Genomic DNA, 56,856 nt, shown 5'->3' on the forward strand with positions numbered 1-56,856 from the left:
CGACGCCATTGATCAACGTGCGCCAGTCTTCCACCGACCAATCGACCACGATGACCTGGCGCACGCCGCTGGTATCGGGCGGCAGAACGCCATCGGTGGCGGAGGCCACCAGCGTGGTGGCATCATCGTGACTGGCATTATCCGAACCGGCGTCAGTGGCTTGCGGCGCCGCGATATCGCTGGTCGGATCGCCGACCGGGCTCGCACTCGCGTCACTCATCCCGGCCAGATTCATGCCAGCCAGGGCCTGGCTCAATTGCTGCTGATGCGCCGCGCTGTCATCAGCCGAAGTCGCAGCGGCATGATCAGCCGCCGCATCCTGCTGCGCCTGATCGGCCTGATCCTGCTGCTGCTGCGCCGTGGCCGCCGCCGCGGCGTCGAACATCATGCGCGGCTCCAGCGCCAGCGCCAGGAGCGGTTGTGAAACGGCAGTCTTAGCGGCCTTACCTTTCAGAGAGCTATCCATCGCTGGCCGCGCGGCCACGGGACGAGCATCACTGCGCAGGGCGAACGCAGAAGTGGCGGGACGGTTCAACCAGCGTTCAAAGCGACCCATGGTAAAGCATCCCGTAATTTATACTTTTGATGGCATTCCAGTTGAAATACGCGGAAAGGTTATGTCGCTCCGCGCACTGATGATAGAGTACCACACGTTTAATGTATCAAAATCGGATAAACTAAGCCAGTATGCAATTCTGTCGGTTTGTGACACCCGGGCGGGTTTTTTCCTTTATGACATTGAAGTTAGGGGCATATGCTGGCATTGATGGAGCCGGAAAAGGTATCATTGGATACCCCTGCCTTTGGCATCGCGGCAGCCAGCCATCCTGCATCAGGAGTCGAACTCAACCTTGAGTGACATAGACCTGACTTTTACCACGCCGGATGATGGCAACGCTACTGACGCGGGCATAGCCTCCATACGCAAGGGAGAGGGGCTGATTCCGCCGCGCCTCCTGCCGTCGCCGGGCTTCGCGGCCTGGCTGGCAAATAGCGGTGGCACATTGGGTTTCACCACCTACCAGACCTCGCGGCTGTTTCTGCTCTCTGCGCCAGAAGGCGAGCTGCGCGCGCTGGAGCGCATCGTCGGATCGGCGATGGGGCTGATCCTGCGCGAAGGCGCCATCTGGGTGGCGAACAAGGAACAGCTCTGGCGTTTCTCCCATGTCGGGCCCTTCAAAGGCAGTCTCGGTGCGGGCAAGGAGGTGGATTACAAGGCGCTCTACATGCCCCGGCTGGGCCATTTCCTGGGCCCCGTCGATACCCATGACCTGTTGGAATGGGCAGTCTATCGCGGCAAGCAGTATGAATTGCTGTTTGTAAATACAAATTTCGACTGTATCGCCACGATTGACCGCCATTACGGCTTCGTACCGGTGTGGAAACCAAGCTGGGTCGGCATCCTGGGGGGCGGCGATAAAAGCCACCTCAATGGCATGTGCGCCCGCGATGGCAAACTGGCCTATGCCACCGCCTGTGCCCGCAGCGACACGCCGATGGGCTGGCGCAAGCAGCAGAAGGATGGCGGCGTGGTGATCGACATCCAGGCCGATGCAGTGGTGGGTGAAGGCTTCTCGATGCCGCATTCGCCGCGTTGGCATGATGGCCGCCTGTGGCTGCTGGATTCCGGCCACGGCGATTTCGGCTATCTCGACCCAGCCAGCGGCCGCTTCGAAAAAGTGGCGCTCTGCCCCGGCTTTGCGCGCGGCCTGTGTTTCGTCGGCAAGCATGCGGTGATCGGCCTGTCAAAGCTGCGCGCCAGCTCGTTCACCACCAACATGCCGCTGAAACAGCGCCTGGAGGCACGCAACGTGCCCGAGACCTGTGGCCTGCTGGTGGTGAATCTGGAAACCGGCCGGACCGATCACTGGCTGACGATCGAGAATACCGTGACCGAGCTTTACGACGTCGCCTTCATGCCCGGCCGCGACGATATCTACACGCCAGGCTTCAGCGAGCCGGCGCTGCATCGGGCGCTGCATCACCGCCCGCTGGATGCGGAAGGTGGCAACGGCATTCCCGATCCCCTGTAATCCAGGATCATCTTCAATCAACCAGTGTCGTCGCCAGCCGGACTGCAGAACGGCCTGGAAGCCTGTTGCTCAAGGCAAGAGCCAGAACATACATAAAATTGTATTCAGTTATTTTTAATATCTTTATTGTTGCTTTTCTTCTTTACAGAAACCCGTATTAAGAGCATTATTTTTGCAAGCATGGATCATCCCTGGCGACAACCGGTCGCCGGACATGGCATCATCCGGGGGAGGCAATTATGGAGCCGTTTGTAGGAGAAATTCGGATTTTCGGCTTTAACTGGGCCCCCACTGGCTGGGCCATATGCGATGGCACTGTGATCCCGATACGGCAAAACCAAGCCCTTTTCGCCCTGCTCAATTACACGTATGGCGGGAGCGTGAATACCAGCTTTGCCCTGCCCGATCTGCGCGGCCGCACCATGATCAGCCAAGGGCAGAACAAGAATTTCCCCAGCCTCACCACCAAGATCGGCAATACCGGCGGCAACGAAAGCGTGGCGATGACCGCCGCCAACCTGACGATCCACAGTCACACGGTTGCCGTGGTGTCTAACACTGCCGCCAACGTACCGGTTCCAACCAGCAACCTGTTGGGCAAGGTGACCGCGCCGACCAGCTACGCGGGACCGACCGCGCTGCCCTATACGGCCGTACCTGCGGATCCGACCACCCTGAGTCCAGTAATCCTGGATGCCTCGACAATCGGCAATGCAGGCGCGGCCACGCCGATCCCCACCATGCAGCCGAGCCTGGTGCTGAATTGCTGCATCGCCACGAGGGGTATTTTCCCGACGCGGCCCTAGCGGCGCCAGCGCCGCTGAACCCGGCGCCTGATTCTGGCCCCCAATCCTGGACCCCTGATCCCGACCTCAACGACAGAAGGAACACCGCCATGGCTGAAGCCTATCTTGGCGAAGTCCGCGTTCTGGCCTGCAGCTATGCTCCCGAGAACTGGGCGCTGTGCCAAGGCCAACCCTTGCCAATCAGCCAATATGAGGCGCTCTACGCACTGATCGGCACGGTTTATGGCGGCGATGGCAGAACCAATTTCAAGCTCCCTGACATGCGCGGCCGGGTCGCCGTTGGCCAGGGACAAGGCACCGGGCTGACCAGCCGTGTTGTCGGTCAATATATCGGCACGGAGACCGCGCCATGCAGCAATGCCAACATGCCAGCGCATTCCCATGGCTTTCAGGCGGCATCGCAGGCCAGCCAGTCGACCAATATCCCGGCGGGCGCCATGCTCGGACCCGTGGCCAGCGACCAGCGCTTCTACGTTCCAGCGAATGCCGGCACGCCGGTGGCGCTGGACACCACGGCAGTTAGCAGCACCGGGAGCACTTCGTCGACAAGCATCCCTATCGTCGCCCCGATGCTGACGCTGAGTTACGTCTTCTGCGTTACCGGCCTGTATCCGCAGCGCCCCTGAAACCAGACAGCACCAGTCGTTTGACGGCCCTCTCGCTTTAACCGAACTTCGGGAGACTCAGCATGGACGCCTATATTTCCGAGATTCGCCCTTTGGCTTTCGCCTTTGCGCCCGTGAATTGGGCGGTATGCGATGGCACTATACTTCCTACCAACCAGTATCAGGTGCTGTTTTCGTTGCTGGGGTCGCGCTTTGGCGGCGATGGCCGCAACACTTTCGGCTTGCCTGATCTGCGCGGCACCATGGTGAATGGCAGCGGTCAGGGTACCGGCCTGACAGTACGGACATTCGCGCAGGGCTATGGCGCGCCAACAGCGGCCAGCCCCCCGCTGCCCGCCCACAGCCACAGCCTGAACGCTCAGTCCCCCGCGGTGCCGGTGTTCAAGACCTCCGGCCAGGCCAGTCCGACAGCCGGCGTCATGTTCAGCCGCGCGACGGCCGGCGCGAATTTGAATGTCACCCTTTTCACCTACAGCAACGCTGCAGCGGATGAGACCCTGCATCCCTACACGGTGGCAGCGACCGGCAGCACCAATCCGGCGCCAATCCCGACCCAGCAGCCCTATCTGAGCATCCTTTATGCCATCTGCATCGCCGATGCAGAGTATCCGATCAAGGCGGATTGATACCGGGTTGCCGCGCGGCTAATTGAAGCTGCATTGCAGCAGCAGCGGCTGCGTCATGTCGTGATTGTTGCCGCCAACCCGGCCCACCGGCACCAGGAACACCATCATCTTGCCGAGCGCCTTGTGATTGAGCGTGAGCGTGCCCTGGCCGACCTCGTAGCCCTGCGGACTGGCAAAGAACAGCGAAAACGGCGGGCGCTTGGCCCAGAGGAATTGCGGTTTGAATTGCGGTGTGTCGCTGATCGAGAGCAGGCGGAATTCCAGCTTTCCTGCCTGTTCATGCTCGACATAAAACGCCGAATTCACATGCGCCGCGAAATCCTGGGCGATACAGGTGCCGATATCGATTGCCATGCCGCCACCTCCAATACACTTTAGAGAAGAGATGGCGGCATTATACTCTGAATAGTGGTTATTATTCAACTTATAAGGTTGTTTACCCCGTTATGTATCAATTCGCGAGGCGCTTGAGCGCGGCGCGGTATTCTTCCGCCAGACGCGCCACCAAATCGCCTGCAGGGACAATCTGCTTCACCGCGCCGATGCCCTGGCCGCAGCCCCAGATATCCTTCCACGCCTTGGTCGCCGAGCCGCCGAAATTCATCTTGCTGGGATCGGATTCCGGCAAAGCATCGGGATCGAGGCCGGCGGCCTTGATCGATGGCTTGAGATAATTGCCATGCACGCCGGTGAACAGGTTGGAATAGACGATGTCGTCGGAATTGCTTTCCACGATCATCTGCTTGTAGCCATCCGCCGCGCGGGCCTCATGGGTGGCGATGAAAGCTGAACCGATATAGGCGAAATCGGCGCCCATGGCGCGCGCCGCCGCCACCGCGCCACCCGTGGCTATCGAGCCGCTCAGGGCCACCGGGCCATCGAACCACTCACGGATTTCCTGGATCAGCGCGAACGGGCTCTTGACGCCGGCATGGCCGCCGGCACCAGCGGCAACGGCGATCAGGCCATCGGCGCCCTTCTCGATCGCCTTGCGCGCGAAGGTGTTGTTGATGATGTCATGCATCACCACGCCGCCATAGGCATGGATCGCGTCGTTCACATCGGTGCGGGCGCCGAGCGAGGTGATGATCACCGGCACCTTGTATTTCGCCACCATCTCCATGTCATGCTCAAGGCGGTCGTTGCTCTTGTGCACGATCTGATTGATGGCGAATGGCGCTGCAGGGCGGTCCGGGTTGTCGCGGTTATAGGCGGCCAGGGTTTCGGTGATCTCGGCCAGCCATTCGTCGAGCTGCGCCGCCGGACGGGCATTCAGCGCCGGCATCGAGCCGATCACCCCGGCCTTGCATTGCGCAATCACCAGTTTCGGATTGCTGATGATGAAGAGCGGGGCGGCGATGATCGGGAGCGGAGATTGCGCCAGGGCGCCAGGCAGCTTCGACACGAGTATTTCCCGGTTGTTGTGGTGTGCGGCGGCCATGGTGCCGGGGCATACCGGCCAACGCAAGCGCCGCCACAGCCTGCCGCTGCGGCAGCCGAGTAAAAATAAACCGGGAATATCAGTCCATTAAATAGCCATTACCGTTCGGGCTGGCAGCCTTGCCGATGCAATTGTTATTGATAATTATTGGCAACTTCATCAAAGGCCCGGAGCTGCCGACATGACCAAGTTGCTTTTCGCCGTGCTGCTGCTAGTGGGGGGCCTTTGCCTGCCAGCCGGCACTCACGCACAGATACAGGCCCAGGCCCCGGTTCAGCCAGCCAGCCCCACCGCCGTATTGAACCAGTACAGCGATATCGCCCAAGCCATGTATGGCGATGCACTGGCGCGGGCCCGCCTGCTGCTCAAGCGCGTGGAAGCCTTGGTGGCGAAGCCCTCGGAGGCCAGCCTGGCTGCAGCGCGCGAAGCCTGGCTGAAGGCGCGCGAAATCTATCCGCAGACCGAGGTCTTCCGCTTCGGCAACAAGATCGTGGATGAATGGGAAGGCCGCGTGAATGCCTGGCCGCTGGACGAGGGCCTGATCGACTATGTCGATACCGGCCGCTACGGCGAAAGCTCGGATGCCAATCCATGGTACGCCGCCAACATTATCGCCCATCCGAAGCTGAGCATCGGCGGCAAGAGGGTGGAAACCGCACAGATCACCTGGCGCACCTTGCGCGGCCTGCAGGAAGCCGGCGGCGTGGAGGCCAATGTCGCCACCGGTTATCACGCCGTGGAATTCCTGCTCTGGGGCCAGGATCTCAACGGCACCAGGCCGGGTGCGGGCAACCGCCCCTGGACCGACTATGCTCAAGGGTCCGCCTGCACCCACCCGCCCTGCAATCGCCGCGCCGCCTATCTGCAGGTGGCGACCCGGCTGCTGGTGGATGACCTGGCCTGGATGGCGACGCAATGGAGCAAGGAAGGGGAAGCCCGCAAGACCCTGCTTGCCGATCCTGTCGCCGGTATTTCCAGCATCGTTACCGGATTGGGCAGTCTGGCTTATGGCGAACTCGCCGGCGAGCGCATGAAGCTCGGCCTGCTGCTGCATGATCCTGAGGAAGAACAAGACTGCTTCTCGGACAACACGCATAACTCTCACTACTACAATGTCGTGGGTATGCAGGCGGTGTATCTCGGCCGCTATGGCAAGCTGCAAGGCCCAGGCCTTTCAGCACTCGTGGCGGCCAAGGCACCGGCGCTCGATGCCGAGATGCGCGGCAAGCTGGATGCATCGCTCGGCGCCATGACGGCACTGAAGCAGCGCGCCGAAACCGTGGAGCGCTATGACCAGATGCTGGCGGAAGGCAACACCGCCGGTGCTGCGGTGATCGAGACGGCGATTGCCGCGCTGATCGACCAGACCCGCACGCTGGAGCGCATCATCGCCGCGTTGCAGCTCGGCAAAGTGAAGTTCGAGGGCTCCGACAGCCTCGACGCACCGGCAAAGGTGGGTAAGAAGTAATGCGACCGATGCCGCCGATAGCGCTGCTGCTGGTGGCGCTGCTGGCAGGCGGCACTGCCATCAGTGCGGCAGTTGCCAACGATACGACGCATCAGGGCGAAGACAAACCGGGCGGCGCGGCAACCAGCAAGGGGCCGCGCAACCGTTCGGCCTTTTCCAATCCGTCGGGCAACCTCTCCTTCGCGCGACAGCTTGATTTCAAGCTCGGCGACGGCGTGTTCCGCAAGCTCTGGGTGGCGGCACCCTCCTCCACGCGCAGTTCCGATGGCCTGGGACCACTGTTCAATGCCCGTGCCTGCCAAGCCTGCCATCTCAAGGACGGTCGCGGCCGGCCGCCCGGGCCGGAGGAACAGCCCTCCTCACTGCTGTTTGCCCTGGCACGGCCCGATGGCACGCCCGATCCGATCTATGGCAAGCAATTGCAGACCTTTGCCATCCAGGGCTTCGACGCCGAGGCCAGTGTGCATATCAGCCGCAAGCCGCGCACCGTCACACTTGCTGACGGCATGCGCGTCACCCTGCAGCAGCCGCAATATGACTTGCGCGAGCTGGCTTATGGCGCCATCGACCCGGCCACCACTTTGTCGCCGCGCATCGCGCCGCCGATGATCGGCGTCGGCCTGCTGGAACTGATCCCGGAAGCCGACATCCTTGCCCGCGCCGACCCGGACGACAAGGATGGCGACGGAATCCGTGGCCGCGCCCACCTAGTGGCGAGTCCGACCAACAATGGCACGCAGTTGCTCGGTCGTTTCGGCTGGAAAGCCAATGCCGCCAGCATCGCCGACCAGACCGCCATCGCCTTTCTCAACGATATGGGGCTTTCGACACCGGTATTCCGTGATGGCTTCGGTGATTGCACGGCAGTGCAGGCGACCTGCCGCGCCGCGCCTGATGGCGCCGACGATGATGGTGTGGAAGTGCCGCAGAAGCTGTTCGACCTCACCGTCTTCTATGCCCGCAATCTCGCCGTGCCGGCGCGCGAGGGCATTGATGCGCCACAGGTTCGCCGTGGCCAGAAACTGTTCGGCGATATCGGCTGCGCGGCTTGCCATGTGCCGCGCCATGTCACCGGCCCATCGGAAGACCGGCCCGAACTCGCCAACCAGGTGATCTGGCCCTATACCGACCTGCTGCTGCATGACATGGGCGATGAACTGGCTGATGCCGGCCCGGATGGCCGGCTCTGGCGCACGCCGCCGCTCTGGGGCCTGGGCCTGACCCGGCGGGTGAACGACCACGATTTCCTGCTGCATGATGGCCGCGCCGATGGCGTGCTGCAGGCGATCCTGTGGCATGGCGGCGAAGCGGCCAAGGCACGCGACCGCGTGATCGCCATGCGCAAGACCGACCGCGATGCCCTGCTCGCTTTCCTGGAGTCGCTATGATGCGCTACTGGCTTGCCACGCTGTTGCTGCTGTTCACCCTGCCAGCCCATGCCGCGCCGGACTATGCCGCCATCAACAAGGCGGCAGTGGAGAAACATATCCTGCCACGCCTTGATGCCCTGCAACAGGCAACCCAGGCTTTCGCCGCCAACGCGGCCAAGGGCTGCGACGATCTTGACACACTGCGCCAGGGCTGGCGCCAGGCCAACCTCGCCTGGCAAAACCTGCAGCATATCCGTTTTGGCCCGGTGCTGCTGTTCAACCGGCTGCAGCGTTTCGCCTACTGGCCCGATCCGCGCAATAGCGTGGCACGGCAGATGGCTGAACTCTTCGCTGCCGGCAAGCTGCCGGATTTCGGCATCGGCTCCATCGCGGTCCAGGGCCTCACGGCACTGGAGCGCGAATTGTTCGATGCAGCGGAAGTGACCAAGTTGCGGGCAGAGCCGTTCCGCTGCCAATGGGTGCAGGCAGCGGCCAGCAACCTCGCCACCATGGCAAGCGATGTCCGCGCCGATTGGGGCGCCGGTCGCGGCTATGCCGAGCAGTTCATCGCCGCCAAGGGCAATCTGGTGGTCTATGCCGGACCGGACGAGGCAACGCAGGACCTGTTCAAATCGCTGCATACCGCCATCGAACTGGTGGCCGACCACAAACTGGCGCGACCACTTGGCAAGACACCGCGTGAGCAAAAGCCGATGGCCGCGGAATACTGGCGCAGCGGCCAGTCCGGTGCCGCCATCGCCATCAATCTGGCCGCCGCACGCGATCTCTTTGCCCAGGCCATCGCGCCAAACCTTGCCGACAAGGCCCAGGCAGCCGAGCTCAGCCGGCGCTTCGAGGATCTGGCCCAGCGCACGCACGGCCTTGATTTCGAAAGCGCGTTGGCCAATCCGGCGCAGCGCGCGATGCTGGACAAGCTGCGCGCCGATGCCGGGGCGCTGAAAAATCTGCTGGCGGAAAAGCTGGCGCCGGCATTGGATATACAGGTGGGCTTCAATGCGCTCGATGGCGACTGAGGCGATTGCACCGAGCCGGCGCGGCCTGCTGCTCGGCCTAGCCGCACTACCGCTGTTTGGCGCCGCAGCGATGGCTGAGACATCCCTGGTCTTGCTGGCCTGTGGCGGCGATGCCGAAGGTCAGGCCAGTTTCGGCCTGGATGCGACAGGCGATGTGCTGTGGCGCCACACCTTGCCAGGACGCGGCCATGGTATGGCCATGGCACCGGATGGCAGACATGCCGTGATCTCCGCGCGGCGGCCAGGACAATGGCTGCTGCAGCTTGATCTTGTGAGCGGCCACAGCGAAATCTGGCCCTGCGATGAACTCGCCTATGGCGGCCATGTCATCTATCTCGATGCCGCGAGATTGGCGGCAACCGCCAGCGACGCCGATGGCCAGGGCTGTATCGCCGTGCTCGATGCCAAGACCGGGCAGCGCACCGCGCTCTGGCCGACCGGTGGTGTCGATCCGCATGAATTGCTGCTCGTGAAGGGCGCACTGGTGGTCGCGAATGGCGGCGACGCGCTGGAACCCTCCAATCTGGTACGGCTTGATCCGCGGACCGGCGCGATGCTGGCGCGAACAGAAGTACCGGCGGAATTGCGCCGCCTCAGCCTGCGCCATATGGCGGCCCTACCCGATGGCAGCGTGGCAGTGGCAGCACAGGATCGCGGTGCCGCCGACCCGGCCGTGCCGCTGCTGGCTTTCTGGCACGGCGCGGATATCCGCTGGGCCGCGCTGGGCACCGAGCAGGGCGGCATGCGCGGCTATTGCGGCGCTGTTGCCGCATTGGGGCAAGAGAAGCTATGCGTCACCTCACCGCTCGGTGGCCAGGCTGTGCTGCATCCTGCCGGCAACGTGTTGCGTCTGCCCGATATCTGCGGGGTGACGGCCTTGCGGGATGGTTTCGCCCTCAGTGGCGGGCGCGGCGACCTGCTGCTGCCCGATGGCAGCCAGCGGCGCCATGCCATCGCCTGGGATAATCACCTGCACGCCCTGGCGGGCTAAGACTCAAGCGTTGCTGAGAATCCGCCGCGCCTGCAGCAGGTGCGGCACATCCACCATCTGGCCATCGAGCTGCGCCGCACCGATGGCACCATCCTGTAAAACATCGACGACGCGTCGCGCCCAGGCAATCTCCGCTGCCGTGTAGCTGAAGGCTGTGTTGATGACGGCCACCTGCGACGGATGGATCGCCGCCTTGGCGCTGAAGCCATCACGCCGCGCCACGCCCGCTTCCGCCGCCAGGCCTTCCGGGTTACGGATATCGGTGTAGACCGCGTCGATCGGCACCACGCCGGCGGCGCGGGCGGCAAACAGGCAGAGGTTACGTGCCAGTTGGAATGGCGCGGTGTAATGGCCCTCTGCATCGCGGTTGCCGCTGCTGCCGATGGCAGCAGCGAGGTCTTCCGCACCCCAGAGCAGGCCGGCGAGACGCGGATGTTTCCAGGATTGCGCCGCCAGCGACAGCGTGCCGGCAGCGGTTTCCGAACAGATCGCGATAATGCGGGTCCGCCCGGCATCCGCCGGTGCTTCCAGTCCGGCCAGCAGCCGCGACAGCCGCTCGACATCCTGCGGCCCTTCCGGCTTCGGCAGCATGATGCCATCGGGCCGCGCTGGCATCACCGCCGCCAGATCATCGCCATGCCAGCCGCCATCCAGCGGATTGATGCGGACATAGAGCCGCTGTTCCGGCCGGCGTGGCGTCGCCAGAGCTTCGGCCACGGCGATGCGCGCTGCCGCCTTGGCGTCCGGCGCCACCGAATCCTCGAGATCGAGGATCACCACATCGGCATCGCCGGTCAGTGCCTTGGCCATCATCTTGGCCGAGGCACCGGGGGCGAAAAGCAGCGAGCGCATCGCAATCAGGCTTTCGCCTGATCGACGGGCTTCTTGCGCATCAGTGCCTGACGCTCACAGCTCGCCACCATCTCGCCATGCTGATTGAAGGTTTCATGGAAGAAAGTGACAATGCCTTCCTTGGGCCGCGACTTGCTCTCGCGCTTGTTCAACACCGTGGTGCGTACGCGCACGGTATCACCCTGGAATAGCGGCTTGGGGAATTTCACATTGGTCATGCCGAGATTGGCCAGCGTGGTGCAGAAAGTGGTGTCGTTCACCGACATGCCGACCATCAGGCCAAGCGTGAGCAGGCTGTTGACCAGCGGCTTGCCCCATTCTGACTTGGCGGAATAATGCGCATCAATGTGCAACGGCTGCGTATTCATGGTCAGCAGCGAGAACCACATATTGTCGGCCTCGGTGATGGTGCGGGTCCATTCGTGATTGAACACCATGCCATCCTTGAACTCTTCAAACCATAAACCGGCCATCAGCGTGTCTCCTCTTCTACTGCCAGGTCAATCTCGATCAATGTGGCACCAGCCGGCACGATATCGCCTGCGGCATGACGGATGCTCGCCACCACACCGGCCTGCGGCGCGGCAAGCGTGTGCACCAGCTTCATCGCTTCCATCTGCGCTACGGCCATGCCGGCCTCGACACGGTCGCCGACCTTGACGTAGATCTGCGCCACGAGGCCATGCAACGGCGCCGTGATGCGGTTGCCATTGGCGGTCTCCGCCTCCTGGGCGCGCGGCGCTTCGCTTTTCAGGACAATTTTCGCCTGAATCGCCAGACCCTGACGCGCAATCAGCAGCTTGCCGTCTTCGCGGCGGCAAACCAGACGCTCCGGCGTCCCCTGCGGCGCAAAGCTCAACCAATCGGCGCCGGCAGCAACAGCGCCAATCGCCACGCGCTCGCCATCAATCACCGCTGCCGCGCCCTCACGGCCCTGATGCAACTCCATCTCCACGCTGCCGTATTCATCTTCCAGCAAGGCCGTGACCAGGACTGGACGCGCTGCTGCCGTCACACGCAGCGGATCGCGCAGCAGCCACGGATTGGTCCAGCCATTCGGGCCCTGTTGCGGGTGCTGCGCGCCGGGGCTGCACCAGGCCGCCAGCGCAGCAGCGCGCAACAGGCGCAGTTCGGCTGCATCGGGCTTCCAGCCATCGGGATAGGATTGCGTGATGAAGCGCGTTGTGGCACGCCCCTCGGCAAACAGCGGCTGACGTATCGCGTCGCGCAGGAAAAGCTGGTTGCTCGGCAGGCCCAGCAGGGCAAGGCCGCGCAGGCCGCCTTCCAGCTTGTCGAGCGCGCTTTCCCGTGTGCGGCCATGGGCGATCAGCTTGGCCAGCATCGAATCATAGTAAAGCCCGATCTCGCTGCCATCCGCGACACCATTATCGAAGCGCAAGGCCGACGGGCCGGCGATATGGGCGATACGACCGGTCACCGACTGAAAGCCGAGATCGGGACGTTCAGCGGTAAGCCGCGCCTCGATGGCGTGGCCATGGACCCGGATCTGTTCCTGGGTCAACGGCAAAGCCTCGCCGGCCGCGGCGATAAGCTGCCATTCCACCAGATCGATGCCGGTGATCGCTTCCGTGACCGGATGCTCTACCTGCAGGCGGGTGTTCATTTCCAGGAAATACGGCTGCTCATCGCCGGCTTCCATGATGAATTCTACCGTGCCGGCGGAATCGTAGCCGATAGCCTGGCCGAGCTTCAGCGCCGCAGCGAATAGTCGCTGGCGTGCGATGTCGGGCAGGTTCGGCGCCGGCGCCTCCTCCAGGATCTTCTGGTTATTGCGCTGTACGCTGCAATCGCGCTCGAACAGATGCAGCAGATTTCCCCGGCGGTCACCGATCAACTGCACTTCCAGATGGCGCGGACTGCGGATGTATTTCTCCAGCAGCACGCTGGCATCGCCAAAGGCCGATTGCGCCTCGTTGCGCGCGGCTTCCAGTGCCGCAGCGAAATCGGCGTCGCGCTCGACCAGCCGCATGCCGCGACCGCCGCCGCCGGCCGAGGCCTTGATCAGCACCGGGAAGCCAATCTGCTTCGCCGCCGCCAGCAACGTCGCCGCATCCTGGGCATCACCATGATAGCCCGGCACCGTAGGCACGCCGGCGGCTTCCGCGATGCGCTTGGCCTCGATCTTCGACCCCATCGCCGCCACCGCCTTGGGCGCTGGGCCGACAAAAATCAGACCGGCAGCCTCGCAGGCACGCGCGAAGGCGGCATTCTCCGAGAGAAAGCCGTAGCCAGGGTGGATTGCATCAGCTTCAAGCTGCTGCGCGGCAGCGATGATCGCTGGAATGCTCAAGTAACTATCCCGGGCGGGCGCCGCGCCAATACGGACGGCGGCATCGGCCAGCCGCACATGCGGCGCCTCTGCATCGGCATCGGAATAGACCGCCAGGCCGCGCAAGCCCAGACGCTTGCAAGTCTGCAATACGCGCACGGCGATTTCACCGCGATTGGCGACCAGCACGGAACGGATCGGACGAGGGGAGTATGCGAACATGATCCTCTCCCTCACATCCGGTAGACCGGCCGATTGCCGGTATCGTGCGGTTGCATGGCGCCGATGGCGAGGCAGAGGCCGAGCACGCCACGGGTATCCTGTGGCTCGATCAGGCCATCGTCCCAGAGCCGCGCCGTGCAGTAATAGGGGTTCGACTGCTCATCGAACATCTGCCGCAGCTTGGCCTCATAGGCTGCCAGTTCCTGCTCGCTGGCCGGATTGCGCGAAATGCTGGAGCGGCGCAGATCCATCAGCACCGAACTGCCGACATCCGGGCTCATGGTGCCAAGCCGGGCATTCGGCCACATGAACATGAAGCGCGGGCGGAAACCGCGACCGCTCATGCCGTAATTGCCGGCTCCATAGGAGCCGCCGGTGACCAGCGTATAGCGCGGCACCCGAGCATTGGATACGGCATAGACCAGCTTGGCGGAATTCTTCGCGATACCACCGCGCTCAGCTTCCGAGCCGACCATAAAGCCGGTGATATTCTGCAGGAATAGCAGCGGGATCTGGCGCTGGTCGCAGAGCTCGATGAAATGCGCGCCCTTCAGGGAGGAGTCGGAGAACAGCACGCCATTATTGGCGATGATGCCGACCGGCAGGCCCTGGATATGGGCAAAGCCACAGACGAGCGTGTTGCCATAAAGTGGCTTGAATTCATGGAATTCACTGCCATCGACCAGCCGCGCGATCACCTCGCGCTGATCGAAGGGCCGCGTCAGATCAGCACCGACGATGCCAGGAATATCGGCGGCATCATAAAGCGGCGCCTTTGCCGGCTGCACCACGGCATGAATGGTCTGCGCCCGCTTGAGCGCGGCGACGATATCGCGGGTCTTGGCGATGGCTTCCAGTTCATCGCGGGCGAAATGATCCGAGACGCCGGAAACGGTGGAGTGCATTTCCGCGCCGCCCAGGCTGTCGCGGTCGATGATCTCCTTGATCGCTGCTTTGACAATCTGCGGCCCGCCGAGATGCACGCTGCTATTGCCCGCCACCATCACCACCTCGTCGGAAAGCGCCGGGATATAGGCGCCGCCCGCCGTGCATTCGCCGAACACGGCGGCGATCTGTGGGATGCCGGCAGCCGACATGCGGCATTGCCGATAGAAAGCACCGCCGAAATGATCCTGATCCGGAAACACCTCATCGCCCTGGGACAGGTTGGCGCCGCCGCAATCGACCAGATAGACAATCGGCAGGCGGTTCTCGAAGGCGATATCCTGGGCGCGGATATGTTTCTTGATGGTTTCGCGGAAAAACGAGCCACCCTTGGTGGTGGCATCGTTGGCGATGATCATGCAGATGGTGCCGCGGATACAGCCGATGCCAGTGACCAGGCCGGCGGCGGGCACCTTGTTGTCGTAGAGACCCCAGGCAGCGAGCGGCGAGAGTTCAAGGAATGGCGACATCGGGTCGACCAGCAGGTCGATGCGGTCACGGGCAATGATCTTGCCACGCTCGCGATGGCGCTTGACCATGGCTTCGCCGCCACCGGCCAAAGCCCAGGCATAGCGTTCGCGCAAGGTGCCGAGCAGGCCGTCATAAACGGCCTTGTTGGCTTTGAAGGCAGCGGAACCGGTATCGATACTGCTGGAGAGGATGGCCATGGTGTGACCTATTCTTGTGCTTGAATCATGGGGAGGCGTGACGCAGATCGCGCAACAATGGCGCGTCGGCGGGAAGGGTATCGCTGGGGACGATTTCGATATGGTCGAGTTGCAGGCGCGTGAGGCTGGTGAAAGCCTGGCGTAGCAAAGGTGTTACCGCTGCCTCGCTTGCCGCACCGGCAAGTGTGATCCTGGCCGTAATGGCATCACGATGACCTGTGCTGCCCACTTCCACCACGGCCCGCGCAAGGCCCGCGACGCGACGCGGCAAAGCCTCGACATGGCTGGGATAGATGAAGATTTCGCGCGCCTTCACCGCTTGGCCGACACGGCCTTGAAGGGCGCTGATCCGCGCCGCACCGCCATCGCTGGCGGTTTCCGTCGCTATCGCAACATCGCCCGTGCCGAAGCGGATCATCGGCCAGCCGCGCGACAGTGTCGTCACGACGATTTCGCCAGCTTCGCCCTGGGGCAGCGGCGCACCGCTTTCCGGGTCGCAGATCTGCACGAAGCGCTCAGGATGGATGCTGTAGCCATCCTTGCCCGCTTCCTCATAGCCGATCAGGCCGAAATCGGCGGTGCCATAGCAGGACCAGATTTTGATACCGTAGGTTTCTTCCAGCCGGCGGCGCTTGGCCGACCAGTCACCGAATTCACCGCCAAGGAAGGCGTGCCGCAGGCTCCAGGCATGTGGCAGCTTATGCCCCTCGCCTTCCAGCCGCTCGATCAGGGTCTGGAAAAAGGCCGTGGAGCCGAGAAAAGCTGTGACCGGCAGTTTCAACAGCAGGTCGGCTTGCAGATCGCTGTTGCCGGTGCCGCCTGGAATCACGCCGGCGCCGACATGGCGCAGGCCCTGATCGAACAGCAGCCCGGCCGGCACCAGATGATAGGCCCAGGTGTTCAGCGCCAGATCGCCTGGGCCGAGGCCGGCAGCACGGAACATGTAATCCATGCCATGGCCGGTTTCGTCGGATTTGAGCGACGGCTCGAAGATCGGTCCCGGCGACACATATATATGAGCGATTTCCTGAAGGCCGCAGGCGAGATAGCCGGCAAAGGGCGGCTCGGCCTGCTGCGCCGCCATCAGCGCTTCCTTCTTCAGCACTGGCAGCCGCGACAATGCTGCCGCATTCACAATATCCGCCGGCGACAAGCCAGCCGCCTCGAAGCGGCGGCGCAAAGCCGGCGCCAGCGCAGCGGCGTCGCTGTATACTTCGCGGATATGATGAAAGCGGTCGGCCATGTTCAGCCCAGCCAGCGCTTGCGGCGGCGGTAATGCTTCACGTCGCGGAAATTGCGCCGCTCCTCGCCGATCGAAAGCCCGAGATAGAATTCCTGCACATCCTGGTTCTGCTCGAGCTGGGCGCGCGTGCCATGCAGCACGATGCGGCCACCATCCATGACATAGCCATAATCGCATTGCTTGATCGCGGCACGGGCATTCTGCTCGACTAGCAGCACGGTCATGCCTTCTTCGCGATTGATACGACCGATCACCTCGAATAGCTGCTCAACCAGCATCGGCGCCAGGCCCATGGAAGGCTCGTCCAGGATCAGCAGCTTCGGTGCCGCCATCAGGGCACGGCCAATCAGCAGCATCTGCATCTCGCCGCCCGAGAGATAGCCGGCGGTACGGCCAAGCAGATCGGGCAGACGCGGGAAATAATGGTAGACGCGCTCGAGATCGCGCTTCACCGCTGCGAGGTCGCTGCGGCGATGCGCGCCGATGCGCAGGTTCTGCTCCACCGTGAGGTGCTCCAGCACCTTGCGGCCTTCCAGCACCTGCACGATGCCCTTGTCGAAAATCGAGATCGGGTCGCGGTTGGTGAGGTTTTCACCGTTGAAAACGATGTCGCCGGCCGTCACCTCGCCGAGATCGGCATGCAGCAGGCCGGAAATCGCCCGCAGCGTGGTGGTCTTGCCGGCGCCATTGGAGCCAAGCAGAACCACCATCTTGCCGTCGGGCACTTCAAGATTGGCACTGCGCAGCACCTGGATGACGCCACCATAGACGACATCGACATTGGTCAGGGTCAATCCCATGGCCGCGTCTCCCGGATGCTGCGCAATACCATTATCAACTCACCACTTCTCGAAAGCCGGAACCGGCAGCCATTCCTCGGTCAGCGGCTGGATCTTGCCATCCACCACCACCTGAGCCTTGGCCTTGATGGCGCCGATCGGGAACGGGGCGCTGTCGTCGAAATCCAGCTCCGGCAGCACGCCGAGCAATTCCTGCTCGGTGAACTTGTTGGCGAGCAGGGCGTCATACATCGCCTGACCGGTCACCTTGTCCTTGCCGACCTTGGCAACGGCCTTTTCCAGCACGCGGAGCGCCAGCAAAGCCTGGGCCGCGGACTGCGTGGTAATGATGCCCCACTGGCCGTTGCCGACCTTGTTGGCTTCATAGATATCGCGCAGCGGCAGCTTGGGCTGATTGTCCGGCGTGAACGAGAAGGCCGAATAGGAACCGTTCATCTTCTTCAGATCATAGCCCTTGGCGACCTCGGTAAGGCCGTTATGGGTCGAATTGATGATCGGCACCTTGGCATTCAGTTCTTCCAGCGCCGCCGCCGTGGCGGTGACCTGGGCCGTGGTGCCACCCACCAGGATGACATCCGGCTTCTTCTCCAGCATGGCGCGGATGTTGCTGGTCATCGACACCGGGCTGGCAGCCACCCATTGCGTATCCACTACCTCGAAGCGGTCCGGATAGGTGGCGGCGAATTTTTCGACGCCCTTGACCTGATCGACGAAGCCGGCCGCCGTCTGGGTCGAGACCGCGCCGATCTTCAGCTTGCCGCCCTGCTTCTTCTGCAGGTAATCCAGCAGGCCAACGAATTCATGGCTGTAGGTCGGGCGGATCGAGAAATGCCAACCCTGCGGCTTCCACACCATGCTGACCATCGCGGTGCCGATCAGCATCGGCACCTTGTCGTTCGGCAGGCGGGTCATCAGGGTGGTGAGATCGGGCGAGCCGAAGCCGAGATGCATGATCGGCTGGTCGCGCGACAGAATGGTCGGCCAGGTGCGGGCGATCACGGCAGCGTCATAGCGCATGTCGTAGATCTTGATATTCACCTTGACGCCGAGCTTGGCACCGACTTCCTTGTTCCACCAAGCGGTGACGCTTTCGATGCCGGACATGGCATTCGGCATCACGTCGGCGAAGGGGCCGGAGAAGTCGGCCGAGGCCGACATGGTGTACTCCGCCGAATAGGCGGGCAGTGAAACCGCGGCCAGCATCGCTGCCGCAGCAAAAGTGGTCCTGAACGCCATTGTTTCCTCCTGTTTTTATTGAGAGGCCGACGGCCCCTGCTCTAGTGCCGCGCTCACTGGCGTGGGAACGGCCATAGCTGGAACGCAGCCCGGAGCACCGACCAGCGATGCGCCAAGCCGCGCGGTTCGAAGATCAGCGCCAGCAGGATGCAGGCGCCGAGCACGATATTGGTGGTGGCGAAAACCGCGCCGCCAACGGCATGGGACTGACCGCGCATGACCATGGTTGCCACTTCATGCAGGCCTTCCTGGAACAGCGTGATGAAGACCACGCCGAGAATGGCGCCAACCGGGCTGTGCACGCCGCCGACGATCAGCATGCCGAGATACCAGACCGAGGCGAACAGCGTGAAACTCTCGATGGTGACAAACTGTAGGAACCATGCGGTACACGCCCCAGCAATGCCGGCGAACAACGACCCGGCGAAGAACGCCGTGATCTTGTAGCGCAGCACCGGAATGCCCATGACTTCGGCTGCCACGTCGTTGTCGCGCACCGCCTTGAAGGCGCGGCCCAAGCGGCTGCGATGCAGGTTGAACACCGCATAGCTCGACAACAGCATCAGCACGAAGGTGAAATAATAGAACTGCTTCGGCGAGCCGATATTGTAGCCGGCGATGCTGAGCGGCTGCACCGGCAGACCGACAAGGCCGCCGAGCCAGTCCTGCGGCAGGCCGAGAATGACGATGGGAAACAGCACCTGCGCCGCCAGCGTGGTGAGCGCCAGATAGAACCCCTTCACCCGCGCCGCCGGCAGCGCGAACAACACGCTGACCAGGCCGGTGATGATGGCACTCAAGGGCAGCACGGCCCAGAAAGGCAGGCCGAGGCTGCTGAGCTTGGCGGCGGCGAAAGCACCGACACCAACAAAGGCCGATTGCGCGATATTGATCTGCCCGGCCATGCCGACCGTGACATGCAGGCCATAGACTGCGATCAGGGTGATGAATATCTGGGTGCCAATGCCGACCAGATAGGGACCGGAAAGCAGCGGCAATGTTGCCAGGGCGAGCAGCAGCACGGCAACACCGAGCCTGGCGCGGCCGGTCTTGAGGATCGCCGCCTCGCCGGTATAGGAACTGAAATGAATGCCGGTCGGGAGCATGCTTAGAGCCTCTCGATCTTCTTCCAACCGAACAGACCCTGGGGGCGGATCAGCAGAACGCCGATCATCACCACGAAGGGCAGTACGTTGGAGGCAACGCCGTTGGTAAGGGGGTCGAGATAGGTCATCGCTACCGCCTCGCCGATGCCGATCAGCACACCGGCCAGCGGCGCACCCCGGATCGATTCAAGGCCGCCAAGCAAAGCGACGGGCAATGCCTTGAAGCCGATGGCAGCGACTTCCAGGGATACGATGCGGCCAGAAAGAAAGACGATGGCGCCGAACGTGGCAACCACGGTGCCGAGAATCCAGGCCACCGCAATGGCGCCACGCACCGAGACACCGAGCGAGAGCGCCGTGTTGTGATCCTCAGCCACCGCCGCCAGGCGCAGGCCGCGCCGCGAGCGGGTGAAGAAAAGATGCAGGCCGATGGTGAGCAGGATCGTGAAAATCGCACCGATCAGCAGCTTGGTGGTGACCACGAAGGGGCCAAGCTGCAACGCGCCTCCCGGCAGGAAAGCCGGGAAAGGCCGGGTTTCCGCGGTCCAGACAAGTTGTGCCGTACCGCGCAGCATCACCAGCAACGCTATACTGGCCATGAAGATGGCAAAAGCCGGCTGCCCGATCAGCGGCCGGAACACGAAGCGTTCCAGCAGCAGGCCGAAGGCGATGCAGGCGGCAATGGTGATCAGCAGGCCGAGCCAGAGCGGCACATTGAAGCCGATGGCTTTCATGCCGAGCGTGAAGGTCCACAGGAACAGGGCGCCGAACACCAGCACCTCTCCCTGGGACAGATTGACGATCTTCGAGGCGCGGTAGATCACCACGAAGGAGATTGCGACCAGGCCATAGACCAGGCCGACCAGGGTACCGTCGATCAGTACCTGGAGGAATTTGATCATGGCATTGCCCCCACTACATTCACCGCCACCCGGGCGCGCAGACGGCTGACGCTGCCATCCTGGTATTTGACCTGTATCTCGCTGTCGCAATGGCTGGCGCCCTGATAGAGCGACTCGATCAGATCGTTGTAGCGTTCATGGATCGCCTCGCGGCGCAGCTTGCGCGAGCGCGTCAATTCAGACTCGTCGGCGTCCAGTTCCTTTGGCAGGGTGGCGAAACGCGTCACCCGCGCCCCCGGCGCCACCAGACGGTTCACATTGGTGATGATCGCGGCAATTTCAGCGCGGATTTCCGGCAACTGGCTCAGCTCCGTGAAAGTGCCGTAGGCCAGACCCTTCAATTCCGCAAAGCGGCCAGCGATCTCACTATCGATATTCACCAGGGCGGTGACGAAATCGCGCTCGGCATCGCCAATTACGATGGCATCGCGGATCATCGAGGCCGCGCGCAGATGATTCTCGATGAATTGGGGCGGATAGGACTGGCCGCTGCGCAGCCGGCGCATGTCCTTCAGGCGGTCAAGGAAAATCAACTGTCCGCGCTCATCCAGCCGCACCGCGTCGCCGGTGGCGAAGCCATTCGCGACTTGGCCTAGTTCCTGGGTCGCGGTCTCGTTCTTCAGGTAACCGGAGAAGGCCGGCAGGCGCAGACGAAGTTGATCCTGCTCATCCACCCAGGCTTCCATCGGCTCGGCAATGCTGGGATCGCAGGGCATCAATTCGCCCATGGTCTCCGGGCGATAATGCGAGCCGCGGCGATGCGCCGAGACCAGGCCGAGTTCGGTGGAGCCATAGAGATTGCCGAGCGGCACGCCGAAAGCATGGAAGCGCAGGAACAATTCCGCCGAAAGACCGGAGCCGCCGCTAAGCACACCGCGCACTTCGGAAAGCCCGAGCAGGTCGCGCACGCCACGCAGGATCAGCAGATCGGCCAGCGGCGCCAGCAGCAGCCGGTCCAGCCAGTTGCCCTTTCCCATGGCACGCTTGCGGCCTTGCGCCACGCCCCAGGCGAACAGCCAGCGGCGCAGCGTGCCAGCATCCATCATGCGCGCCTCGACGCTGGAGGCGAGCATTTCCCACTGCCGGGGCGTGAACATGAGATAATGCGGCCCGGTCTCGCGCAGGTCGCTCTGCACCGTCTCCGGTTTCTCGGCGTAATACAGCGTCATCGGCGCCAGTAAGGCGAGGCCGATGCCGAAATACTGCTCGGCAGCCCAGGCCGGGGAAATGTAAGACAGGTATCGCGCGCCAGGTTCGGTGCCGAGTGTGCCCATCAGGCGATAGGCGTTATCGAGAATAAAGGCATGCGACAGCATCGCGCCTTTCGGGCGCCCGGTGGTGCCCGACGTGTAGCAATAGACCGCGACATCATCCTGCCGGCCCTGATCGATCTCGGCATCCAGCCAGGCATCGTCACGATGTGCCGCACCGCGCTCGAGCAGGATATCCAGGGGATGCAGCTTGTCCTGCTTGTAGTCCCACAGGCCACGGCCATCGATATGGAAGATGGCGCGGATCGCCGGGGCGCGCGGCAGGATGGCAAGAATCTTGTCGACCTGTTCCTGATCCTCGCCCACCACCATGGCCGCCTCGGAATGCTCCAGCAGGTAGCCGAGTTCATCCACCGAGGCATCGGGATAAGCAGAAACCGTGCGGGCGCCGAGACAATGCGCCGCGAGTTCGAGCAGGAACTGCTCTTCCATGTTCTCGGATACCAGCGCCAGTACCTCGCCGCGCTTGAGGCCGCTGCCGGCCAGGCCACGGGCATAGAGCCGTACCCGGCGGTTCACTTCGCTCCAGTCATGCATCCGCCAGATGCCGGCGCGCTTGCTGCGGATCGCCGGCTTGGCGGCAAATTCACGAGCACGGTCGCGCAGCAATTGCGGCAGGGTGCGGCCGGCGGCATTGCGGCTGTCATTGACCGGGGTGGCGCGCAAACTCTGCATCGCTATTCCTTCCCCAGATAGGCGGCGATCACCGCCGGATCACTGCGCACTTCCGCCGGCGTACCGACGGCAATGACACGGCCGAAATCAATAACCGTGATGGTGTCGGAAATATCCATCACCACTTCCATGTCATGCTCCACCAGCACGATGGGGATGGCACGGGCATCGCGGATATCCAGGATGTAGCGGGCCAGATCGCCCTTCTCTTCCGGATTCATGCCAGCCATCGGCTCATCCATGATCAGCACCTCGGGATCCAGCGCGATGGCACGGCCGAGATCGACGCGCTTGCGCAGGCCGTAGCTCATGTCGCCGACCGGCGCATGGCGCAGTTCCTCGAGTTCCAGGAACTCGATGATTTCCTCGGCCTTGGCGGCGTATGCCGCTTCCTCGCGCGAGACGCGGCCCCAATAGAGCAACGCATCCAGCAGCCCGGTGCGCATCCGGTTATGGAAACCGGTGAGGATGTTTTCCCGCGCTGTCATGCTGGGATAGGTCTGGATGCCCTGAAAGGTGCGGCCGATGCCGGCGGCGGCCCGCCGGTTCGGCACCAGAGCCGTGATGTCGCGGCCCTGGAAATGCACCGCACCGGTCTGCGGCCGGTAGAAGCCGGACAGGCAGTTGAGCAGGCTCGACTTGCCGGCACCGTTCGGGCCGATGATGGCATGGATCTCGCGCGGGCGGACACGGATCGAGACCTGCTTCAGCGCCTCGACGGCGCCAAAGCGCAGGTTCAGATCACGCGCCTCGAGTACGAGGTCGCTATCTGCGGGAGCGGTGGACATCAGCCGAAACTGACATCCAGGCCGCATTCGCGGGCGATTAGCAGTTTCTGAATCTGCGAGCTGCCGTCGCCGATGGTGCAGACGCGGTTGTCGCGCATGTAGCGCGACACCGGGCAATCATCCATGAAGCCCCAGCCGCCATGAATCTGCACCGCCAGATTGGCGCATTTCGAACCAGCCTCGGTGGCATGATACTTGGCCATCGAGAGATCCATCAGATTGTGGTGGCCGTTATCGACGCCCCAGGCGGCGCGATAGGTGACAAGGCGTGCCGAATCCACCAGCAGCGCCATCTCTGCCACCATGTCCTGGATCATCTGCAGCTTGCCGATGGGACCGCCGAAAGCCTGGCGGGTCTGGGCATACTTGATCGAGTGATCGAGGCAGGCCTGGGCCAGGCCCAGCGAACAGGTGGCAAGGAAAAGACGCGCCGCCTGATAACCCTTGTGCAGCACGAAGCGGCCCTTATGCGGCTGGCCGACAACATAGTCGCCGCTGATCTCGCAATCGCTGAAATAGAGCGGGCGGGTATCGGAGGAGCGCCAGCCCATCTTGCGGTATTTCGGGCCGCGCGTGTAACCGGGCTGATCGTTCGGCACCAGGAACAGGGTGTAATTCTTGGTCGCGGCCTCGGCCGGGCTGCTCACCGTCAGCAGCAGGGTGAACAGCGAAAGCTCGGTGCCGGCATTGGTGATGTAGGCCTTTTCACCGTTAATCATCCAGCGGTTGCCAGAGATCTCGCGCGCACGGGTCTTGAAGCCCGCCGTGTCGCTGCCCGCATCCGGCTCGGTGCCGGCAATGGCGCACATGCGCTGGCCGGTGACGATTTCCGGCAGCCACTTCTCCGCCTGCTCGCGGGTGCCGAAACGGGCCAGGGTGAGGCCGGTGGCCATGCTGACCATAGCCGAGACAGCGAGCGACTGATCCGCGCGCGCCACTTCTTCCAGCGCCAGAACTGCATCGAACACGCCGAGGCCCATGCCGCCGAGTTCCTCGGGGAACGGGATCGACATCACGCCAAGATCACCAAGCTTCTTGAACAGGTCGGCCGGGAATTCCCCGGTGCGGTCCAGTTCCTCGGCCCGCGGCGCGATTTCCGCCTGGGCAAATTCCCTGACCTTGGCCTGCAGATTCTGCTGATCCTGCGTGAGTTCGAAGTTCATCTAATCGCCTCTTATGCTCGGTGATGTGAAGGGGGTTAGAACCTGATGCAGCTCGGCCTGCAGGGCCGGGCCGGGATTGGCGGTGAAAGCGCGCAGGGCCAGATCGATCAGTGCTTCGGAAGCCTGATCAGCGGTCCAGGGGCCATCGGGCGAGTACCACTTGGTGACCCAGTGCACGGCACCCAGCAGCATGAACACCGCCATCTTCGGGTTCACCGGCAGGATGCTGCCGTCGCGGATGCCTTCCTCGACCAGTTCGCGGAGCTGTTTTTCATAAGCATCGCGCAGCGCGATAATCGGGCCGGCGGTGCCTTCGGCCAGCGCGTTCTCTTCCAGGATCAGCACCGGGACGCCCAGGTCGCTGATCACGGTGCGCAGGTAGCCGGTCATGCCGATGCGGATTTTTTCCAGGCCATTGCGGCCCTCGCGCATGCCGATGGCGAGATGCTCGTTGGCAATCTCCATCGCCTCTTCGTGGCAGGCGCAGAGCAGGTCGTTCTTGTTGTTCACATAGCGATAGAGGGCGGTCTTGGTGACGCCCAGGCGCTCGGCGACGTCGTCCAGCGTCGTGCCGTGGCTGCCGCGGCGGTTAAACACGCGGGCGGCTTCGCGGATGATCGCTTTCCGCTTGTTGTCGGTTTGCTCGGCGCGGCTTGGCACCGCGTTGGCCCACTTGGTCATCTTTCCTCCGAACCAGGGTGAGTGGCTGTCAAAGCGCCATCTTGCCTGATTCGTGCCGATAGTTACACGTAAGAACCGAGAATGCAACACTAGAAACTTTAGTTACTGTATGTTCACAATGAGCCTTAAATCAGGAGGGAACCCAGAATCATGACCAAGAAAATGGCGGATCGCCGGGAAGAAGTTGCTCTGCTCTGTGGCGGCACGGCCGGAATCGGCCTGGCCAGCGCACGGGCCTTACTGGCCGAGGGGGTGAAAAAAATCATGCTGGTCGGCCGCAAGCCGGAACGCGGCACGGCAGCCCAGGCCGCCCTGGCAGCCGAATTCCCCGGCGCCGATATCCGATTCTGTGCCGCCGATCTCGGCCAGCCGGAAGGCGCCGAGGCGGCAGTGCAGGCCTGCCTGGCGGCGTTCGGGCGCATCGACACGCTGCTGAGCTGCGCCGGTGGCGACCCGATGCCGCGCCTGCTGCATGAAACGCCGCTGGCCGACTTGCCGCGCATCATCGGCGGCACGTCGGCCAGCGTGCTGCTGCCGGTGCGGGCCGCCCTGCCGGCGATGATGGCGCAGCGTGGCGGCAGCATCATCTGCATCGCCTCCGACGCGGCAAAAGTGGCGACACCCGGCGAGGTCTGCATCGGCGCGGCGATGGCGGCGATCGTGATGTTCTGCCGCGCCTTGGCCATCGAAGCAAAACGCAGCGGCATCCGCGTCAATTGCCTCACCCCCAGCATCGTGCGCGATACGCCGCTCTATGATGCGCTGATGAGCGATGCCTTTGCCGGCAAGCTTTTTGCCAAGGCGGAAGGCCTGGCCAAGCTAGGCGTGGTGGTGCCCGATGACCTCGCCGCCGTGGTGGCGTTTCTCTCCAGCCCCGCTGCCGCACGGCTCACCGGCCAGACCATCAGCGTCAATGGCGGCATCTCGGCGGCCTGAGCCACAAGCCCCCTGCCGCCTGCCGCCCGCCGCCCGTAATGGCGCTTCACCAATGGCGTGCGCGGCAGGGGGCGACTCAATTGTGGACACACACCGGCCGCTTTTGAAAAAAGAAGTATACATTTCTGCTTTTATGGGGCTACGATGTATTACACATCGTGGCCGAGGCGTTGCAGGCGCCATGACCGCTGAGGGCGGCTAAATCGGGACCACGGGGCGTTTGGGCGCATTTCCCAACCGGCAGAGGGGACCGACATGTTTCGCAAGATTGACCGCAGGCAGCTTCTCACCGGCTCGACGGCGATTGCCGCCGCGAGCCTGTTCCCGATGCCCTACTTGATGGCGCAGACCAATTTCTTCGAGCCGACCCGCGTGCGCACCACCCATGCGCCCTATGTCTCGGCCGGCCCGTATTTCATCGCCCAGGCCAAGGGCTACTTCAAGAAAGTGGGCCTCGACGTCACCTCCACCAGCTTCATCGATCAGGCCCAGGCGATGCCGGGCCTGGCGGCAGGCGAATTCGACATCACCGGCGCCACGATCAGCGCCGGCCTGTTCAACCTGATGGCCAAGGGCACCCCGGTGCGTCTGATCATGGAAGGCGGCCGCGAAAGCCCAGGGATGGGCTCGAACGCCATCCTGGTGAGCAACGAGACCTACGCCGCTGGCTTCACCAACCTAGCCGGCTACAAATTCGCCAAGGGCCGCAATTTCGGTGTTTCGACGCGCGGCGCCGTGGCGCAGTACCTGCATTACACGGCGCTGGAGCGTGCCGGGCTGACGCCGGATGACGTGAGCTGGCAGTGGGGCCTGGATACCCGCAACAGCCTGGCGCTGATGCCGGCCGAGCGCGTGCATGTGATCAACATTCCGCTGCCCGGCGCCTATGCGGCACAGAAGCGCGGCGTCGGCAAGGTGGTGACCTGGAGCGACGAGATCGCGCCGAATTTCGTGCTGGCCTGCCGTGCCGCCAGCCAGAAGTTCCTTGCCGAGCGCTATTCGGCGGTGGTGCGCTTCATCATGGCGATCCTGCATGCCAATGCCGAATTCAACGCGGCGGCGCAGAACGGCAACCCGGAGGTGCTGAAGATCATTGCCGAAGGCACCGGCCTGGAGCCGGAAGTGATCGATGAATGCCGCCCGCGCTGGACCCAGATGACACCAGATGGCATCCCGAATGTGCAGTCGATCATGAACCAGCAGATGTTCTGGAAGGACAAGACCGATCTGCTGGCGCGGCCGGTGCCGGAAGACAGCCTGTTCGATCTCGGTGCCGTGCGCGAAGCCAAGAAGCGCCTCGAGGACAAGAACCCATTCATCTGATCGGATCGGGAATCTGATCCGGATAGGCGTTTCCAGTCGGTACTAAGGTGCGGGATGCTGCAGGCGATTGAAGTTTCGGGGCTGACCCATCGTTGGCTGAGCAAGACACGGCCACCGACTTTGGCCTTGAGCAATGTCGACTGCCGCTTCCCGGCCGGCAAGGTGACGGCAATTGTCGGCCCCAGCGGCTGCGGCAAATCCACTTTGCTGCTGATGCTGCGCGGCCTGCTCGAGCCGAGCCAGGGCAAGATCAGCTTCGCGTATCAGTCGGGACAGAACACGACTTATGGCGCGGCGCCGCAGATGGCGACCGTGTGGCAGGCCTTCAACCTGCTGCCCTGGCGCACCGTGCTCGACAATGTCGCTTTCGGCCTCGAGCTGGGCGGCATGGGCAAGGAGGAGCGCTATCGCCGCGCGGCGGAAGCGATCAAGGCGGTGGAGCTTTCCGGCTTCGAGAACCATTTTCCGGGCCAGCTTTCCGGCGGCATGAAACAGCGCGTCGGCCTGGCGCGCGGCCTGGTGCAGGCGCCGGATGTGCTGCTGCTGGACGAGCCGTTCGGCGCGCTGGACGCGCAGACCCGGCTTTACCTGCAGGAACAACTCGCCACGGTGGTGGAGCAAAGCCGCAAGACGGTGATCCTGGTCACCCACAGCATCGAGGAAGCGGTGTTCCTGGCCGACAAGGTGCTGGTGATGACCGCGCGGCCCGGCCGCATTGCCGCCGATATCGATATCGACCTGCCGCGTCCGCGCGGCATCGAAACGCAGAACAACCCGGCCTTCGGCAAGTATTTCTCCGACATCTACGGCCTGCTGCGTGATGAAGTGAGAAAATCCATGCTGGCAGGTGCGTAAGCCATGACCGAGAAGCACGATCCGATCAAGGCCAGCCAGGTTCAGCAGGACGACGAAGCAGCCTATGCCAACCAGCGGCTGAAGGACGAATACCGCCTCTATGGCCCCATCGCGCTGATCCTGTCGCTGGTGGTGTGGGAAGCCTTCGTCGACATCTCGAAGATTCCGGAGCTGTACCTGCCGGCACCGTCGCTGGTCGTGGTAACGCTCTACAAGCTGTTCGTCGACAAGGGGCTGCTCTACGACCTCTATGTCACGCTCTACCGCATTTTCGGCGGCTTCTTCCTCGCCAGTTTCGTCGGTGTCGGCCTTGGTATCCTGATGGGCACATCCAAGCGGATGAACGCCATCCTCGATCCCTTCGTTGCCGCGATTTATCCGCTGCCAAAAATTTCACTGGTGCCGTTGCTGATCATCTGGCTTGGCAGTGGCGACGCTTTCCAGATTGTGCTGAGCGCCTTGGGCTGCGTCTTCCCGATCCTGGTCAATACCATTCTCGGCGTGCGGCAATGCGACGAGGGCCTGGTGCTGGCGGCGCGCGACCTCGGCGCCAGCCACAGCCAGATCCTGCGCAAGGTGGTGCTGCCGGCGGCAATCCCCAGCATCTTCAGCGGCCTGCGCCTGGCACTTGGCATCGCCATCATCCTGGTGGTGGCGGCCGAAATGCAGACGGCGCGCTACGGCCTTGGCGCCAAGCTCAATCTTGCCGGCCAGATCCTCGAGACCGGCCAGGTCTTCGCCATCCTGCTGCTGCTGGCGATCCTGGGCATTCTGCTTACCAAAGGGCAGCAGGCGCTGGACCGGCTGCTGAGCCGCTGGCGCGCAAACTGAGTATGGCTATTTGATTATGAGCAAGAAGGCAGGTTCGAGATGAAGCGCACCCTGGTGAAATGCGGTTGGCTGGTGAGCTGCGACCCCAAGATCGGCGATCTGGTTGATGCCGAATTGCTGCTGGAGGGCGACAAGATCGTCGCCGTGGGCAAGAACCTGAATGCCCAGGTGGATGCGGTGATCGAAGCCAGCGACATGATCGTGATGCCCGGTCTGGTCAACGCCCATATCCATGTCTGGCAATGCGGCATGCGCGGCATCGGTTCGGAGTGGATGAGCGCCGACTATCACGGCAACATGCATGGCAACATCGCCACCCGCTACAAGCCGGACGACAACTATGTCGCCAATGTGGTGGGCAGCCTGACCCAGATCGATGGCGGCGTTACCACCGTGCTCGACTGGTGCCATAACCTGACCTCGCTGGAACATGCCGAACGCTCCATCGACGGCCTGGAAGAGACTGGATTGCGCGCCGTGTTCGCCCATGGCACCGCCAAGCCGCCGACGCCGCCGGGCGGCCTGCCCTATACCCATATCGCGCATCCGCGCGACCGCGTGAAAGCCCTGCGCGAAGGCCGGCTTTCAAGCGACGACGCCCGCATCACCATGGCAATGGCGATCCTGGGGCCGCATTACTCGGTGGCGGAAGTGGTGGAACAGGATGTACGGCTGGCCAAGGAATTCGGCCTGCTGGCAAGCTCGCATGCCACCCGCCGCCATGCCGATTGCGTGACGCCGAAAGGCTATCTGCAATTGGCCAAGGCCGGCCTGCTGGGGCCGGACCACAATATCGTGCATGCCAATTATTTCGAGGATGATGAACTCAAGGCCGTGATCGATTGCGGCGCCTCGATCACCGCGACGGTGCTGGTGGAACTGCATGGCCATGCCGCCGATCCGCTGACCGGCCGCGTGCGCGCCATGGGCGGCATGCCCTCGCTCGGCATCGACGTGGAGCCGATCGTCACCGCGGAATTCTTCCGCGAAATGCAGGCAGCCCTGCTTTACCTGCGCAATGCGGAGCATCGCGCCTATGCCGCCGCCGGCAAGCCGCCGTCGCAGGTGATCCCGGTGCGCTCGCGCGAGGCACTGGAATGGGCCACCATCGGCGGTGCCCGCGCGCTGATGCTGGAAGACAAGATCGGTTCGCTCACCCCGGGCAAGAAGGCCGACGTGGTGATGCTGCGCGCCACCGATTTGAACCTGTTCCCGGTGCATGACCCGGTATTTTCCATCGTCGAGCAGGCCCATGCCGGCAATGTCGATACCGTGATCATCGATGGCGTGATCCGCAAGCAGGGCGGCCAGCTCGTCTATGGCGCCGAAGCCCTGCGGCGCAAGAAGACCGAGCTGCTGGCTTCCGCCGAACGCATCATGCGCGAAGCCAAGTTCACCCTGAAAGCGGCCTAGAGCGAGACCCGGCATGACCCGCACCCTGATCAAATGTGGCTGGCTGGTTTCGGTGGATCCATCCATCGGCGTGCTCACCGATGCGGAATTGCTGATCGAGGATGATCGCATCAAGGCCATCGGCAAGCCGCTCAATACCCAGGCCGATGTGGTGATCGACGCCAGCGACATGATCGTGATGCCGGGCCTGATCAACGCCCATATGCATACCTGGCAATCCGGCCTGCGGGCCATTGGCTGCGAATGGGTGCATCTCGATTACTTCAAGTATCTGCACGGCAACATGGCGACGCTGTATGGGCCGGAGGATAACTACCTCGGCAACCTGATCGGCGCGCTGAACCAGATCAATTGCGGCGTCACCTCGCTGTTCGACTATTGCCACAACATCACCTCGCTGGAGCAGGCCGAACGCTCCATCGATGCCCTGGAGGAAAGCGGTATCCGCGCCCTGTTCGGGCTCGGCAATGGCAAGCTGCGGCCTGAGGAAGAAGCCAAGAACCCGTTCGAGAAGCGGCCGCATCCGCGCCAGCGCATCGACCATCTACGCCGCGGCCGCATGGCCAGCAACGAGCAGCGCGTCACCATGGCGCTGGCAATCTCGGGCCCGCATTGGGGCGATTACGATACCGCCATATCGAACCTGGAACTGGCCAAGGAATACGGCCTGCTCTCCTCCTCGCATGCCACCAAGCGCAAGAAATTCTGTGTCGTGCCCGATGGCTATATCCGGCTGGCCAAGGCCGGCTATCTCGGCCCGCACCATAATATCGTGCATGGCAACTATCTCGATGACGAGGAACTGAAGCTGCTGGTGGATTGCGGCGTTTCCTTCACCGCGACGGTGCAGACCGAATTGCGCGGCTATGCCGCCGATCCGCTGCCGGGCCGGCTGCGCGCGCTCGGTGCGCTGCCCTCGCTTGGTGTCGATGTCGAGCCGCGCGTTTCGGGCGAAATGTTCCGCGAAATGCAGATCGCGCTGCTGCACGCCTTGTCCATCGCCCAGCGCAACAACGAATACGAAGGCGCCAAGCCCTTCGAGCGCGTGCCGATCCGCAGCATGGAAGCCCTGGAATGGGCCACCATCGGCGGCGCCCGCGCCATGGGTCTGGAACAGGTGACCGGCTCGCTCACGCCCGGCAAGAAGGCCGATATCGTGATGCTGCGTGCCAACGACCTCAATCTCTTTCCGGTGCATGACCCGGTTTACAGCATCGTCGAACAGGCCAATGCCGGCAATGTCGATACCGTGATCGTGGATGGCGCCATCCTGAAGCGCGGCGGCAAGCTGCGCTTCCCGCCCGGGCTGCTGCGCCAGCGCATGAGTGAACTCTCCGCCTCCGTCACGCGGCTGATGAACGAAGCGAATTACAAGGTGGCCAGAGCAAGTTAGGTGGGCGAGTTAAGTAGACGAGTTAGGCAGCCCCGTTAGACGGCCCAGTTAGACGGCAGCGGCCTTGGCGCGCGGCGCGCGGCGGCGCTTCTGCGGCTCCGCCGGCAGTTCCTCGATAATATTGCGTTGTGCCAGGGCGCGCGCGGCGGTGTTCTTCACCGTCATGATATGGGTGCGCATCAGCTCTTCCGCCTTCTTCGGCTCGCGGCAGAGGATCGCCTCGAAGATGGCATGATGATCCATATGGCGCATGCGTACCCGCTCGAGGCCGAAACCCACCACGTTATGCGCCGAGGTATGTGGTACCCGCTGGAACAGCCGCACCACATCCACCACCACGCGGGAATTCGCCGCTTCATGGATGACGCGATGGAAACGCCGGTTCGCCTCGGTATAGACCGAGCGCAGCGTCTGCACGTCGACGCCGTGGCGGTTCAGTGCGTTATCGACCAGGGCCAGGGCCTGTTCGATCTCAACCTGCTGCGCCTGGGTCAGGCCGCGCTCGGCGGCCAGCCGCGCCGCCAGGCCTTCCGCCAGGGCGCGCATTTCGTAGGTGTCGGTGATTTCAGACAGGGTGTAGGCACGCACCGAGTAACCACGGTTCGGCGTGTAATCCAGCAACCCCTCGCCGGCCAGGGTCTGCAACGCGGCACGGATCGGCGTGCGCGAGACTTTGAACTGGCGGCAAAGATCGAGTTCAAACAGCCGGGAATCCGGCGCGATACGGCCATCAAGCAGGGCCGCGCGCAACAGGTCGGTTACGGTTTGCGACCGTGGCCCGTCATTAGCTTCAAGCCTCGCGCCCAGAACTGCCTCCATCCGAAACGTATAAACTGCCGAAACGTATACAAACGGCGCTTTTTCATGCGCCAACCCGCCGTTCAACGCCACCGGCAATGCATTCTAACCGATGGCTTGGATGATTGTATTATATTCTACGCCGATTAATGCAAAATGTATTCATTATGGCCATTCAGCAACAGGGCTTTGAACCGCGCAGCCAGCCCGACTTGCCAAGCTAGGCTCTGCTGCTTAAGGTAGCCGTGTTACCGAATGACGCGGGAGAGCGTGGACGGAGGCTTCTCCGTTCACCGCCGACGGAGCAACGCCCCGGAAACTCTCAGGCACCAGGACCGCGCCGTTCTTTGACATCTGGAGAGAGGCGCTTAAGTGCGCCCACCGAAGGGGAAGCTTGGCGGTACGTCCGCTGGGTAAGCTCTCAGGTACAGCGACAGAGGGGGCCGTTTGCGCGAAATCGTGCATGGCATGCGCCATGCAAGGCTGATCGTGGGCGGTTCAACCCCTGTTGCTTTGGAGAGCCTTTAAACATGACCAAGATCGCCGTAATCGGCGCCGGTATCACCGGCGTTACCACCGCCTATGCGCTGAGCCTGCGCGGCTATGATGTCACCGTGTTCGACCGCCACCGCTATCCGGCGATGGCCACCTCCTATGCCAATGGCGGTCAGCTATCCGCCAGCAATGCGGAAGTCTGGAATAGCTGGGGGACGGTGCTGAAGGGCCTGAAATGGATGTTCCGGCCCGAGGCGCCATTTCTGCTCAACCCGTTGCCGACCTGGCACAAGCTTTCCTGGTTTGCCGAATTCATCGCCAATATTCCGAAATATGGCCTGAACACGGTGGAGACCACCCGCCTGGCGATTGCCGCACGGCAGCATCTGCTGGCCTGGGCGGAAACCGAGAAGATCGATTTCGACTGGCAGCCCAAGGGCATTCTGCATGTCTATCGCCGCGAAGCCGACCTGGCGGCAGCACGGCGGGTGAACGCTCATCTGACGCGTGGCGGCCTGGAGCGGGTGGAAGTTTCGCGCGCCGATATCCGCCGCATCGAACCGGCCATCGCCATCGACTGCCTGGGCGGCTTCTACACGGCCTCCGATTCCACCGGCGACATTCACAAATACACCCGTGGCCTGGCGGATGCGGCGGCACGACGAGGTGTCTGTTTCGTGCAGGATGCCGAGGTGTTGTCGCTGGCTGCGCAGAACGAGCATGCGCTTGTCACCTGGCGCCCGGCTGGCGACGAGGCGGCGCGGACCGGTCCGGTGGAATCCTCCAGCTTCGATGGCCTGGTGATCTGCGCCGGCGTCGCCAGCCGCGCCTTCGCCGCCATGCTGGGCGACCGCATCAACATCTATCCGGTAAAGGGCTATTCCATCACGGTGCCGCTGGAAGATGAAAAGAGCCGTGCGGCAGCACCCTATGTCAGCCTGCTCGATGATGCCGCCAAGATCGTCACCAGCCGATTGGGGCCGGGCCGCCTTCGCGTTGCCGGCACGGCGGAGTTCAACGGCGAGAACTACAATATCCGCAACGACCGCATCCTGCCGCTGACCAACTGGGTGCGCACGCTGTTTCCCAGTGTGGCGACAGACCGCGTGATTCCCTGGGCGGGCTTGCGGCCGATGACACCGAGCATGCTGCCGAAGGTCGGTCCGGGCCGCCGCCCGCGGGTATTCTACAATACAGGCCACGGCCACCTCGGCTGGACCCTATCGGCAGGTACCGCCGAAGCTGTTGCCGCCAGCATCGCCGGCGCCAGACTCTGAAACAGTAACTAGCTTTGAACAGCAAAACGCCGCCGGATCGAAATGATCCGACGGCGTTCCGCTGCTCCACGCGATCAAGCGAGATCGAAGCGGTCGAGATTCATCACCTTGGTCCAGGCGGCAACGAAATCGCGCACGAACTTCTCCTGTGCATCGGCGCTGCCATAGACTTCGGCGATGGCGCGGAGTTGCGAGTTGGAGCCGAACACCAGATCGGCGCGGGTGGCGGTCCATTTCACCTCGCCGCTCTTGCGGTCGCGGCCTTCATACACATTGTCGCCCGCCGGCTTCCATTCGGTCGCCATGTCGAGCAGGTTGACGAAGAAGTCGTTGCTCAAGGCTTCCGGCTTCTTGGTAAAGACACCATGCTGGCTCTTGCCCGTATTGGTGTTCAGCACCCGCATACCGCCAAGCAGCACCGTCATCTCCGGCGCCGTCAGGGTGAGCAACTGCGCCTTGTCGATCAGCAACTCCTCGGCGGAGACGCTGTACTTGCCCTTGAGGTAATTGCGGAAGCCATCGGCAATCGGCTCCAGCACCGCGAAAGATTCAACGTCGGTCTGCTCCGCCGAGGCATCCATGCGGCCCGGCGCGAACGGCACCGTCACCGCGACGCCGGCGGCCTTAGCCGCCTGTTCGATGCCGGCATTACCGGCCAGCACGATCAGGTCGGCCAGCGACACCTTCTTGCCGCCGCTCTGCGCCGCGTTGAAACTGCCCTGGATCGCTTCCAGCGCCTTCAGCATCTTGGCGAGCTGAGCCGGCTCGTTCACCGCCCAATCCTTCTGCGGCGCCAGGCGGATACGCGCACCATTGGCGCCACCGCGCTTGTCTGAGCCACGGAAAGTGGAAGCGGACGCCCACGCCGTCGACACCAATTCGGAGACCGAAAGCCCGGCCGACAGGATCTTGGCCTTGAGTGCAGCGACATCCGCATCGTCGATCAGCTTGTGATCCACAGCCGGGATCGGGTCCTGCCACAGCAACGCCTCAGCAGGCACTTCCGGCCCGAGATACCGGGCGCGCGGCCCCATATCGCGGTGCGTCAGCTTGAACCAGGCCCGCGCGAAGGCATCGGCGAACTGGTCGGGGTTTTCCATGAAGCGGCGCGAAATCTTCTCATAGGCCGGATCGAAGCGCAGCGCCAGGTCGGTGGTCAGCATCGACGGCGCATGGCGCTTCGACGGATCATGGGCATCGGGCACGGTATTGGCACCGGCGCCATGCTTCGGCTTCCACTGATGCGCACCGGCCGGGCTCTTGGTCAATTCCCATTCATAACCGAACAGGTTCCAGAAGAAGTTGCCGCTCCACTTGGTCGGCGTGGTGGTCCAGGTCACTTCCAGACCGCTGGTGATGGTGTCACCGCCCTTGCCACTGCCGAAGCTGCTCTTCCAGCCAAAGCCCTGATCCTCGATGGCAGCCGCTTCGGGATCGGCACCGACATGGGTGGCCGGGCCAGCACCATGGGTCTTGCCGAAGGTGTGACCGCCAGCAATCAGCGCCACGGTCTCTTCGTCATCCATCGCCATGCGGGCGAAGGTCTCGCGGATATCCTTGGCCGCCGCAAGCGGATCCGGATTGCCGTTCGGGCCTTCCGGATTCACATAGATCAGGCCCATCTGCACCGCAGCGAGCGGATTCTCCAGCTCGCGGTCGCCGCTATAGCGCTTGTCATCGAGCCACTTGCTCTCGCGGCCCCAGTAGACGTCCTGATCCGGCTCCCACACATCGGCGCGGCCGCCGCCGAAGCCGAAAGTCTTGAAGCCCATGCTTTCCAGCGCCACGTTGCCGGCCAGGATCATCAGGTCGGCCCAGGAAATCCGGCGGCCGTATTTCTGCTTGATCGGCCACAGCAGGCGCCGCGCCTTGTCGAGGCTGACATTGTCCGGCCAGCTATTCAGCGGCGCGAAACGCTGCTGCCCACGGCCACCGCCACCCCGGCCATCGCCGGTGCGGTAGGTGCCGGCGCTATGCCAGGCCATGCGGATGAACAGCGGGCCGTAATGCCCGAAATCGGCCGGCCACCAATCCTGCGACTGAGTCATCAGGGCGCGCAGGTCCTGCTTCAGGGCGGCATAGTCGAGTTTCTTGAATTCCTCGGCATAATCGAATCCCGGCCCCATGGGATCGGATTTCGAGGAATGCTGGTGCAGCAGCTCCAGCTTCAATTGGTTCGGCCACCAATCCCGGTTCGACGTGCCGCCGCCGGCCGTGTGGTGGAACGGGCATTTTGCTTCGGCTGTCATAGCTTCCTCCCTGCTGATCTGGATGACTTCACTGCTCGGGAACTAAGATTAGAATTATTCTAAAATAGGTCAAGCCCAGACACCTGAAATCTCCCGATCCCGATTAAAGAAACGCCGGAAAATAGAGAAATATTTCGGATGAATTGCCACGAATGGCCGCGGATCAGGAAGACCGGTGGGCAAACAGGCCGGAAAATACCGGCTGCTTTCACTGTACCGCCTCACGGCGTATTGCACATGACGAAACGCACAGGCCTGGTCTGCTTTTCCAGAAGCGGAACAGTGATGGCCCTCAGTTGGCCGGGATCAACTCGCGCACATGGCGCTCGGCCACGTCAACGAAGGCGGCATCATTGATGTGATGTGGCACGCGGATCAGGTGATGCGTGTCACTGGCGGTGAAATGCCGCTCGAAGGCGGCGAACAGAGCGGCATTGGCGGCGGGATCGTGAAATTTCTGCCCCGGCGCATCCAGTGCCGACACACCGCCCTCCGGCAGCAGCAACCGCACCGGCCCGGCCGAGGCGTTCAGCTTGGCGGCAATCCAGCCGGCGATCCTCTCAAGCTCGTCTGCCGTGGTGCGCATCAGCGTCACATTGGCATTATGCGCGTGGAACAGCCGCCCCTTGTATGACGCCGGTACGGTATTCGGCGCCCAGAAATTCACCATGTCGAGCGCGCCACAGGAACCGATCCAGGGAATTCCGGTTTTAGCCACCACGTCGAAGCGTTCCGGCCCGGCAGTACAGACACCGCCGAGCAGATGATCCGCCGCTTCCGTGGTGGTGAGATCCACCATGCCTTGCAGCAGGCCGGCGCCGGCAATCGCCTCCAGCGAGCGCCCGCCTGGCCCATTGGCATGAAAGACCTGGCATTCATAATCGCCGCCAAGCCGCGCGGTGAGTTGCTGGATACACGGCGTGGTGACGCCGAACATGCTCAAGCCCAGTGCCGGGCGCGTATCGCTCGACGGCGGCACGGCACGGCTCATCATCCCGGCCAGCGCATGCGCGGCATTGGCCAGGATCACCCGCGAGAGGCGGTTCAATCCGGCAATATCCGTTACCGGATACATCATCGTGATGTCATGCACGCCGACGAAGGGCGCGACATCGCCCGCAGCCAAAGTCGATACCATCAACTTGGGTAGGCCGATGGGCAGGCTGCGCATCGCCGGTGCGATGATCGAAGTGCCGCCTGAACCGCCGAGCCCGATGATGCCGCCAATATCGGTGCGCGTGGCGATGAAGCGCTGCAGTGCCTCGGTCATCGCCGTCACCGCCCTGCCGCGATCACCCGCCTGAAACACCGCGCCACGGCCCTCGGCATGATACTCGGCTATGGCTTCAGCCGGGAAATCCGCATCAGCCGACGGCGACCGCGTGCCGACATCGACCGTGACGGCGCGCAGTCCGGCTTGGCCCAGCAACTGCGCCACATAGCGCAGTTCCTCGGCCTTGGTGTCGAAGGTGCCGACGACATAGGCGGTGCCGGCCATGGCGCGGCGCCCTGCCCTACTTCTTCTGCCGCGCCACTTTCACCGCGCCCTCGAAGGCGAAGCGGAAAGTGTCGCTCACCGTCTGGAACACCTGGGCGGCATCAGCCGGCGCCACATCATATTCCGCCCACCATTCGCCAAAGGTCTTGTTGCCTTCGGTAATGGTCCTGAGCCGCATCTCAGCGACATAATTCTGCACCGGCAGCGTCGCTTCGAGGATACGGTAGCAGCAGACATGTTCACGGTCGGAGAGCGTGAGCAATTCTTCGCGGATATGGCCACCCTCATGGGTGTGGAAGCTGCGGACGCAACCAATCTGGTCGGATGGCAGGCCGCCTTCGATCTCGCTCTTGGAGAAGAACGGGTGATAGACCGGCAATGCATTGAAATCGCGCAGCACACCCCAGGCCTGTTCCAGCGGAATATCCATCACGGCGCTTATATAGACTCGTGCCATATTCGTGTTCCTCCCTATTGCTTCCGGCCTATTGCTTGCGGGCCTTCAGGCTTTTGAAGCCTTTTATATGATTGGTAATCGCGATTTCCACCGGCAACCGCTCGACACTGCTGGCACCGTAGAAGCCGTTGCAATGGTGGCTGTTCCGCAGCACGAAGTCGACATCCTCGGGCGAGGAAATCGGCCCGCCATGGGCGATGATGATGACATCCTTGCGCACGCGCCGCGCCGCTTCCGCCCAGTCATCGATCAGCTTCACCGACTCGGCCAAGCTCTTGGCGGTGGTGGCACCGATGCTGCCACCGGTAGTGACGCCCATATGCGGCACGATGATATCGGCACCTGCCTTGGCCATTTCCACGGCTTCATCGACGGAAAAGACATAAGGCGTGGTCAGCAGGTCCAGTTCATGCGCCTGGCGGATCATGTCGATCTCGCTGGCATAATTGATGCCGGTTTCTTCCAGGCTGATGCGGAAAGTGCCGTCGATAATCCCTACAGTGGGGAAATTCTGCACGCCGGAGAAACCCAGTTCCTTAAGCTGCTTCAGAAACACCGGCATGATCACGAAGGGATCGGTGCCATTCACGCCGGCGATCACCGGCGTCTTCTTGCAGACCGGCAGGATCTCGCCTGCCATCTCGACCACGATGTCGTTGGCATTGCCATAGGCGAGCAGGCCGGCAGAGGAAGCACGGCCCGCCATGCGATAGCGGCCGGAATTGTAGACGATGATCAGGTCGATGCCGCCGGCTTCCTCGCACTTCGCCGAAATGCCGGTGCCGGCGCCACCGCCAATGATCGGCTCGCCACGGGCGATCATGGCCTGGAAGCGTTCGAGAATGGCAGCGCGTTCAAATCTGGGCATTTTTTTCTTCCTTGGCAGGGATAACAGCTTGAGCAGGAGAAACAGCCGGCAGCTTGAGCTGCAGCAGGTGATTGAGTTCGCCGAGCACGCCGCGGCGGAAGGTGAGCACGCAGGCAATGAAGATCAGGCCGACGGCCACCGTGACCCAGGCGCCAAGCGCATCGAAATAATGGCGCAGCGCGGAAATCATTACCGCGCCGATGGCCGGACCGAAAATCGAATTCATGCCGCCGAGCAGGGTCATCAGGATGACATCGCCGGACATATGCCAATGTACGTCGCTCAGCGACGCCAGGCGGAAGACAATGCATTTCAGCGAGCCGGCAAGACCCGAAAGGCCAGCGGAGAGCGCGAAGGCCATGATCTTGTAGCGTTCGACGGCATAGCCGAGCGAGCGGGCACGCGGCTCGTGCTCGCGGATCGCCCGCAGCACTTCTCCGAACGGCGACTGCACGATGCGGTGCACCAGCCAGAAACCGCCAATGGTGCAGGCCAGCACCACGAAATACAGGCTGGTGTCGTTGTTGAGATCAATCAGGCCCAGCAGCTTGCCGCGTGGAATCGGCTGCATGCCATCCTCGGCCCCCGTGAAAGGCGCCTGCAGGAAGGTGAAATACACCATCTGTGCCAGGGCCAGGGTGATCATGGCCAGATAGATGCCCTGGCGGCGGATCGCCAGCGCGCCGATGGCAGCGCCAAGCCCGGCCGAGAACAGCACACCGGCGATGACGGCGATTTCCGGTGTCAGGCCGAGATCGCGCAGCACATAGCCGGTGATATAGGCCGAGCCGCCGAAGAAAGCGGCATGACCGAACGAGACGATGCCGGTATGGCCGAGCAGCAGGTTGAAGGCGCAGGCGAACAGCGCGAAGCACATCACCTTCATCAGGAAGATCGGATAGATCAGCTTCGGCACGAACGGCACGATCAGCAGCAGCGCCAGCAGCAGAAGCAGCAGGCCGCGCCGGAGCATGGGCGAATAAAGCAGGGCCGCCATCACGCCGCCCCCTCGCGTCCGAACAGGCCGGCCGGACGCAACAGCAGCACCAGCGCCATGACCAGGAACACCACCGTGGTGGAGGCTTCCGAGTAATACACCTTGGTCAGGCCCTCGACGACACCGAGGCCCAGCCCGGTGATCGCCGAACCGACCACGGAGCCAAGGCCGCCGATCACCACGATGGCGAAAACGATGATCACCAGGTCGGAACCCATGGATGGATTGACATGCTGGATCGGCGCCGCCAGCACACCGGCAAAGCCGGCCAAAGCCACGCCGGCGCCGTAGGTCAGGGTCAGCAGCAGCGGCACATTGATGCCGAAGGCCTGGGTCAGTTCCGGCCGCTCGGTGGCGGCACGGAGATAGGCGCCCATGCGCGTCTTCTCGATCACGATCCAGGTGCCGGCGCAGACCACCACAGCCACCAGGATGACGAACCCGCGATAGACTGGCAGCATCATGAAGCCGAGATTCCAGGCACCGCGCAGTTCGGCCGGCGTGGCGAAGGGATGGCCGGAGGAACCCATGGCAACGCGGAAGCCGCCTTCCAGCACCAGCACCATGCCGAAAGTGAGCAGCAGGCCGTAAAGCGGATCGAGGCGATAGATGCGGCGGAGCGCTAGGCGCTCGAACAAGATTCCGATGATGCCGACGGCAATCGGCACCAGGACCATCGCCCACCAATAGCCGACACCGAAATGACGGCCGATCAGAAAGGCCACGAAAGCGCCAACCATGAAGAAGGCGCCATGGGCGAAATTCACGATGCGCAGCAGGCCGAAGATAATGGCTAGGCCTAAGCTGAGCACGGCATAGAAGGCACCATTGACCAGACCGAGCATGATCTGGCCGAGAAAGGCTTGGTGCGGGATACCGAAGATGTCCATCCGCCGCTTGAGACTCCGCTACGGGCACAGGGATACGGCTACGAAACGCGATCCGGGCCGGCCACCCGGGACAAGGCAGCCGGCCCGGCGGGTAAGCGTTGTTACTTCTTCACCAGGTCGCACTTGCTATCGGCGAGCGGCTGGAAAGCCTGCTCCGCCGGGATCGTCGCCACCGGCTTCAGGTAATCCCACGGCGCCTTGGATTCCGCCGGGGTCTTCACCTGCCAGAGATACATATCATGCATGAAGCGGCCATCGACACGCACCTTGCCCTGCTTGGTGAACATGTCGCTCACCGTCATCTCGCGCATCTTGGCCGAAACCTTGTCGGGATTGTCGGTGCCGGCTTCCTTCACAGCGTTCAGGAAGAACATGGTGGAGGAATAATCCGCTGCCTGGGCCATGTTCGGCATCTTGCCAACCCGGTCGTAAAACCGCTTGGCGAATTTGCGCGTGTCGTCGTTCATGTCCCAGTACCAGGCATTGGTCAGCAGCAACCCTTGCGCGGTCTGCAGCCCGAGCGAATGCACGTCCTCGATCCACAGCAGCAGGGCCGCCAGCTTCTGGTTCTTGGTGGCGCCGAATTCCGCCGCCGCCTTGATCGCGTTCACCGCGTCGGCGCCGGTGGAGGCAACACCGATGATTTCCGCCTTGGACGCCTGCGCCTGCAGGATGTAGGACGAGAAATCGGTGGTGGCGAGCGGGTGGCGAGCGGCGCCGACGACGCGGCCCTTGTTGTTGCGCACCACATCCGACACCTGCTGCTCCAGGCCGATACCGAAGGCGAAATCGACGGTGAGGAAGAACCAGCTCTTGCCGCCCTGCTCCACCACGGTCTTGCCGGTGCCATGGGCCAGCGAATAGGCGTCATAGGCATAGTGGATGGCATAGGGTGAGCAAAGCTCGTTCGTGATGCCCATGTTGGAGGCGCCGTTGACGATGATATGGCGCTTCTTCTCCTTGGCCACGGCGGCCACCGCGCGGGCAACGCCGGAATTGGCCAGATCGTTGATCAGGTCGACACCTCCGGTATCGAACCATTCGCGCGCCTTGGCGGCGCCGACATCGGGCTTGTTCAGGTGGTCGGCGAAGATCACATCGATCTTCTTGCCCAGCACGGTACCGCCGAAATCCTCGGCCGCCATCTTCACCGCCTCGACGGCGCCTTTGCCGGAAAGATCGTTGTAGATGCCGGACATATCGGCGAGCACGCCAATGCGCACCACATCATCGGAGATCTGGGCCGTGGCAGCACCGCTGCCGAGGGCCAGAACGGAGGCAGCCGCCACCGCCAGTCGCAGACTGTTTCGCATTATTTTCCTCCCAAGTTTACTGGTTTACTGTTTCCCGGTTATTATTGTTTTCCACTCTACCTGATGCCATTAAGGGTTTTACATGGCTGGTTTACACGAAAACCTATCTGAAACACACATTGTCGGCCGCAACACGCATCAGCTCATCGTGCGCGCGGAAGAGTGCAGTGCACTGGCCACGCGGCAGATTTCCCATGTTGGCGTGGGTGATGCTGCGGTGCCCTACCGGATCGTCCGCACACATCTCAGCGGTACTTATGTGCATGCCAGCCTGGGCGGCGAGGGCCGCATCCTGCTGGATGGGCGCTGGCGGCCACACCGCGCCGGCATGGTATCTCTGGCCCCCGCTCATGTGCTGCACGCGTTCCACGCCATTCCGTCGAAACGCTGGCAATATTGCTGGGTGCGCTACATGCCGCAATCGCCGCGCTCGGCCATCGGCTTCATGGCGCCGGTGATGGCGCAATTCGATGCCGAGGCGCTGCAGCATGCCATTCTGGGGCTTTACAAGGAGGTGCAGGGACCGGCGGATTCCGGCTCGGCGATGCTGTGGATCGACCTGATCGAGCATTACATCAGCCGCTTTGCCGAGCCACTGCAGCGCGAAGACCGGCTGCGCGCCCTGTGGGAGAAAGTCAGCGGCGATCTCGGCAAGCCTTGGACCGTGGAACGCCTGGCAAAACTGGCGAATATCAGCGGCGAGCATCTGCGCCGGCTGTGCCAGTCCAGCCTCGGCCGCAGCCCGATGCAGCAGCTCACCTACCTGCGCATCCAGCATGCCGCGCACCGACTGGCGACCACGGCGGCGAAGATCGAGGATATCGCGCTGCAGGTCGGCTACCAGAATCCCTTCGCCTTCTCCAACACATTCAAGCGCATGACCGGCTTCCGACCGTCGCATTTCCGCAACCGGCGCCAGGCCGGCAGCCGCGAGCTAGACGCCTAGCAGGCCAACCACGCGCTCGAAATCGCCACCCATCGCGGCATTGTCCAGGGCATCGACGATGCGGCCGCCTTCCATCACGTAATGGCGGTCGGCCACTGTGGCAGCGAAACGGACATTCTGCTCCACCATCAGGATGGTGAAGCCATCCTCTTTCAGCCGCCGGATCACCCGGCCAATCTGCTCCACCACCACCGGCGCCAGGCCCTCGGTCGGCTCGTCCAGCAGCAGTAATGGCGCACCGGTGCGCAGGATGCGGCCAATGGCCAGCATCTGCTGCTCGCCGCCGGAGAGTTTCATCCCAGGGCTTTTCAGCCGTTCGCGCAGATTGGGGAACAGGTCGAGCACAGCTTCAGCGCTCATGCCGCCCGGCCGCACCATAGGCGGCAGCAGCAGATTTTCCTGCACATTCAGCGTGGCATAAATGCCGCGGTCTTCCGGGCAGAAGGCAATGCCGCGGCGTGCTATTTCATGCGGCGGCAGGGCAATGGTTTCAGCACCCTCGAAGCGGATCGAGCCGGCGCGCAGCGGCACAGTCCCCATGATCGCCTTGAGCGTCGTCGACTTGCCGGCGCCATTGCGGCCCAGCAGCGTCACCAATTCTCCCCGCCGTACCTCGAGGTCGACCCCGTGCAGGATATGGCTCTGGCCATACCAGGCATGCAGATCGCGGATTTCCAGCATCGCATCAACCATACCGCCCTCACGCATGCCAGCCTCACGCATGACCGGCTGCGCCGCCGATATAGGCCTCGATCACGCGGGCATCCCTCGAAACCATGTCGTAATCGCCCTCGGCAAGGATTTCGCCGCGCGTCAGCACCGTGATGCGGTCGCAGAGATCGGCAACAACGCCGAGATTATGCTCGACCATCAGCACCGTGCGGCCCTGCGCCACCTTGCGGATCAGCGCCGTGATGCGGCTGATATCCTCATGCCCCATGCCGGCCATCGGCTCGTCCAGCAGCATCACTTCTGGTTCCAGCGCCAGGGTGGTGGCCAGTTCCAGGGCGCGCTTGCGGCCATAGGAGAGATCGGCGGCAGGGGCGTCGGCGTAATCTTCGAGGCCAACCGCCTCCACCAGTTCCAGCGCGCGTGGCTCTAGGTCGCGCAATACCGCCTTGCTGCGCCAGAAATCATAGGAGCCGCCGCGCCGGCGCTGCACCGCCAGGCGCACATTCTCCAGCACAGTGAGGTTGGCGAATACGGCGGATATCTGGAACGAACGCACCAGGCCGAGCCGTGCCACGGCATCGGCACCCAGGCGCGTGATGTCACGGCCATTGAAACGGATGCTGCCGCCACTCGGCTCCATGAACTTGGTCATCAGGTTGAAGCAGGTGGTCTTGCCGGCGCCGTTGGGACCGATCAGCGCGTGGATCGAACCGCGCTTCACCGCCAGATTGACATTCGATACCGCCTTGAAGCCGCCGAATTGCTTGGAGAGGCCTTCGGCCTCCAGCACATGCTCTGCCACAATGTTCCTCCTGATGCGCCGGTCCTCTCGCGGGACTGGTCGGGCAATAGGCCGGTGATTTAGACGCTTCCGCACGCCGATGCCAACAGATTTTTTCTGACGCAGCTCTGTACGCGCCCAGCCTGACCGGCACCCAGCCAGAGAAACCATACCTAGATATGAGGTCGAAAGCCCTTCGTCTGGTTTCGCGCGGCGCCGCCTCCCTGCATCCTGACTCCATCAAAGCAAACCGCACCAGGGCGGTGAGAAAACAAACGGAGCAGCCAGATGGCATTAAGCAGCAAGCCCGCAACGACCAGCCCGGACAATGGCATGCGCAGCATCGCTGCTAATGACGCTTCCTCAACATCATCACAGGGCGAACGCGTCACCATCGCGACACCGGATGGCAGCTTCTCTGCCTATCTGGCACGGCCGAAAGCCATGAAGGCGCCGGCCATCGTGGTGATCCAGGAGATTTTCGGCGTCAACGCCGACATGCGCAAAACCTGCGACGGCCTGGCCGCCCAAGGCTACCTGGCGATCTGCCCTGATCTCTACTGGCGGCAGGAAGCGGATGTTGAATTGTTCGACAAGACCGAGGCCGACTGGAACAAGGCGCTGGCGCTCTACACCGCCTTCGATGTCGATGCCGGGGTGAAAGACATTGCCGCCACCATCCGATTCATGCGTGGGCTGGATGGCGCTTCCGGCAAGGTCGGCGCCATGGGCTACTGCCTCGGCGGGCTGCTGGCCTATCTCACCGCCACCCGCACCGATGCCGATGCCAGCGTCGCTTATTACGGCGTCGGCATCGACAAGCTGATCCATGAGGCCGGGACCATCAAGCAGCCGCTGCTGGTGCATATCGCCGAGGAAGATGAATTCGTCTCCAAGCAAGCCCAGGCGGTGATGCAGCATGGCCTGGAAGGCCGCAACGGCGTCGAAGTCCACAGCTATCCGGGCATGAGCCACGCCTTCGCCCGCAACAACGGCATCCATTACGACCACAAGAATGCGGAACTGGCGAATAGCCGCACACTCGCCTTCTTCCGCGCCACCCTGACCTGACATTCCCGCAAAAAAGGAACTGCACCATGAGCAATACCAAGCCCCCGCATCTGACTCATGCCAACGGCGCGCCGGTTTCTGACAATTTCAACATCATGACCGCCGGCCCGCGCGGCCCGGCGCTGCTGCAGGATATCTGGCTGATCGAGAAGCTGGCGCATTTCGACCGCGAGGTGATTCCGGAGCGCCGCATGCATGCCAAGGGTTCGGGTGCCTATGGCAGCTTCACCGTGACCCAGGACATCACCCGCTTCAGCAAGGCCAAGATCTTCTCCGAGATCGGCAAGAAGACCGACCTGTTCGTGCGTTTCTCCACGGTGGCCGGCGAACGCGGCGCCGCCGATGCCGAGCGCGATATCCGTGGCTTCGCGGTCAAGTTCTACACCGAGGAAGGCAACTGGGACCTGGTCGGCAACAACACCCCGGTATTCTTCCTGCGCGACCCGCTGCGCTTTCCGGACCTCAATCATGCCGTGAAGCGCGACCCGCGCACCGGCATGCGCAGCGCCAACAACAACTGGGATTTCTGGACCCTGCTGCCGGAAGCCCTGCACCAGGTGACCATCGTGATGAGCGACCGCGGCATCCCGAAAAGCTATCGCCACATGCACGGCTTCGGCAGCCACACCTTCAGCTTCATCAATGCTGAAAATGAACGCTTCTGGGTCAAGTTCACCCTGAAGACGCATCAGGGCATCGCGAATTTGACCGACGCCGAATCAGCGGCCTTGATCGGCAATGACCGCGAGAGCCATCAGCGCGATCTCTATGGCAGCATCGAAGCCGGCGATTTCCCGCGCTGGACGCTCTATGTGCAGGTGATGCCCGAGGCCGAGGCAAGCAGTTACCGCCTCAATCCCTTCGACCTGACCAAAGTGTGGCCGCGCAAGGATTATCCGCTGATCGAGGTCGGCGTTCTGGAGCTGAACCGCAACCCGGAGAATGTCTTCGCCGAGGTGGAGCAGGCCGCCTTCTCGCCGGCCAATGTAGTGCCCGGCATCGGCTTCTCGCCGGACAAGATGCTGCAGGCCCGCCTGTTCTCCTATGGCGACACGCAGCGCTACCGGCTTGGCGTCAACTTCAACCATATCCCGGTCAATGCGCCGAAATGCCCCTTCCACAGCTATCATCGCGACGGCGCCATGCGCACCGACGGCAACCAGGGTGCCCGGCTCGGCTATGTGCCGAACAGTTATAAGGAATGGCAGGACCAGCCGGCGCTGAACGAAAAACCGCTGGCCGCTGGCGATGCCTGGCACTGGGATCACCGCCAGGATGAGGATTATTTCAGCCAGCCCGGCGACCTGTTCCGGTTGATGACCCCGCCGCAGCAGCAGGTGCTGTTCGAGAACACCGCCCGCGCCATGGGCGACGCCGCGCCAGAAATCAAGCAGCGCCACATCGACAACTGCACCAAGGCCGATCCGGCCTATGGCGCCGGCATCGCCAAGGCGCTCGGCCTCAATGTCACCGCTGCCGCCGCCGAATAGGCACAAACCGGTTTACCCTCGAACCTCAAGGATATCCGACATGATCATCGCCACCGCCAAGCCCGCGAAAACTCTGCTCAACGGGCCCGACCACGCTCTCATTATGATCGATTTCCAGTCGCAGATGGCCTTCGCCACCAAGTCGGCTGACATCGTTGCCCTGCGCAACAACGCCGCCATGGTTGCCAATGCGGCGGCGGGCTTCAAGGTGCCGATAATCCTGACCACCGCCGCTGAGAAGACCTTCTCCGGCCCGATGTTCAGCGAGATCACCAATGCCTTTCCCGGCCAGGCGATGATCGATCGCACGACGATGAATACCTGGGAGGACGAGGCGGTGATCAAGGCGATCAACCGCCTCGGCAAGTCGCGGCTGGTTTTCTGCGGCCTGTGGACCTCGGTCTGCATTGTCGATCCGGTTCTCTCGGCCCTGGAACAGGGCTTCGAGGCCTATGTCATCGCCGATGCCTGTGGCGACGTATCCGAGGAAGCCCACCAGCGCGCCATGGACCGCATGGTGCAGGCCGGCGCCCGGCCGCTGACGGCCTTGCAGTATCTGCTGGAACTGCAGCGCGACTGGGGCCGCCTCGCCACCTATGACCTGACCACCGGCATCGCGAAGAAATATGGTGGTGCCTACGGGCTCGGGATCATCTACGCTAAGGCGGTGCTCGGTGAACACACTGCCGAAGCGGCCGAATAGACGGACATGATGAGGGGGCGAGTCATGAAACATTCACCGATTGCCGCAACAGCCTGGATTGCCTTGCTTTCCGGCCTGCCAGCGGCGGCAACGGCGCATGTGAAGTGGTTCGCCCCCTATATCATCGATGCCCCGCCGGAAACGGTGGGGGATGTGGTGCGCAATCCCTGGCTCTGGACCGGGGTTGCGCTGACCCTGGTGTTTTTCATCATCACGCGCTTCATCGAGGCCAGCCGCTTCGGCGCCGTCGTGCAGGATGGCCTGGATCGGATGACCAATCCGCTCTGGCTGCGGCTTGATGATTATGTGCGGGCCTTCATCGCGGCTTTCTTCGTCGCCATCTTCGCCGTCGGCGGCGTCTACCTCACCCCGGATCTCAAGACCCCGGCCGAGTGGGTGTCCTGGCTGCAATTGCTGCTGGCGCTGTTCATTTTCTCACGCCGCACCATGCCGCTGGCCGGCATCGGCATCATCGGCCTGTGGCTGTTGGCGATGCGCGACTATGACCTGTTTCACCTGCTGGATTATCTGGCACTAGGCCTCGGCGTTGCCGCCTATCTCATCCTCGAGCCATCCTCGCGCGAAAGCTGGCGTTCGCACCGTTTCGAGGCATTGCGCTGGGGCCTGGCCATCGCGCTGATGTGGTCCAGCCTGGAGAAATTCGCCTATCCAAGCTGGTTCTACCCGTTGGTGGTGGAAAAGCCGTTCCTCACCTTCGGCATGCCGCGGGATATCTTTATCCCGATGGCCGGCGTGGCGGAATTCACCATGGGCTTTGGCCTGCTCTGGACGCCGCTGATCCGCCGGCTGTCGGCGATTGCGCTGCTGGTGATCTTCACTGCCGCCGTCTGGCCATTCGGCCGCACCGACCTGATCGGCCATGGCCTGATCATGGCGATCCTGGTGGCGGTGGCAGCCGATCATTGCCGCACCAACCAATTCCTGGCGGGATTCAAGGTCGCGCCGCGCAACATCCCGCTCGGTCTGGCAGCCGCCATGGCGCTGTTCGTCACCGGCTATTGGGGGCTGCATGATGCCTTCTACGATTACAGCCATGTCGACCGCTCGGCGATCATCCGCTCGACCCATTCGCATAATCCTGAATATCCGCACGGCCCGCGCGCCGAGGACAGCCCGATCGGCGCCCCGCCGACACGCAGCCCAGTGCCAGCAAAATAAACGGATGGACGTAGCCGGCCTGTTCGCCGGCCTACGCGGGCGACAGGCCAAACACAAATCTTCTTAATGCCAAGCATTAATCTTTCTCGTTTGATTCCAGGCTGGCGACAGACAAATCTTCGTTTCTGCGTTTGCCTCCCCAGGCACGCTCCTACAACCAGAAACCAAAACGGCATGGCTTCGCTCGCGGCCAATGCCATAGGAGTCCGTATGCTTCGTCGCACCCTTCTCGCTTTCGCGGTGGCCGGCCTGTCGCTCGCCGCCCTTCCCGGCTTTGCCCAAAACCAGGCGCCACTCAAGATCGGCGTTTCCGCCGGCCCCTATGGCGATATTCTGCGCTTCACGGCTGATCTGGCTGCGAAAGAAGGCCTGAAGGCGGAGATCATCGAATTTTCCGACTGGGTGCAGATCAACGAGGCACTGAATCGCGGCGAACTCGACGCCAACAATTTCCAGCATATCCCCTATCTGGAAAACCAGGTGAAGCAGCGCGGCTACGAGGTTGTGCCGCTGGATGCCAGCATCGTAGTGCCGATGGGCCTCTATTCCAAGAAGTTCAAGTCGCCGGCCGACCTGCCGCGCGGCGCCCAGATCGCCATCCCGAACGATCCCAGCAATGCCTCACGCGCGCTGTTCCTGCTGCAGCAGGCCAGCATCATCAAGCTGAAGCCGAATGCGCCGCTGAACGCGACCCAGATCGACATCGCGGAGAATCCGCGCAATGTGAAGCTGATCGAGCTGGACGCGGCGCAGTTGCCGCGCAGCCTGGATGATGTTGCCGCCGCTACGGTGACGCTGAACTACGCCGTGCTGGCCGGCCTCAAGACCAAGGACGCCGTGACGCTCGAGAACGAGCAGTCGAAATGGCATCTGGTCTGGGCCGCGCGCAAGGACCGCAAGGATGACCCCCGCCTCAAGCGTTTCATCGCGCTCTACCGCTCGGCCCCGGTGAAGGAGTTCATCCAGACCAAGTTCGAGGGTTCGATCATCCCGACTTGGTAATAAAGACCCTGCTTGGGCTTTCCTCAGGGCGGCGCCGCAAGCGCCGCCCTTTCTCGTTCTTGCGGCCCGACTCAAACTGATAACTGTAGACAGTTTATAGTTTGTGTGGTTTATTTCCTGACTGTCACAGCTTCATTTTTCCTAGAAAACAAACATTCCTAGAGGAAACAGCCGAGGATGAAGCAGGCTGAACAAGCCGTCCAGGCAAGGCCATCCAGGCCGGGCAGAAAGCCGGCTTGTCTCCGGAATGGGTGTCGTTTTCGCTACTCCCGCAGGATCCCATGAAACTCAACGGTGGAAAATTCGTCGTCACCGGCGGCGCCAGCCTGATCGGCTCGCATGTCGCCGAACAGCTTCTCGAGCAGGGCGCGGCACAGGTCGTGCTGCTCGACAATTACGCGCTCGGCAGCCCGGACACGGTGCGCTTCCTGCTCGGCAATCCACGCGTCAAGCTGGTGCGCGGCGACCTGCTGAACGTCAACGAATTATTCGATGCCTTCGAGGGCGCCGATGGCGTGTTCGCCATTGCCGGCTTCCTCACCTTGCCCTTGAGCCAGAATCCCCGGCTCGGCCTGGCGGTGAATGTCGAGGGACAGCAGAATCTCTATGAAGCCTGCCGCTACCGCAATGTGAAGAAGGTGGTGTTCTCCTCTTCCATCGCTGTCTACGGCGATCCCGCCCCGGGCCTGATCGATGAAGCCTCGGCCTCGCATCTTGCCAGCTTCCAGCCAGCCACGGCGCTCTATGCCTGCACCAAGCTGATCGGCGAAAATCTCGGCAAGCTCTACAGTCAGCGCCATGGCATCCAGTCGATTTCGCTGCGCTATGCCACGGTCTATGGCGAGCGGCAGCATTATCGCGGCATCAATGCGCTCTACATCATGGAAAATTACGACCGCATCAAGCGCGGCGAGGCGCCGGTGATTCCCGATGACGGCCTGGAAGTGCACGATTACGTGCATGTCTCCGATGTGGCGCGGGCCAACCTGCTGGCCATGGCCTCCGATGTCACCGGCGAGAGCTTCAATGTTGCCACCGGCGTCGCCACCACGCTGAACCGCATTGTGGAGATTCTGCTGCAGGTGAGCGGCAGCCCGCTCAAGCCGGTCTACAAGCAGAATACCGCCCAGGTGCGTTCCAGCGTCACCAATGAACTGAATTTCAGCCGCGACAAGATCGCCAGCATGCTGGGCTGGAAGCCGGAAGTGAGCATCGAGGATGGCATCCGCCGCCTGCTGGAATGGCGCAGCCGCGAGGATGCCCAGCTTGCCGCAGGCGACTAAGAGGCTCGCCGCCGGAGACTAGTTCTCCGGCGCCAGGCTGAGGGTGCGCATCAATTCCTCGACCGAGATCGTTTCAAGGCGGAGTACCGCATCGCGGATACGCTCCGCCTTGTCGCGCGGCACGCTGAGCGAGGCTGAGGCCATGAACTTCGCCACAACGTCCTGCTGCTGGAGCATGCGCTCACCGGCGCCGCTATTCACCCGCACATGCCGCGTCAGCTTGCGGCCGCTCTGCGTCATCACCGTCACGCCGCCGGAGAAATAGGTCGGGAAGGCGGTATCGGGATCGACAGCGCAGCGCACCCGGGCCGACAGCGCCAGCACCTGCGGATCGGCCAGCGCCTCTGGCTGCAAGTCCGGCAAGCCAAACCCGCCCTTGAGCAGGCAGGCCGCGACCACGAACTGAGTTGAGAATTTCGCCTCGTAATCGGAAGTTGGATGCTCTTTCTGCGCCGCCGGCTCGGCAACGATATGCAGCGTCGGCTGCGGCAGCAAAGCCTCCACCGCCGCGATCTCCTCGCCCGCCAGTTCATGATGCAGCAGGATCGCCGCATCGGCGCAGCCATGGATGAAATGGCAGACCGGATAGGGCTTCATCGCGGTATCGGCGAGATGCCATTTGCTCCCCAGCCCAGCCGCCACGGCGCCGATATCGGCCTCATTGGCATGAGCCTGGAGATGGGTTTCAAGCAGGCCAAACTTGCCTTCCAGCGGCCGCGACGGCGCCACGAAACCATTGGCCGCCAGCCGCGCCGCCGTGATGCCGGCCACCGCTGCCCAGCCGGGATGCAATCGCTTGGTCCAGGCACCTTCTTCAAGAAACACCTGCACGCCGGAAGCAGTGCTGGCGGCAATGCCCTGGGCCATCATCATCTGCGCGGCATCGAGGCCGAGCAGCTTGGCAGCCGTAATGGCCGAACTGAAATGCGCCACCACGCCGGTGGCATGGAAACCGACATGATGGAAACCGCCCTTCACCACCAGGCCGATGCGGATGGCGGTTTCCATGCCGGCGGCATAGGCGGTAAGCAACGCACTGCCATGCACTTTAAGCAACTCACCGAAAGAGAGCGCCACCGGCAGGCAGGCGGCGGTGGGATGCACGATGCTGTTGAGATGGGTATCGTCGAAATCCAGGCCATGCAGCAGCACGCCGTTGACTAACGCGGCATCGCGTACCGGCAGGCGTTCGCTACGCCCGATCAGGTGGCAGGACCCTGCCTCGCCATGGGCGGCGGCGCCAGCGGTGACACGGCCGGCGAAGGCATAGGCATTGGACGCCAGGCCGCAACCCAGCGCATCCAGGATATGCAGCTTGGCACGTTCCAGCACGTGTGCCGGAATATCCTCGAAGCGCAAGTCCGCCGCAAAATTCGCGAGATGTGCGCTGGCAGAAAGTTCGGCGTTTTTTTCGATGCGCGCGTGCTGCGTCATGGTCCTGCGAGCCGGATTGAATTGTGGGGAGGCTTGAAAAAAGCCCGGCCTGACGGCCGGGCTTTTCCCGATACAGTGGCGGATGCTCAGTCAGCCTTGATGCTGGCCTTCTGCACCACAGCGGCCAGTTCGGCGGTCTCGGTCGCCACCTTCTTGGCGAAATCCGCCGGGCTCTGGGTCAGGATGGTGCCCTGCGGCTCCAGCTTGGCACGCACCGCCGGCACGTTGGTGGCCTCGCGGATTTCCTTGTTCAGCAGCGAGACAATCGGCTCCGGCGTCGACTTCGGCAGGAAGATGCCAACCCAGAAGCTGACATCGAAGCCGGGGAAGCCGAGTTCGGCGACAGTCGGCACATCGGGGAGCGCCGGCAGCCGTTCGGATGACGACACCGCCAAAGCGCGCAGCTTGCCGGCCTTGACATGCGGCACGCCGGACAGCGTGTCGAAGATCACGGTCACTTCCTTCGACAGCGCCGCCACCTGTGCCGCCGCAGCACCACGATAGGGCACGTGGATCATCTTGATGCCGGCGCGGTCGGAGAGCAGTTCGAAAGCGAGGTGGGTGATATTGCCGTTGCCCGCCGAACCATAGGGCACGCCTTCCGGCTTCGACTTGGCGAGATCGATCAGGTCTTTCAGCGTCTTGATCTTGCCGCCGACCGGATCATCCGGATTCACCGCCAGGATCAGCGGCACCGATACCACGGTGGTGACGGGCGCGAAATCGCGCTGCGGATTATAGCGCAGGTCCTTGAACAGGGTCGGGTTGAGCGTGATGGTGCTCGAATTGCTGACGAAGATGTTGTAGCCGTCGCCTGGTGCCTGCGCCACGGCCTCTGCCGCCAGCATGCCGTTAGCACCAGTGCGGTTCTCGACATAGAAGGACGTCCCGAGCTTGTTGGTGAGATGCTCGGCGATGATGCGCGCCACCACGTCGATGGTGCCGCCGGGCGTGAAGCCCACCATCATGCGCACCGGCTTGTTCGGATAGGTCTGCGCCAAAGCTGCCGTGGATGCCAGGGCAATGCCTAAGCCCATCGCAGCGGCCAATACCTTCTTAAATCCTACCATTGCTGTTTCCTCCCATTGCAATGTGTTGGCTTGATTGTCGCGGCGGCGCTACAACGCCGCCTCGGTACCGAGAATGTTGGTTGCCTGGCTGGAAAAGACGCCGCCACTGCCCTGGCAGAGTGCCAAGTCGGCACCCTGCACCTGACGGTCGCCGGCTTCGCCGCGCAATTGCCGGATCGCCTCGGTGAGCGTGAACAGGCCATACATGCCGGGATGGCAGCATGACAGGCCGCCGCCATTGGTGTTCACCGGCAGGCTGCCACCCGGCGCGATGGCACCGCTGGAGACGAAACGCCCGCCCTCGCCCTTGGGGCAGAAGCCGAGATCTTCCAGCAAAACAATCGTGCTGATGGTGAAGGCATCGTAGAGCGCCACCACATCGATATCCGCTGCCGCGACCTTGGCCTCGGCGAAGGCGCGGCGGCCGGTTTCGCTGGCTGCCGTGCGGCACACGTCTTCCATGGCGGAGACCTGCTTGTGCCAATGTTCGGCAGCGGCCCCCAGCAGGTAAACCGGCTTGCGTCGCAGCGAACGGGCGCGGTCGGCGCGGGTCATGATCACTGCCGCCGCGCCATCGGTGACCAGGCAGCAATCCAGCTTGCTGAGCGGATCCGAAACCATCGGCGAGTCCAGCACGGCATTGAGGGTGAGCGGATCGCGGGCAAAAGCTTCCGGGTTGAGTTGCGCCCATTGCCGCGCCGCCAGTGCCACAGCGGCCAAATCCTCGCGCCGCGTGCCGTATTCATGCATATGCCGCGCCGCCGCCAGGGCATAGGAACTGACCGGGAAGCGCGCTTCATACGGCGCCTCGATTTCCGACCAGTTGCCGGCCACCGCGGTCTGCAGCTTGCCGAGAGCGCTGCGCTGGTTGCTGGCATAGCAGATCAGTGCCACATCGCAGAGACCCGCATCCAGCGCCAGGGCGGCCTGCTGCACATGGCAGAGGAAGGATGAACCGCCGACGCGGTTGTTGTCGGAGAAGCGCGGGCGCAGGCCGAGATATTCGGCAAAGGCCAGCGTGCTGAGAAATTCCGTCTGCATGCCGGCGAACAGGCCATCCACCTGGCGCAGCGAGATGCCGGCATCCTCGGCGGCCTGCCTTGCCACCACCGCCATCATCTCAAGAGCCGAATGACCGGCCGCGCTGGAAATGAATCCGGTCGCTGCACCCACAAAGGCGGCCTTGCCGCGCAGACTGCTCATGGCGCGGCCTCATCGACATGGAATACCGGCGCCGGCTGGCCCTTGATGGTGGCGAGCGCAAGGCGCACGCGCTGGCCGATCCTAACCGCTTCCGGCGCCAGGCCGTCGACGCGCGACATCAGCCGCACGCCTTCATCGAGATCGATCAGTGCCACATTATACGGCCCGCCCTTGTCAGCCGGGCGGCGCACCACGGTGGTGGAATAGACGCGGCCAAGACCTGAAGGGACGACCCAGCCTAAAGCATCGGAGGCACAATGCGGGCAGATGGCACGCGGATAGAACACATGCCGCTCGCAGGCGCGGCAATGCTGGATGACAAAGCGGCCAGCCTTCAGTTCGGCCTCGTAATGCGCCATGGCGGCGTGTTCGGCAGCCATGGCTTTAGCCCGTCGCCAGTTCTGCGCGGCAAGCGCGTGCGGCGCACAGCCTTCGCGTGGTGTAGACTTCAACCCTGTTCGGCATACCAACGTTCCAGTCGATTGCTTTCCATCCGCGCGGCGCCAGCCCTAACCGCCTGGGCTTTTCAGCGCGGAAATCCCTGCGTTTTCTTCCCTGCTCTCTCTAGACTGAAAACTGTCTACAGATTACATTGTCAACAGTAGTATTCCCTTCGGGGAGCGTCAAGCAAAATGGCGCAGATAAGAAAACGCAGAACGATTCGGGTGGACGCGTCATGAGCTTGAGGCAGGGTCAGCCAGCTATGGGGCAGCCTAATATGGGACTGGCGGCACGGCGCGCGGCGCGGCTTTCGCTCTATGCCCTGTTCGAGAAGCAATGCCGGCTGCACCCGGAACGCACCGCCCTGGCCTACCAGGACAGCAGCCTGAGCTATGCCAGGCTGCGACAGCGCGCGGAAAGGCTGGCGGCTTTGCTGCACGACCAGGGCCTCAAGCCCGGCGACCGCGTCTGCATCCTGAGTGAAAACCATCCGATCTTTCTGGAATTGTCGCTGGCCGCTTTGCGGCTGGGCATCATCGTGGCCACATTGAACTGGCGGCTCTCGGGTCGTGAGCTGGCGCATTGCATTGCCCTGGTGGAGCCGAAAACCATCCTGGCCTCAGCCCGCCACCGTGCCAGCCTGGACGGCATCGGCCCATCCGGCAATCTGCTGGAGATCGGCACCACGCTGGAAAAGCAGCTAGACGGCCCGCTGCCGGCCCTGCCGCCGATGCCGGAAAGCGATCCGGAA

53 protein-coding genes and 1 riboswitch (2 of these 54 cut by a window edge) are annotated in these 56,856 nt (G+C 62.9%); of the genes, 23 read left to right on the forward strand and 30 right to left on the reverse strand.

Going from position 1 to position 56,856, the window contains the following annotated elements:
• A protein-coding gene (locus tag V6B08_RS01020; RefSeq protein WP_341977199.1) for a DUF4347 domain-containing protein crosses the window boundary here: on the reverse strand, positions 1-388 show its 5' end (the start). 7,742 nt of this gene lie to the left of the window's left edge; only the first 388 of its 8,130 coding nucleotides appear in the window; the start codon lies at positions 386-388; the stop codon falls past the left edge of the window.
• 463 nt (positions 389-851) lie between these two features.
• Between V6B08_RS01020 and V6B08_RS01025 the strand changes: the two genes are divergently transcribed.
• The 4 genes from V6B08_RS01025 to V6B08_RS01040 all read left to right on the forward strand — a co-directional run bounded on the left by V6B08_RS01025 (position 852) and on the right by V6B08_RS01040 (position 4,091).
• Positions 852-2,033, forward strand: a complete 1,182-nt coding sequence (locus V6B08_RS01025) for a TIGR03032 family protein (RefSeq protein ID WP_341977201.1) — start codon at positions 852-854, stop codon at positions 2,031-2,033.
• Between the two features lie 239 nt (positions 2,034-2,272).
• Positions 2,273-2,839: a phage tail protein gene (locus V6B08_RS01030; protein ID WP_341977203.1), complete on the forward strand. Its 567-nt coding sequence runs from the start codon at positions 2,273-2,275 to the stop codon at positions 2,837-2,839.
• Between the two features lie 89 nt (positions 2,840-2,928).
• On the forward strand, positions 2,929-3,465 hold the full coding sequence (locus V6B08_RS01035) for a phage tail protein (protein ID WP_341977205.1): 537 nt from the start codon (positions 2,929-2,931) through the stop codon (positions 3,463-3,465).
• Between the two features lie 62 nt (positions 3,466-3,527).
• Positions 3,528-4,091: a phage tail protein gene (locus V6B08_RS01040; RefSeq protein ID WP_341977208.1), complete on the forward strand. Its 564-nt coding sequence runs from the start codon at positions 3,528-3,530 to the stop codon at positions 4,089-4,091.
• A gap of 18 nt (positions 4,092-4,109) precedes the next feature.
• On the opposite strand, the gene V6B08_RS01045 is transcribed toward V6B08_RS01040, so the two are convergent.
• The gene (locus V6B08_RS01045) at positions 4,110-4,445 is read right to left on the reverse strand and encodes a DUF6916 family protein (RefSeq protein WP_341977210.1); all 336 of its coding nucleotides are present in this window, start codon (positions 4,443-4,445) and stop codon (positions 4,110-4,112) included.
• Positions 4,446-4,542: 97 nt separating this feature from the next.
• Positions 4,543-5,496, reverse strand: a complete 954-nt coding sequence (locus V6B08_RS01050) for an NAD(P)H-dependent flavin oxidoreductase (protein WP_341977212.1) — start codon at positions 5,494-5,496, stop codon at positions 4,543-4,545.
• A gap of 217 nt (positions 5,497-5,713) precedes the next feature.
• On the opposite strand from V6B08_RS01050, the gene V6B08_RS01055 reads away from it, so the two are divergent.
• Genes V6B08_RS01055 through V6B08_RS01070 form a run of 4 tightly spaced genes read left to right on the forward strand, consistent with a single transcriptional unit; the run spans position 5,714 to position 10,395 of the window.
• Entirely contained in the window at positions 5,714-7,000 is a 1,287-nt protein-coding gene (locus tag V6B08_RS01055) for an imelysin family protein (protein ID WP_341977214.1), read from the forward strand.
• A gap of 8 nt (positions 7,001-7,008) precedes the next feature.
• Positions 7,009-8,388 carry a di-heme oxidoreductase family protein gene (locus V6B08_RS01060; protein WP_341977216.1) on the forward strand — a complete coding sequence of 460 codons (1,380 nt, stop codon included), beginning with the start codon at positions 7,009-7,011 and terminating at the stop codon, positions 8,386-8,388.
• Entirely contained in the window at positions 8,385-9,404 is a 1,020-nt protein-coding gene (locus V6B08_RS01065; RefSeq protein WP_341977218.1) for an imelysin family protein, read from the forward strand. The genes V6B08_RS01060 and V6B08_RS01065 overlap by 4 nt, the downstream gene beginning before the upstream one ends.
• Positions 9,385-10,395, forward strand: a complete 1,011-nt coding sequence (locus tag V6B08_RS01070; protein ID WP_341977220.1) for a DUF1513 domain-containing protein — start codon at positions 9,385-9,387, stop codon at positions 10,393-10,395. Before V6B08_RS01065 ends, V6B08_RS01070 begins: the two co-directional genes overlap by 20 nt.
• A gap of 3 nt (positions 10,396-10,398) precedes the next feature.
• On the opposite strand, the gene V6B08_RS01075 is transcribed toward V6B08_RS01070, so the two are convergent.
• Genes V6B08_RS01075 through V6B08_RS01135 form a run of 13 tightly spaced genes read right to left on the reverse strand, consistent with a single transcriptional unit; the run spans position 10,399 to position 25,237 of the window.
• The gene (locus V6B08_RS01075; protein ID WP_341977222.1) at positions 10,399-11,247 is read right to left on the reverse strand and encodes an HpcH/HpaI aldolase/citrate lyase family protein; all 849 of its coding nucleotides are present in this window, start codon (positions 11,245-11,247) and stop codon (positions 10,399-10,401) included.
• A gap of 5 nt (positions 11,248-11,252) precedes the next feature.
• On the reverse strand, positions 11,253-11,720 hold the full coding sequence (locus V6B08_RS01080; RefSeq protein WP_341977224.1) for a MaoC family dehydratase: 468 nt from the start codon (positions 11,718-11,720) through the stop codon (positions 11,253-11,255).
• Entirely contained in the window at positions 11,720-13,759 is a 2,040-nt protein-coding gene (locus V6B08_RS01085) for an acetyl/propionyl/methylcrotonyl-CoA carboxylase subunit alpha (protein WP_341977226.1), read from the reverse strand. The genes V6B08_RS01080 and V6B08_RS01085 overlap by 1 nt, the downstream gene beginning before the upstream one ends.
• An 11-nt stretch (positions 13,760-13,770) precedes the next feature.
• Positions 13,771-15,372, reverse strand: a complete 1,602-nt coding sequence (locus tag V6B08_RS01090; protein WP_341977228.1) for a carboxyl transferase domain-containing protein — start codon at positions 15,370-15,372, stop codon at positions 13,771-13,773.
• Positions 15,373-15,397: 25 nt separating this feature from the next.
• Positions 15,398-16,615 (reverse strand): phenylacetate--CoA ligase family protein, encoded by a 1,218-nt coding sequence (locus tag V6B08_RS01095; RefSeq protein WP_341977230.1) that lies wholly within the window; start codon positions 16,613-16,615, stop codon positions 15,398-15,400.
• A gap of 2 nt (positions 16,616-16,617) precedes the next feature.
• The gene (locus V6B08_RS01100; protein ID WP_341977232.1) at positions 16,618-17,415 is read right to left on the reverse strand and encodes an ABC transporter ATP-binding protein; all 798 of its coding nucleotides are present in this window, start codon (positions 17,413-17,415) and stop codon (positions 16,618-16,620) included.
• Between the two features lie 39 nt (positions 17,416-17,454).
• Positions 17,455-18,651 (reverse strand): ABC transporter substrate-binding protein, encoded by a 1,197-nt coding sequence (locus V6B08_RS01105; protein WP_341977234.1) that lies wholly within the window; start codon positions 18,649-18,651, stop codon positions 17,455-17,457.
• 53 nt (positions 18,652-18,704) lie between these two features.
• Positions 18,705-19,757, reverse strand: coding sequence for a branched-chain amino acid ABC transporter permease (locus tag V6B08_RS01110; RefSeq protein WP_341977236.1), 1,053 nt, complete (start codon positions 19,755-19,757; stop codon positions 18,705-18,707).
• A 2-nt stretch (positions 19,758-19,759) separates the two neighbouring features.
• Positions 19,760-20,659, reverse strand: a complete 900-nt coding sequence (locus V6B08_RS01115; RefSeq protein WP_341977238.1) for a branched-chain amino acid ABC transporter permease — start codon at positions 20,657-20,659, stop codon at positions 19,760-19,762.
• A complete protein-coding gene (locus V6B08_RS01120; RefSeq protein WP_341977240.1) occupies positions 20,656-22,605 on the reverse strand; it encodes an AMP-dependent synthetase/ligase in 1,950 nt (649 codons plus the stop codon). Before V6B08_RS01120 ends, V6B08_RS01115 begins: the two co-directional genes overlap by 4 nt.
• A gap of 2 nt (positions 22,606-22,607) precedes the next feature.
• Complete coding sequence (locus tag V6B08_RS01125; RefSeq protein ID WP_341977242.1) at positions 22,608-23,393, reverse strand: ABC transporter ATP-binding protein; 786 nt, start codon at positions 23,391-23,393, stop codon at positions 22,608-22,610.
• A complete protein-coding gene (locus V6B08_RS01130) occupies positions 23,393-24,556 on the reverse strand; it encodes an acyl-CoA dehydrogenase family protein (RefSeq protein WP_341977244.1) in 1,164 nt (387 codons plus the stop codon). Before V6B08_RS01130 ends, V6B08_RS01125 begins: the two co-directional genes overlap by 1 nt.
• Positions 24,557-25,237, reverse strand: coding sequence for a TetR/AcrR family transcriptional regulator (locus V6B08_RS01135; RefSeq protein WP_341977246.1), 681 nt, complete (start codon positions 25,235-25,237; stop codon positions 24,557-24,559).
• Positions 25,238-25,387: 150 nt separating this feature from the next.
• Between V6B08_RS01135 and V6B08_RS01140 the strand changes: the two genes are divergently transcribed.
• The 6 genes from V6B08_RS01140 to V6B08_RS01165 all read left to right on the forward strand — a co-directional run bounded on the left by V6B08_RS01140 (position 25,388) and on the right by V6B08_RS01165 (position 31,988).
• Entirely contained in the window at positions 25,388-26,173 is a 786-nt protein-coding gene (locus tag V6B08_RS01140) for an SDR family NAD(P)-dependent oxidoreductase (protein ID WP_341977248.1), read from the forward strand.
• Positions 26,174-26,428: 255 nt separating this feature from the next.
• Positions 26,429-27,496 carry an ABC transporter substrate-binding protein gene (locus tag V6B08_RS01145; RefSeq protein ID WP_341977249.1) on the forward strand — a complete coding sequence of 356 codons (1,068 nt, stop codon included), beginning with the start codon at positions 26,429-26,431 and terminating at the stop codon, positions 27,494-27,496.
• Positions 27,497-27,550: 54 nt separating this feature from the next.
• Positions 27,551-28,351, forward strand: coding sequence for an ABC transporter ATP-binding protein (locus tag V6B08_RS01150; RefSeq protein WP_341977251.1), 801 nt, complete (start codon positions 27,551-27,553; stop codon positions 28,349-28,351).
• Between the two features lie 3 nt (positions 28,352-28,354).
• Positions 28,355-29,182 (forward strand): ABC transporter permease, encoded by an 828-nt coding sequence (locus tag V6B08_RS01155; protein ID WP_341977253.1) that lies wholly within the window; start codon positions 28,355-28,357, stop codon positions 29,180-29,182.
• Positions 29,183-29,221: 39 nt separating this feature from the next.
• Positions 29,222-30,595 carry an amidohydrolase family protein gene (locus V6B08_RS01160; protein WP_341977255.1) on the forward strand — a complete coding sequence of 458 codons (1,374 nt, stop codon included), beginning with the start codon at positions 29,222-29,224 and terminating at the stop codon, positions 30,593-30,595.
• Between the two features lie 13 nt (positions 30,596-30,608).
• Positions 30,609-31,988 (forward strand): amidohydrolase family protein, encoded by a 1,380-nt coding sequence (locus V6B08_RS01165; RefSeq protein WP_341977257.1) that lies wholly within the window; start codon positions 30,609-30,611, stop codon positions 31,986-31,988.
• Between the two features lie 48 nt (positions 31,989-32,036).
• On the opposite strand, the gene V6B08_RS01170 is transcribed toward V6B08_RS01165, so the two are convergent.
• Positions 32,037-32,807, reverse strand: a complete 771-nt coding sequence (locus V6B08_RS01170; RefSeq protein WP_341977259.1) for a GntR family transcriptional regulator — start codon at positions 32,805-32,807, stop codon at positions 32,037-32,039.
• A 230-nt stretch (positions 32,808-33,037) separates the two neighbouring features.
• Positions 33,038-33,134, forward strand: a riboswitch (glycine riboswitch).
• Between the two features lie 182 nt (positions 33,135-33,316).
• Here V6B08_RS01170 and V6B08_RS01175 point away from each other — a divergent pair.
• A complete protein-coding gene (locus V6B08_RS01175; RefSeq protein WP_341977261.1) occupies positions 33,317-34,558 on the forward strand; it encodes a D-amino acid dehydrogenase in 1,242 nt (413 codons plus the stop codon).
• 74 nt (positions 34,559-34,632) lie between these two features.
• Here V6B08_RS01175 and katG read toward each other — a convergent pair whose 3' ends face one another.
• From katG to V6B08_RS01210, 7 genes are all read right to left on the reverse strand, one after another.
• Positions 34,633-36,807 carry a catalase/peroxidase HPI gene (gene katG / locus V6B08_RS01180; protein WP_341977263.1) on the reverse strand — a complete coding sequence of 725 codons (2,175 nt, stop codon included), beginning with the start codon at positions 36,805-36,807 and terminating at the stop codon, positions 34,633-34,635.
• 292 nt (positions 36,808-37,099) lie between these two features.
• Positions 37,100-38,305, reverse strand: a complete 1,206-nt coding sequence (locus V6B08_RS01185) for a Tm-1-like ATP-binding domain-containing protein (protein ID WP_341977265.1) — start codon at positions 38,303-38,305, stop codon at positions 37,100-37,102.
• Between the two features lie 16 nt (positions 38,306-38,321).
• Positions 38,322-38,762, reverse strand: a complete 441-nt coding sequence (locus tag V6B08_RS01190) for an SRPBCC family protein (protein WP_341977267.1) — start codon at positions 38,760-38,762, stop codon at positions 38,322-38,324.
• A gap of 28 nt (positions 38,763-38,790) precedes the next feature.
• A complete protein-coding gene (locus tag V6B08_RS01195; RefSeq protein WP_341977269.1) occupies positions 38,791-39,630 on the reverse strand; it encodes a phosphoenolpyruvate hydrolase family protein in 840 nt (279 codons plus the stop codon).
• Positions 39,617-40,627, reverse strand: coding sequence for a branched-chain amino acid ABC transporter permease (locus V6B08_RS01200; protein WP_341977271.1), 1,011 nt, complete (start codon positions 40,625-40,627; stop codon positions 39,617-39,619). Before V6B08_RS01200 ends, V6B08_RS01195 begins: the two co-directional genes overlap by 14 nt.
• Positions 40,627-41,517 carry a branched-chain amino acid ABC transporter permease gene (locus V6B08_RS01205; protein WP_341977273.1) on the reverse strand — a complete coding sequence of 297 codons (891 nt, stop codon included), beginning with the start codon at positions 41,515-41,517 and terminating at the stop codon, positions 40,627-40,629. The genes V6B08_RS01200 and V6B08_RS01205 overlap by 1 nt, the downstream gene beginning before the upstream one ends.
• A gap of 101 nt (positions 41,518-41,618) precedes the next feature.
• Positions 41,619-42,830: an ABC transporter substrate-binding protein gene (locus tag V6B08_RS01210; RefSeq protein WP_341977275.1), complete on the reverse strand. Its 1,212-nt coding sequence runs from the start codon at positions 42,828-42,830 to the stop codon at positions 41,619-41,621.
• Positions 42,831-42,912: 82 nt separating this feature from the next.
• Between V6B08_RS01210 and V6B08_RS01215 the strand changes: the two genes are divergently transcribed.
• Positions 42,913-43,776: a helix-turn-helix transcriptional regulator gene (locus V6B08_RS01215; RefSeq protein ID WP_341977278.1), complete on the forward strand. Its 864-nt coding sequence runs from the start codon at positions 42,913-42,915 to the stop codon at positions 43,774-43,776.
• Here V6B08_RS01215 and V6B08_RS01220 read toward each other — a convergent pair.
• Together V6B08_RS01220 and V6B08_RS01225 are read right to left on the reverse strand one after the other, a co-directional pair.
• A complete protein-coding gene (locus tag V6B08_RS01220) occupies positions 43,765-44,484 on the reverse strand; it encodes an ABC transporter ATP-binding protein (protein ID WP_440588784.1) in 720 nt (239 codons plus the stop codon). The genes V6B08_RS01215 and V6B08_RS01220 overlap by 12 nt on opposite strands.
• A 7-nt stretch (positions 44,485-44,491) precedes the next feature.
• Entirely contained in the window at positions 44,492-45,250 is a 759-nt protein-coding gene (locus tag V6B08_RS01225; RefSeq protein WP_341977280.1) for an ABC transporter ATP-binding protein, read from the reverse strand.
• Between the two features lie 267 nt (positions 45,251-45,517).
• On the opposite strand from V6B08_RS01225, the gene V6B08_RS01230 reads away from it, so the two are divergent.
• The 6 genes from V6B08_RS01230 (at position 45,518) to V6B08_RS01255 (ending at position 51,957) form a co-directional block, all read left to right on the forward strand.
• Complete coding sequence (locus tag V6B08_RS01230) at positions 45,518-46,300, forward strand: dienelactone hydrolase family protein (protein ID WP_341977282.1); 783 nt, start codon at positions 45,518-45,520, stop codon at positions 46,298-46,300.
• Positions 46,301-46,326: 26 nt separating this feature from the next.
• Entirely contained in the window at positions 46,327-47,790 is a 1,464-nt protein-coding gene (locus V6B08_RS01235; RefSeq protein WP_341977284.1) for a catalase, read from the forward strand.
• A gap of 40 nt (positions 47,791-47,830) precedes the next feature.
• Positions 47,831-48,493, forward strand: a complete 663-nt coding sequence (locus V6B08_RS01240) for a hydrolase (RefSeq protein WP_341977286.1) — start codon at positions 47,831-47,833, stop codon at positions 48,491-48,493.
• 24 nt (positions 48,494-48,517) lie between these two features.
• Positions 48,518-49,672, forward strand: coding sequence for a hypothetical protein (locus tag V6B08_RS01245; RefSeq protein WP_341977288.1), 1,155 nt, complete (start codon positions 48,518-48,520; stop codon positions 49,670-49,672).
• Between the two features lie 210 nt (positions 49,673-49,882).
• Positions 49,883-50,674: a MetQ/NlpA family ABC transporter substrate-binding protein gene (locus V6B08_RS01250; RefSeq protein WP_341977290.1), complete on the forward strand. Its 792-nt coding sequence runs from the start codon at positions 49,883-49,885 to the stop codon at positions 50,672-50,674.
• Positions 50,675-50,955: 281 nt separating this feature from the next.
• Positions 50,956-51,957: an NAD-dependent epimerase/dehydratase family protein gene (locus V6B08_RS01255; RefSeq protein WP_341977292.1), complete on the forward strand. Its 1,002-nt coding sequence runs from the start codon at positions 50,956-50,958 to the stop codon at positions 51,955-51,957.
• Positions 51,958-51,975: 18 nt separating this feature from the next.
• On the opposite strand, the gene V6B08_RS01260 is transcribed toward V6B08_RS01255, so the two are convergent.
• The 4 genes from V6B08_RS01260 to V6B08_RS01275 all read right to left on the reverse strand — a co-directional run bounded on the left by V6B08_RS01260 (position 51,976) and on the right by V6B08_RS01275 (position 56,044).
• On the reverse strand, positions 51,976-53,391 hold the full coding sequence (locus V6B08_RS01260; protein WP_341977294.1) for an MmgE/PrpD family protein: 1,416 nt from the start codon (positions 53,389-53,391) through the stop codon (positions 51,976-51,978).
• 86 nt (positions 53,392-53,477) lie between these two features.
• Entirely contained in the window at positions 53,478-54,461 is a 984-nt protein-coding gene (locus tag V6B08_RS01265) for a Bug family tripartite tricarboxylate transporter substrate binding protein (RefSeq protein ID WP_341977296.1), read from the reverse strand.
• A gap of 48 nt (positions 54,462-54,509) precedes the next feature.
• Positions 54,510-55,664: an acetyl-CoA acetyltransferase gene (locus V6B08_RS01270; protein WP_341977298.1), complete on the reverse strand. Its 1,155-nt coding sequence runs from the start codon at positions 55,662-55,664 to the stop codon at positions 54,510-54,512.
• On the reverse strand, positions 55,661-56,044 hold the full coding sequence (locus tag V6B08_RS01275) for a Zn-ribbon domain-containing OB-fold protein (RefSeq protein WP_341977300.1): 384 nt from the start codon (positions 56,042-56,044) through the stop codon (positions 55,661-55,663). The genes V6B08_RS01270 and V6B08_RS01275 overlap by 4 nt, the downstream gene beginning before the upstream one ends.
• 338 nt (positions 56,045-56,382) lie before the next feature.
• Between V6B08_RS01275 and V6B08_RS01280 the strand changes: the two genes are divergently transcribed.
• A protein-coding gene (locus V6B08_RS01280) for a class I adenylate-forming enzyme family protein (protein WP_341977302.1) crosses the window boundary here: on the forward strand, positions 56,383-56,856 show its beginning. 1,071 nt of this gene lie beyond the right edge of the window; the window shows 474 of its 1,545 coding nt (coding positions 1-474); it begins with the start codon at positions 56,383-56,385; the stop codon falls past the right edge of the window.

It is taken from the genome of Ferrovibrio sp. MS7, assembly GCF_038404985.1.
Taxonomy (GTDB): domain Bacteria; phylum Pseudomonadota; class Alphaproteobacteria; order Ferrovibrionales; family Ferrovibrionaceae; genus Ferrovibrio; species Ferrovibrio plantarum.

Coding starts and splice junctions, on each gene's coding strand:
- V6B08_RS01030 (WP_341977203.1), top strand. CDS start 2,273: ATGGAGCCGTTTGTAGGAGAAATTCGGATTTTCGGCTTTAACTGGGCC.
- V6B08_RS01035 (WP_341977205.1), top strand. CDS start 2,929: ATGGCTGAAGCCTATCTTGGCGAAGTCCGCGTTCTGGCCTGCAGCTAT.
- V6B08_RS01040 (WP_341977208.1), top strand. CDS start 3,528: ATGGACGCCTATATTTCCGAGATTCGCCCTTTGGCTTTCGCCTTTGCG.
- V6B08_RS01045 (WP_341977210.1), bottom strand. CDS start 4,445: ATGGCAATCGATATCGGCACCTGTATCGCCCAGGATTTCGCGGCGCAT.
- V6B08_RS01055 (WP_341977214.1), top strand. CDS start 5,714: ATGACCAAGTTGCTTTTCGCCGTGCTGCTGCTAGTGGGGGGCCTTTGC.
- V6B08_RS01060 (WP_341977216.1), top strand. CDS start 7,009: ATGCCGCCGATAGCGCTGCTGCTGGTGGCGCTGCTGGCAGGCGGCACT.
- V6B08_RS01065 (WP_341977218.1), top strand. CDS start 8,385: ATGATGCGCTACTGGCTTGCCACGCTGTTGCTGCTGTTCACCCTGCCA.
- V6B08_RS01070 (WP_341977220.1), top strand. CDS start 9,385: ATGCGCTCGATGGCGACTGAGGCGATTGCACCGAGCCGGCGCGGCCTG.
- V6B08_RS01075 (WP_341977222.1), bottom strand. CDS start 11,247: ATGCGCTCGCTGCTTTTCGCCCCCGGTGCCTCGGCCAAGATGATGGCC.
- V6B08_RS01080 (WP_341977224.1), bottom strand. CDS start 11,720: ATGGCCGGTTTATGGTTTGAAGAGTTCAAGGATGGCATGGTGTTCAAT.
- V6B08_RS01085 (WP_341977226.1), bottom strand. CDS start 13,759: ATGTTCGCATACTCCCCTCGTCCGATCCGTTCCGTGCTGGTCGCCAAT.
- V6B08_RS01090 (WP_341977228.1), bottom strand. CDS start 15,372: ATGGCCATCCTCTCCAGCAGTATCGATACCGGTTCCGCTGCCTTCAAA.
- V6B08_RS01095 (WP_341977230.1), bottom strand. CDS start 16,615: ATGGCCGACCGCTTTCATCATATCCGCGAAGTATACAGCGACGCCGCT.
- V6B08_RS01100 (WP_341977232.1), bottom strand. CDS start 17,415: ATGGGATTGACCCTGACCAATGTCGATGTCGTCTATGGTGGCGTCATC.
- V6B08_RS01105 (WP_341977234.1), bottom strand. CDS start 18,651: ATGGCGTTCAGGACCACTTTTGCTGCGGCAGCGATGCTGGCCGCGGTT.
- V6B08_RS01110 (WP_341977236.1), bottom strand. CDS start 19,757: ATGCTCCCGACCGGCATTCATTTCAGTTCCTATACCGGCGAGGCGGCG.
- V6B08_RS01115 (WP_341977238.1), bottom strand. CDS start 20,659: ATGATCAAATTCCTCCAGGTACTGATCGACGGTACCCTGGTCGGCCTG.
- V6B08_RS01120 (WP_341977240.1), bottom strand. CDS start 22,605: ATGCAGAGTTTGCGCGCCACCCCGGTCAATGACAGCCGCAATGCCGCC.
- V6B08_RS01125 (WP_341977242.1), bottom strand. CDS start 23,393: ATGTCCACCGCTCCCGCAGATAGCGACCTCGTACTCGAGGCGCGTGAT.
- V6B08_RS01130 (WP_341977244.1), bottom strand. CDS start 24,556: ATGAACTTCGAACTCACGCAGGATCAGCAGAATCTGCAGGCCAAGGTC.
- V6B08_RS01135 (WP_341977246.1), bottom strand. CDS start 25,237: ATGACCAAGTGGGCCAACGCGGTGCCAAGCCGCGCCGAGCAAACCGAC.
- V6B08_RS01140 (WP_341977248.1), top strand. CDS start 25,388: ATGACCAAGAAAATGGCGGATCGCCGGGAAGAAGTTGCTCTGCTCTGT.
- V6B08_RS01145 (WP_341977249.1), top strand. CDS start 26,429: ATGTTTCGCAAGATTGACCGCAGGCAGCTTCTCACCGGCTCGACGGCG.
- V6B08_RS01150 (WP_341977251.1), top strand. CDS start 27,551: ATGCTGCAGGCGATTGAAGTTTCGGGGCTGACCCATCGTTGGCTGAGC.
- V6B08_RS01155 (WP_341977253.1), top strand. CDS start 28,355: ATGACCGAGAAGCACGATCCGATCAAGGCCAGCCAGGTTCAGCAGGAC.
- V6B08_RS01160 (WP_341977255.1), top strand. CDS start 29,222: ATGAAGCGCACCCTGGTGAAATGCGGTTGGCTGGTGAGCTGCGACCCC.
- V6B08_RS01165 (WP_341977257.1), top strand. CDS start 30,609: ATGACCCGCACCCTGATCAAATGTGGCTGGCTGGTTTCGGTGGATCCA.
- V6B08_RS01170 (WP_341977259.1), bottom strand. CDS start 32,807: ATGGAGGCAGTTCTGGGCGCGAGGCTTGAAGCTAATGACGGGCCACGG.
- V6B08_RS01175 (WP_341977261.1), top strand. CDS start 33,317: ATGACCAAGATCGCCGTAATCGGCGCCGGTATCACCGGCGTTACCACC.
- katG (WP_341977263.1), bottom strand. CDS start 36,807: ATGACAGCCGAAGCAAAATGCCCGTTCCACCACACGGCCGGCGGCGGC.
- V6B08_RS01185 (WP_341977265.1), bottom strand. CDS start 38,305: ATGGCCGGCACCGCCTATGTCGTCGGCACCTTCGACACCAAGGCCGAG.
- V6B08_RS01190 (WP_341977267.1), bottom strand. CDS start 38,762: ATGGCACGAGTCTATATAAGCGCCGTGATGGATATTCCGCTGGAACAG.
- V6B08_RS01195 (WP_341977269.1), bottom strand. CDS start 39,630: ATGCCCAGATTTGAACGCGCTGCCATTCTCGAACGCTTCCAGGCCATG.
- V6B08_RS01200 (WP_341977271.1), bottom strand. CDS start 40,627: ATGGCGGCCCTGCTTTATTCGCCCATGCTCCGGCGCGGCCTGCTGCTT.
- V6B08_RS01205 (WP_341977273.1), bottom strand. CDS start 41,517: ATGGACATCTTCGGTATCCCGCACCAAGCCTTTCTCGGCCAGATCATG.
- V6B08_RS01210 (WP_341977275.1), bottom strand. CDS start 42,830: ATGCGAAACAGTCTGCGACTGGCGGTGGCGGCTGCCTCCGTTCTGGCC.
- V6B08_RS01215 (WP_341977278.1), top strand. CDS start 42,913: ATGGCTGGTTTACACGAAAACCTATCTGAAACACACATTGTCGGCCGC.
- V6B08_RS01220 (WP_440588784.1), bottom strand. CDS start 44,484: ATGCGTGAGGGCGGTATGGTTGATGCGATGCTGGAAATCCGCGATCTG.
- V6B08_RS01230 (WP_341977282.1), top strand. CDS start 45,518: ATGGCATTAAGCAGCAAGCCCGCAACGACCAGCCCGGACAATGGCATG.
- V6B08_RS01235 (WP_341977284.1), top strand. CDS start 46,327: ATGAGCAATACCAAGCCCCCGCATCTGACTCATGCCAACGGCGCGCCG.
- V6B08_RS01240 (WP_341977286.1), top strand. CDS start 47,831: ATGATCATCGCCACCGCCAAGCCCGCGAAAACTCTGCTCAACGGGCCC.
- V6B08_RS01245 (WP_341977288.1), top strand. CDS start 48,518: ATGAAACATTCACCGATTGCCGCAACAGCCTGGATTGCCTTGCTTTCC.
- V6B08_RS01250 (WP_341977290.1), top strand. CDS start 49,883: ATGCTTCGTCGCACCCTTCTCGCTTTCGCGGTGGCCGGCCTGTCGCTC.
- V6B08_RS01255 (WP_341977292.1), top strand. CDS start 50,956: ATGAAACTCAACGGTGGAAAATTCGTCGTCACCGGCGGCGCCAGCCTG.
- V6B08_RS01260 (WP_341977294.1), bottom strand. CDS start 53,391: ATGACGCAGCACGCGCGCATCGAAAAAAACGCCGAACTTTCTGCCAGC.
- V6B08_RS01265 (WP_341977296.1), bottom strand. CDS start 54,461: ATGGTAGGATTTAAGAAGGTATTGGCCGCTGCGATGGGCTTAGGCATT.
- V6B08_RS01270 (WP_341977298.1), bottom strand. CDS start 55,664: ATGAGCAGTCTGCGCGGCAAGGCCGCCTTTGTGGGTGCAGCGACCGGA.
- V6B08_RS01275 (WP_341977300.1), bottom strand. CDS start 56,044: ATGGCTGCCGAACACGCCGCCATGGCGCATTACGAGGCCGAACTGAAG.